The organism is Pedococcus sp. P2_E2, assembly GCF_056403955.1.
Genome location: NZ_JBFUEM010000002.1, coordinates 228,993 through 284,200, shown reverse-complemented (window position 1 = coordinate 284,200; position 55,208 = coordinate 228,993). Strand labels below are relative to the sequence as shown.

The following is a 55,208-nucleotide window of genomic DNA, read 5'->3' as shown; positions in this document are numbered from 1 at the left end:
GTGGTCCGCGAAGCCGTCACGCGCGCCGGTGTCGACCCGGAGCTCATCGACGAGGTGGTGTTCGGCGCGGCCAACCAGGCCGGTGAGGACAACCGCAACGTCGCACGGATGGCGGTCCTGCTCGCGGGGCTCCCCCAGTCGGTGCCGGGCTTCACCGTCAACCGGCTCTGCGCCTCGGGCCTGACCGCCATCGCCACTGCGCGCCAGATGATCGCCGCGGGCGACGCCGACCTCGTGGTGGCCGGCGGCGTCGAGTCGATGACCCGGGCACCTTGGGTCACCGAGAAACCCACGAAGGCGTTCGCCCGACCCGGCGCGACCTTCGACACCTCGATCGGGTGGCGGTTCACCAACCCGCGCTTCGACGCCGACACGACGTTGACCATGCCGCAGACCGCCGAACGCGTTGCGCAGCAGTGGAACCTGACGCGTGAGGAGCTCGACGCCTTTGCCCTTCGGTCGCACGAGCGTGCGCTCGACGCGATCAAGAACGGCCGCTTCGAGGCCGAGACCGTCGCCGTGCCACTGCGTGACGGCGAGTTCACGACCGACGAGGGACCTCGGGCCGACACGAGCCTCGAGCGCCTCGCCGCCCTTCGCCCCTTGCACGGTCCCCACGGGCTGGTGACGGCCGGAAACTCCAGTGGCCTCAACGACGGTGCAGCCGCGGTGGTGGTGGCGAGCGAGCGGTTCATCGCCGAGCACGGCCTCACCCCGCGAGCGCGGATCGTCGCTGCCGCGAGCGCCGGAGTGGCTCCCGAGATCATGGGCATCGGCCCCGTCCCCGCGACGCGCAAGGCCCTGAACCGCGCTGGCTGGACCGTCGAGGACCTCGAGGCCGTCGAGCTCAACGAGGCCTTCGCCTCCCAGTCCCTCGCCTGCATCCGCGACCTCGGGCTGCACGAGGACCTGGTCAACGCCGACGGCGGCGCGATCGCCCTCGGCCACCCGCTCGGCTGCTCCGGCACCCGCATCGTCGTCACCCTGCTGGGCAGGCTCGAGCGGGCGAACGCCCGGCGAGGCCTGGCCACCATGTGCGTCGGCGTCGGCCAGGGCAGCGCCCTGCTCCTCGAGCGCCCATGACGAGCCACGAAGGCTCGCTGCCGACGCGTGTCGGCGTCTACGGCGGCGGCCGCATGGGCGCCGGGATCGCGCACACCTTCCTCGCGGCGGGCTGCACGGTCGTGGTCGTCGAGAGCGACGAGCCGACGGCCCAGGCCGCGCGGGAGCGGGTCGTCACCAGTCTGGGCAAGGCCGCCGAACGTGGCCTGCTCGCTGACGTCGACGCAGCCGCGGCGCGCCTCACCACCACCAGCGACACCGCTCACCTCGGCGACGTCGAGCTGGTCGTCGAGGCAGTCCCGGAGGACGCCGCCCTCAAGCTGGCCGTCTTCCAGCGGGTCGAGCGGGTCGCACCCGAAGCGGTCCTGGCCACCAACACCAGCTCGCTGTCGATCGGCACCATCGCCTCGGGGCTGCGGGCGCCGGAGCGGTTCATCGGCCTGCACTTCTTCAACCCCGTCCCCGCCAGCGACCTGGTCGAGGTCGTGGTGGGTGAGCACACGGCATACGCCCTCGTGGAGCAGGCTCGCGGCTGGGTGGCGGCGCTGGGCAAGACGGCGATCACGGTCAAGGACTCACCGGGCTTCGCGAGCAGTCGGCTCGGGGTGGCCATCGCGCTCGAGGCGATGCGGATGGTGCAGGAGGGCGTGGCGTCCGCCGAGGACATCGACACCGCGATGACGCTGGGTTACCGGCACCCCGTCGGACCGCTCAAGACCACCGACATCGTCGGCCTCGACGTCCGGCTGGCCATCGCCGAGCACCTGGCGCGCGAGCTCGGGCCCCGGTTCGAACCTCCTCAGCTGCTGCGCGACAAGGTGGCGGCGGGCGAGCTGGGTCGCAAGAGCGGGCGCGGCTTCTACGTCTGGTGAGGCGGCCTGATTGCCAGGCCGTCGAAGGCGATGGTCGTGATCGCCTCGGACAGCTGTGCCCCATCGACCCCGCCACCAGCGCGGTGCCACTCGACGAGCGAGTTCACCATGCCGAAGAGCAGCCGGCTGACCAGCGCCGGAGCCACGTCGGTGCGCAGCGAACCCTCGTCGATGGCTTCCTTGACCAGCGCCGCAAGGCGCGCGTCGATCTCGCGGCGGCGGCCGAGCGCGGCAAGCTCCACCTCGCTGTTGCCGCGCACCCGCAGCAGGAGCGTGACGGCCGGCTGGTGCTCGACCAGCACCTCGACGCTCTTGTGCACCGCCTGACGCAGCCGTTCGTATGCCGTGCGGCCCGCAGCGTCGCTGCTCGCCTCCTCGATCACCTGGGTGAGCCCGTCCAGGGCCTCGTCGAGGGCGAGGGACAGCAGGTGGGTCTTGCTCGGGACGTGGTGGTAGATGGCGGACTTGGTAAAGCCGAGCTCGCGGGCGAGATCACCCATGCTGGTGCCGTCGTAGCCCTGCTCGTTGAAGAGCTCGATCGCGCGGCGCAGCACCGTCGCCTGGTCGTAGCCCGGACGACCCCGGCGGGGGGTCACCGGCGCGGTGTCGCTCACGCTGGTCAGACTCTCACAGGGTCGCCGCTCAGCCGACCACCTTGTCGAGGAACGCGTTGCCGAACTTGCCCTCGGGGTCGGCGCCGGCCCGCAGCTGCCGGAAGTCATCCCAGCGCGGGTAGAGCGCAGCAAGGTCGTCGGCGGTCGCCACGAAGCACTTGCCCCAGTGCGGCCGAGCACCCAACGGCAGCAGGGCGGCCTCGATGGCCGGCAGCACGGCATACACCCGTTCTTCGTCGAGCTGCCAGGTGAAGTGGAACCCCACCGTCGGCCGCCCGTAGGAGCTGCTGAGCCACAGGTCGTCGGCGGCAACGGTGCGGATCTCGACACTCTGCAGGACCGGGGCGAGCACTGGCTGGAGTCGCCGCAGGGCTGCCAGGGTGTCCAACGCCGCAGACCTGTCGACGAGGTACTCGCTCTGCAGCTCCTCACCCCGGCTGGGGGTGAACTCGCGGCGGAAGTGTGGCAGGCGGTCAAGCCATGCGCCGGCCACGCCGCTCTGGTCGGTGACGGAGTCGGTCGGGGCGCCGTCGAGCATGTGCAGCGGCTCCGTGGCCCGCGGCGACCCCAACAGGTCGCCGGGGGCCTGGGCCGACCGGCTCTTGCACCAGACCTGGAGGACACCGCGATCGTCCAGTCGGGTGAACAGGCTGACGCTGTCGGCGGCGCTCGTGATGGCGTCGAGCTCGGATTCGACCACGTGCCAAGGCATCTCGGTGTAGACGTCCTGGCGCATCGAGTAGCTGGGTTCGACGTCGAGCGTCAGCCGGGTGACGATGCCCAGGGCGCCGAGGGCCACGACACTGCCCTCGAAGCCGGCGTCGCCGCGCGCGACCGTCCGCAGCTCGCCGTCGGGACCTACCAGCTCGACGGCCGCCACCGCGGCGGCCAGCGAGCTGAGCTCGTCGCCAGAGCCGTGGGTGCCCGTCGCGACGGCCCCCGCAACGCTGATGTGCGGCAACGACGCGAGGTTGCCCAGCGCCCAGCCGCGCGCCTCGATGGCAGCGGCCACGGTGCCGTAGTCCTGGGCCGCGCAGACGGTGGCGGTGCCGGCTGCCTCGTCGACCTCCAGCACCTGCGGCAGGTGCGAGAGCTCCACGAGGATGCCGTCGGTGTCGGTCAGCCCGGTGAACGAGTGCCGCGACCCCAGGGCCCGGATCCGCGCAGCCCCGGCCACCAGGTCCTGGAGCTCCGCGACGCTGGTTGGTCGCGCTACCCGCTGCGCCCCGTAGGTGATGTTGCCCGCCCAGTTCCGCTCGACCATGGCACCAGTCTGGCGCGGCGGGGCCGTTCGCATCCCGGCGGGCCGCTGGCGGAACCATGGACCAGACTCAGGGCATGTCGGTCTTCTCAGCCTCCAAGCGGTCCACTGCCGTCGTGCCCCATCCCCGGGACGCCGTGTGGGCCGTCCTGACCGATGCGAAGCTGGTGGCGAAGCTGACGCCGATGGTCCGCTCGATCGAGGACCACGGCGAGACCTGGCTGTGGAAGCTCGCTCCCATCGAGGTCCTCGGCAAGAGCGTCGGGCTCTCCTTCACCGAGCGCATGGAGTTCACGCCCGAGGAGCGGATCAGCTACACCCATGCGCCCAAGGGCGACGAGCGCGCCGGCGTCAAGGGTGTGTACGTCCTGGCCGACAGCGGCGAGGGCACCCGGCTGTCCATCGAGCTCGGCGTCGACGTCGACCTGCCCTTCCCGAGGCTGGCCAAGCCGGCCGTCCAGGCCTCGATGCAGGCAGTGATCGCGGCGATGGGAGTCGGGTTCGCGCACAACCTCGAGCGACAGCTCAAGCTGCGGCGCTCCTGAGTCAGCCGGCCACCGAGCCGACCCAGGTCGCGTCCGAGGTCAGCGGTCCGATGACGTCACGCTCCCGGTCTGGCACTGCCGCGTCCGGCACAGCGAGCGCGCGGTCGAGGGCGTCGGCCACGGGGGTGAGCGAGTGCCCCCTGGGCATCAGCTGCACCACGAAGTCCTGCCGTCCGCAGACCATGTCGTGGTGCAGGCTCTCGACGAGCGACTGCACGGTCGAAGCCGGGGCCCGGGTCAGGATCGGTGCAAGCCTGGACACCAGGCCGGTCGGCAGCCCGGGCACGCTCACCTGGACCCGCCGCAGACCGGCGCGGTCGGCGTAGAGCCGCAGCAACGCGGCATACGCCATCCGCTCCCCGCTGCCGAGGTCGAAGGCGCGGCTGCGCGGCGGGGCGGAGAGCGCGCCGACGAGGGCGATGAGGACATCGGTGACCGCCACGGGTTCGACCTGGCTGTCCATCCATCTCGGCAGCACCTGGACAGGCAGGCGCTCGCTCATCTGGCGCATGATCTCGAACGACGTGGAACCGCTGCCGACGATCATCGCCGCACGGAGCGCCAGGGTCGGCACCCCCGAGTCGGTGAGCACCTGCTCGACCTCGAGCCGGGACCTCAGGTGTGGCGACAGCTCGCGGTCCGGCACGTCCGGGACCAGTCCCCCGAGGTAGACGATGCGCTCCAGGCCCGCGCGGACGGCGGCGTGCGCCGCGTTGTAGGCGCCCTCGCGGTCACTGGTGGCGAAGTCGTCACCGCCGAGCCCGTGGACGAGGTAGTACAGCGCCTGGGCACCTTTGCACGCCGCCCGCACGGAGGACCGGTCGAGGACGTCCACCTCGACGACGTCGACCTCGTCCGACCACCAGAAGCGACCCGCCGACGAGGCATCAGTGAAGGTCGCCGTGACCGCGTGGCCCTGCGCGAGGAGCGCCGGCACCAGCCGACTGCCGACATAACCGCCCGCGCCGATGACCACGACTCGCACCAGCGACCCCCGGTTTCGGAACGGCTAAGGACGGCTAAGGACGGCTCTGACTGGGCCGCCGACGGCGTCCCATGGTTCGGCGGTCGCGCTAGACGATGACGCTCATCAGCATGACCAGGGCGAAGCCTACGACGGAGATCACGGTCTCCATCACCGACCACGACTTGATGGTCTCTCCAACCGTCAGGCCGAAGTACTCCTTGACCAGCCAGAAGCCTGCGTCGTTGACGTGGCTGAAGAAGAGGGAGCCGCAGCCGATCGCCAGGACGAGCAGCGCGAGGTGGTTCGCGCTCAGGCTCGCGCCCAGCGGTCCGACGATGCCCGCCGCGGTGATGGTGGCCACCGTCGCGGAGCCGGTGCCCAGCCTGATGAGGACGGCGACCAGCCAGCCGAGCAGGAGGACCGAGATGTTGACGCCTTCTGCCCAGTTCTTGATGACGTCGCCGACGCCGGCGTCCACAAGGGTCTGCTTGAAGCCACCGCCGGCGGCGACGATGAGGATGATCCCGGCGATGCCGGGCAGGCTCGCACCGAAGGAGTCGCTGACCTGGGAACGGTTCATGCCGGTGGCCAGGCCGAGGGCGAAGTAGCAGAAGATCACGGCGATGAGCAGGGCGACGACTGGGGTGCCCAGGAAGTCGGTCACCTTCCGGAAGCCGGACTCCTCGTCGGTGACCACGAGCTTGGCGATCGCGTCGATGAGCATCAGCAGGACGGGCAGGGTGATGGCGATCAGGGCGGAGGAGAACGGCACCTGACGGCGCCCCGGCTGCGTCGCGGCTGCATCATCACGAACCTCGGCCGCTCGCTCCGACGGCGCCTCGGCCCCGCCCGCGCTGGGACTCCCCGCGCCGACATACGCAAGATCGGTGGCGTGCTTGGGCACCCAGTTGTGCACGAAGCGCGCCAGCACCGGACCGGCGATCACGACGGTGGGGATCGCGATGATGATGCCGAACAGCAGCGTCAGGCTCAGGTCGGCCTTGAGGAGTCCGATCGCCGTCAGTGGCCCCGGGTGCGGCGGCACGAGCCCGTGCAGCACGGACAGGCCGGCCAGCGCCGGAATGCCCACGTGCATGAGCGACAGGCCGGTGCGTCGGGCGACCATGACCACCACCGGGACCAGGAGGACGACGCCGACCTCGAAGAAGAGCGGCAGGCCGAGGATGGCCGCGATGGCGGCCATCATCCACGGCAGCCCGTTGCGCCCGACCCGGGCGATCATGGTGGTGACGATCTTGTTCGCGCCTCCGGAGTCCTCGAGCATCTTGCCGATCATCGCGCCCAGCGCGATGAGCACGCCGACGGAGCCCGTGGTGTTGCCGAAGCCCTTGATGAAGCTCGCGACGATGTCCGCCGGGGGCATGGTGGCGATGGCGCCGAGCACCGCCGACCCGAGCATCAGCGAGAGGAACGGGTGGAGCTTTGCCACGGTGATGAGGAGCACCACCGCCAGGATGCCCACGACGCACGCGACGACGAGCACGCCGTCACCGGCATACGGCTCGTCTGCCGCCGCGAGGGAGATGGTTCCGGACAGGGCATGCTGCAAGGACGCGGTCATTGGTGTTCCTTCCTGAGGCCCAGGGCAGACAGCGCGCGGTCCAGGACCACGGCAGCCGTCCCCTCATTGGTGATGGCGACCCCGGGCTCGTCGGGCTGCAACGGCTCGAGCGTGGCAAGCTGGCTGGGCAGCAACGAAGCGGGCATGTAGTGGCCCGGGCGGTGTTCCATCCGGTCCCGGATGACATCCGTGTGCGCCGTGACATGGAGGAACCGCACATGCGGCCGGTCCTTGCACAGCACGTCGCGGTAGGCGCGTCTCAGCGCCGAGCAGGTGATGACCGCGGACTCCCCGGCCTGTTCCTTGGAGCTGATCCAGGCCCCGATCGCTTCGAGCCACGGCCAGCGGTCCTCGTCGGTCAGCGGATCCCCGGCCCGCATCTTGGCGACGTTGGCGTCCGAGTGGAAGGCATCTCCCTCAGCGAACTCCCAACCGGTGACGGTCGAAATCCCTTTCGCCACAGTCGACTTGCCCGAACCCGACACGCCCATGACCACCACGTGGTCGGGTGTCGTCGCTCCGGTCGGCGCAGGATCGCCCATGCCGCGACTGTAGCCCCGAGGATGTCGGCGGGCATCCGCAAGCGCCTGTCCGGCTCAGGGCAAAGCCGTGGACGTCCTCAGGAACGCACGTCAGCGACGAGGAGTACCTCGCCTGACGGGCGAGGTACTCCTCGAAACCTGGCTACCCGGTCACCCGGCCAGCGCGCTACCCGGTCGAGGGTTGGGCGCTCTGCGCGGCTCCGCGCTCCGCGATGCCGGTGTGCGAGCGACTGGCGTTGCGGAAGCCGGCGGCCTCCTCCCCCTCGGCCACGGGAGTCGAGGGACCGGTGCCCCCGGTGGGGCCGCTCGGACCGTCGCCTCCTCGACCACGCTGCACACCCCTGAGGATCATCCCGATGAAGCTCGACTTGCCCTGGCTCTTGGAGTACACGTCGAACGCCACGGCGCCGAGGAGCACGAGGCCCTTGATGATCTGGACGAAGTTGCTGTCCACACTCATGTTGGCCAGGCCCAGGTTGAGCACGCCCATGACGAGGCCACCGATCATCGACCCCGTCACGGTGCCGACGCCGCCGGCCACCGCCGCGCCGCCGACGAAGACGGCCGCGATCGCGTCGAGCTCGAAGTTGACGCCGTCCTTGGGGTTCGCGGCGTTGAGGTATGCCGTGAACACCATGCCCGCGACCGCGGCCAGGAAGCCCATGTTGACCATGACGAACAGGTCGATGCGTCGCGTGTCCACGCCGGAGAGGCGAGCCGCGTTGGAGTTCCCACCGACCGCGTAGATGTGACGACCGAGAACGGTTCGCTGGGTGATGAACGTGTAGAGGACGACGAGGCCACCGAGGATCAGGCCGACGACCGGCACTCCCTTGTGGGACGCCAGCAGGAGGCCGAAGCCGAGCAGCAGCCCGCAGATGACGACGAGCTTGATCACGCTCAGGGTCAGCCGGGGCACGTCCATGCCGTAGCGGCGAAGGTCGGACCGGCGCCGCAGCTCGAGGTAGACGATCACGGCGACGGCCAGCAGCGTCAGGACGAGCGTGGGGTTGTGGTAGCCGGTCACCGGCCCCACCTCGGGCAGGTAGCCGTTGGCGATCTTCTGGAAGCTCTCCGGCACCGGGATGGACTCGGCGTTGAGGATCATCAGGTCCAGGCCGCGGAAGAGCAACATGCCGGCCAGGGTCACGATGAAGGCGGGGATGCCCACGTAGGCGACCCAGAAGCCCTGCCAGATCCCGACCAGGATGCCCAGCGCCAGTCCGAGGAGGATGGCGGCCGGCCAGGGCAGGTCGAGCTTGGCCATCGACAGAGCCACGGTGGCACCGACGAAGGCGCTCACCGAGCCGACCGACAGGTCGATGTGGCCGGCGATGATCACCATGACCATGCCGATGGCGAGGATGAGGATGTAGCCGTTCTGCACCAGCAGCGACGTGACGTTGCGAGGCTGGAGGAACAGGCCGTCGGTGAGCACCTGGAACATGAGCACCASCAGCAGCAGCGCGATCATCATCCCGTACTGGCGGATGTTGCCGCTGAGGGCCTTGCGCATCTCGCTCACCAGTGACTGGGTGGGCGGCGGCGCGGGGGCCGTGGGCGCGGGGGCGATGTCGGTCGCCATGTCAGTCTGCCTTTCGCTGGGTCATGTAACGCATGAGGATTTCCTGGTCTGCTTGGGCGCGGGGGACGTCGGCCGTGATGACACCGGCGCTGAGCGTGTAGATGCGGTCGCACAGCCCGAGCAGCTCGGGCAGCTCGGAGGAGATCACGAGCACGCCGCGTCCGCTGTCGGCGAGGCGGTTGATGATCTCGTAGATCTCGTACTTGGCGCCGACGTCGATGCCCCGGGTGGGCTCGTCGAGGATGAGCACGTCCGGCTCGGTGAACATCCACTTGCCGAGGACGACCTTCTGCTGGTTGCCGCCGGACAGCTTGGCGACACCCTCCTCGATGCTCGGGGTCTTGATGTTCATGCTCTTGCGGTAGCGCTCTGCGGCGAGGACCTCCTCGCGCTCGTCGACGACGCCACGCCGCCGGATCTTCCGGAGCCCGGCAGCCGTGATGGACACCTTGATCGTGTCCAGCAGGTTCAGGCCCAGGCTCTTGCGGTCCTCGGTGACGTAGGCCAGCCCGGCGTCGATCGCCTTCTGGACGGTGTTCGCCTTGAGCGACCGGCCGTCCTTGACCAGCTGGCCGCCGACCTTGTGGCCGTAGGACTCACCGAAGACGCTGCGGGCCAGCTCGGTGCGACCTGCGCCCATCAGACCCGCGAGGCCGACGATCTCGCCCCGGCGGATGCTGAGGTTGGCGTTCTTGACGACGAGCCGGGAGGCGTCATGGGGGTGGCCGACGGTCCAGTCCCGGATCTCCAGGAGCACCTCACCGATTGTCGGCTCGTGCGGGGGGAACCGGTGGTCCAGGTCGCGGCCGACCATGCCGCGGATGATCCGGTCCTCGTTCACCTCACCCTTGGTGATGTCCAGCGTCTCGATGGTGCGGCCGTCCCGGATGATCGTGATCGAGTCGGACACCTCCTCGATCTCGCCCAGCTTGTGGCTGATCATGATCGAGGTGATGCCCTTGGCCTTGAGGCCCAGGAGGAGGTCCAGGAGGTGTCGGCTGTCGGTGTCGTTGAGGGCGGCCGTCGGCTCGTCGAGGATCAGCAGCTTGACGTCCTTGGCCAGCGCCTTGGCGATCTCGACGAGCTGCTGCTTGCCGATGCCGATGTTCTTGACCTGGCTGTTCGGGTCCTCGTCCAGGCCCACCCGGGCGAGCAGGTCGAGGGCACGCTGTCGCGCGACCGGCCAGTTGATGACGCCTGCCTTGCCCTGCTCGTTGCCGAGGAAGAGGTTCTCCACGATCGACAGCTCCGGGATGAGCGCGAGCTCCTGGTGGATGATGACGATGCCCGCGGACTCGCTGTCGCGAATCCCCTTGAACTGCATCTCGCTGCCCTCGAAGACGATGTCGCCGAGGTAGGTGCCGTGCGGGTAGACACCGGAGAGGACCTTCATGAGGGTCGACTTCCCGGCACCGTTCTCACCACAGATGCTGTGGATCTCGCCGCGCTGCACCGACAGGTTCACGTCCGAGAGCGCCTTGACGCCCGGGAACTCCTTGGTGATGTCGCGCATCGTGAGGATCGGGGTGGACATCCGCTCAGCCTCCGTGGGTCTTCTGGGTCCCGTTGGGTTTCGGGTCTTCGTGAGGTTCGTGCAGGGTGCAGGGCAACTGCCCCTGTGTGGTGTCCGTGGCGGCGGACGGTGGTCCGTCCGCCGCCACGGAGCTGGTGGGGCGACTAGGAGAAGTCGGCCTCGGTGTAGTACTTCGCCTTGAGCAGGATGCCCTTGACGTTGGACTTGTCGGCGGCGACCGGCTCGAGGAGCTGGGTCGGGACCTTCTTGACGCCGTTGTCGTAGGACTCCGTGTCGTTGACCGTCACGGTCTTCTTGCCGGCGATCTCGGTGATCATCGTGACGGTGGCCTGGGCCAGGTCACGCGTGTTCTTGAAGACCGTCGAGTACTGCTCGTCGGCGAGGATCGACTTGACCGATTCGAGCTCGGCGTCCTGGCCGGTGACGACCGGCAGCTTTTTGCCACCGGTGCCGTAACCGCTGCCCTTGAGCGCGGCGAGGATGCCACGGGACAGACCGTCGTAGGGCGACAGCACGCCGTTGACGTCAGCCTTGGAGTACGACTTCGTCAGCACGTTCTCCATGCGCTTCTTCGCCACCGCCGCGTCCCACCGCAGGGTCGCCACGGTCTTGAAGTTGGTCTCACCGGACGCGATCTTGATGTCGCCGGCGTCGATCTTCGGCTGCAGGACCTCCATGGCCCCGTTGAAGAAGAACGTGGCGTTGTTGTCGTCCGGGGACCCGGCGAAGAGCTCGACGTTCCACGGCTTGGGAGCGCCGCTGGCCGCGAGGCCGGCGAGCAGTGACTCGGCCTGCAGCTTGCCCACCTTCAGGTTGTCGAAGGTCGTGTAGTAGTCGACGGCGTCGGTGTCACGAAGCAGGCGGTCGTAGGCGATCACGGGGATGCCCGCGTCCTTGGCCTCCTTGAGGGCACCCTTCAGGGCAGTGCCGTCGATGGAGGCGATCACCAGGACCTGGTTCTGCTTGGTCACCATGTCGTTGACCTGGGTGACCTGGGTCGGGATGTCGTCGTTGGCGTACTGGAGGTTCACCTTGTAGCCGGCGGCCTCGAGCTGCTGCTTGATGTAGTCACCGTCCTTGATCCACCGCTCGGACGTCTTGGTCGGCATGGCCACCCCGATGGTGCCCTTGACGTTGGCAGCGCCGCTGCTGCCGGACGAGGCGTTGTCCGTCTGGCGACCGCAGGCGCTGAGGCCGACTGCGAGGAGGCCGACGGCAGCTGCCGCGATGATTCTGCGCACTGTGTGCTCCATTCCATGGATGTCAACCTGCGAAGGTGCCGGCTGAGGTACTGACGGGTGTTCGGGTATTCAGTTGTGCGCCAACGGCGCGGCGCCTCACAGGCCTTGGGCCAGCCGGTGGTAAGCGGTGTTCCACCGCAGCTCGCGAACGAAGCCGCGGGTGGTCGTGTGGGCGTCGATGAGGGCCAGCTCGAGGCCCGTCATCTCGGCGAAGTCGTGCAGGTGCTCGGCCGTCAGGGCGGTCGACAGCACCGTGTGGTGCGGACCCCCAGCGACCAGCCAGGACTCAGTGGATGTGCGCAGGTCAGGACGCGGGCTCCAGACCGCTCGCGCGACCGGGAGGTTGGGAAGCGCGGCCAGCGGTGGCACGACGTCGATCTCGTTGGCAGTCAGCCGGAACCGGTCGCCCAGGTCGGAGATGCCGACCACGATGCCTTCCCCTGCAGCGGCGGTGAACACCAGCCGCACCGGGTCCTCGCGACCTCCGATGCCGAGCGGGTGGATCTCGAGGCTTGGCCGTTCGGCCGCGATCGAGGGACAGACCTCGAGCATGTGCGCGCCGAGGATCAGCTCGCGACCGGGCTCAAGGTGGTACGTGTAGTCCTCCATGAACGAGGTGCCGCCGGGCAGTCCCCGCGCCATCACCTTGAGGGTGCGGAGCATGACCGCGGTCTTCCAGTCCCCTTCGCCACCGAAGCCGTAGCCGTCGGCCATGAGGCGCTGAACGGCCAGCCCGGGCAGCTGGCGCAGCCCGCCGAGGTCCTCGAAGTTGGTGGTGAAGGCGCCGTAGCCGCCCTCCTCCAGGAACGTCCGCAGCCCGAGCTCGATCCGCGCTCCGTAGCGCAGGGACTCGTGCCGCCCGCCGTCCGAGCGGAGGTCCGCTGCCACGGCATACAGGTCCTCGTACTCCTTCACGAGCGTGTCGATGTCGGCGTCGGCCACCTGGTCCACGACGGCCACCAGGTCGTTGACGCCGTACGTGTTGACCGAGACGCCGAGGCGCAGCTCGGCCTCGACCTTGTCGCCGTCCGTGACGGCGACGTCGCGCATGTTGTCGCCGAAGCGCACCACCCGCAGCGTGCGCAGGGAGGCCCGGGCGACCGCGGCACGGGCCCACGTCGCGATGCGTTCGACCGTGGTGGGATCGCTGACGTGTCCGGTCACCGTCTTGCGCGTGACCCCGACCCTGGTCTGGATGTAACCGAACTCCCGGTCGCCGTGGGCGGCCTGGTTGAGGTTCATGAAGTCCATGTCGATCGTGGCCCACGGGAGGTCCCGCCCCGCCTGCGTGTGCAGGTGCAGCAGCGGTTTCGCAAGGGCATCGAGCCCGGAGATCCACATCTTCGCCGGGGAGAAGGTGTGCATCCACGCGATGACTCCGACCACGTCGTCGTCACCGTTGGCATCGAGCATCACGCGGCGGATGGACGCGGCATCGGTCAGGATCGGCTTGGCCACCACCTTGGCGGTGAGGGTTCCCGCTGACTGGAGGGCATCGGAGATCACCGCGGACTGTGCGGCGACCTGGCGCAAGACGTCCTCGCCATAGAGGCCCTGGCTGCCCGTGAGGAACCAGATCTTCGGCTGAGTGGTCATGAGGCGGGAGTTCCCTTCTGCCCGTATACGTTCTGGTAACGGTCGTAGAGCCGGTCGATGTCTGCCTGGTCCAGCCGCCAGGGGTTCCCGAGCTGGCTGGCGACGTGCACGGTGCGGGCGACGTCCTCGAGCATCACGGCCGTCTTGACGGCCGCCCGGGCGTCGGGCCCCACCGTGAAGGGGCCGTGCCCGCCCATGAGGACCGCCTTCGACCTGCTGCTCGCCAAGGTCTGGACAAGGCCCCGGCCGATCGAGTCGTCCCCGATCAGGGCGAACGGGCCGACGGGGATGTCGCCGCCGAACTCATCGGCGATCATCGTGAGCACGCAGGGGATCGACTCGCGCCGGGCACACCAGGCCGTGGCGTAGGTGGAGTGCGTGTGCACGACTCCTCCGACCTCGGGGAGGTGGGCGTAGACGTAGGCATGCGCGGCCGTGTCGGACGAGGGAGCGTGCGGCCCCTCGACCAGTCGGCCCTCGAAGTCGGTCACCACCATCGCGTCCGCGCTGAGCTGGTCGTAGGCGACCCCGGACGGCTTGATGACGAGCAGCTCCTCGCCCGGCACCCGCGCGGAGACGTTGCCCGCGGTCCAGGCGACGAGGGCGTTGCGCGTGAGCTCGCTGTGCAGGTCGGCGACGGAGGCGCGCAGCTCGTCCACGGCTTCGCGGACTGCCGGGAGGGCGAGGGCGTTCATGCGAGGGCCTTGCGGCGGATCGCCTTGAGCCGGCGCATGACGTCGTTGCCGCCCCGTCCGAAGTGGTCGTGGAGCGCGAGGTACTCGGCATACAGCTCGTCGTAGGCGGCCACGTTCTCCGGGACCGGGACGAAGGCAGCGACCGTGCGGCCGCCCATCGCCTGCGCGGCCTTGCGGATGTCGGGGTAGGCCCCCGCCGCCACGGCCGCGTGGATGGCCGAGCCGAGCGCCGGGCCCTGCTCCGACCGGACCGCGGACAGGGGGAGGTTGAGGACGTCCGCATAGATCTGCATCAGCAGCGGGTTGCGCAGCAGGCCACCCGCGACGACGAACTCCGTGACCGGCACGCCGGACCCCTCGAAGGCCTCGACGATGACCCGGGCGCCGAACGCGGTGGACTCGAGGAGTGCGCGGTAGGTGTCCTCAGGGGCGGTCGCGAGCGTCTGTCCGACGACGAGACCGGACAGCTCGTGATCCACCAGGGTCGACCGGTTGCCGCTGTGCCAGTCGAGCGCGACCAGGCCGTGCCCCCCGATCGGCTGGGCCGCAGCAAGCGCGGTGAGGTGCTCGTGAACCGAGACCCCTGCCCGGGCAGCCGCCTCGTGGTACTCCGGGGGAACGCACGAGCTCACGAACCAGCCGAAGATGTCACCCACTCCCGACTGACCGGCTTCGTACCCCCAGAGCCCCGGGATGATGCCCCCGTCGACGACACCGCACATCCCGGGGACGTCGCGCAGGACGGTGCTGCTGAGAACGTGGCAGGTCGACGTGCCCATGATCGCGACGAGCTGCCCCGGCTCGACCGCCTGCGCAGCGGGTGCCGAGACGTGCGCGTCGACGTTGCCGACCGCCACCATGATGCCCTCCGGCAGCCCGGTCCAGGCAGCCGCCTGCGCCGTCAGCCGCCCGGCCGGGTCACCCAGCTGTCCGATGCGGTGCGCGAGCTTGTCGTCGACGAAGCCGGCGAAGTCCGGGTTGAGAGCGGCGAGGAAGTCGCGGCTCGGGTACTCCCCGTCCTGGTAGATCCCCTTGTATCCGGCCGTGCAGGCGTTGCGCACGTACTCTCCGCACAGCTGCCACACGATCCAGTCCGCAAGCTCCACGAAGTGGGCCATGGCGGCATACACCTCGGGGGCCTCCTCGAGGATCTGCAGGCCCTTGGCGAACTCCCACTCCGAGGAGATGAGGCCGCCGTAGCGACCCAGCCACGGCTCGCCGCGCTCGGCGGCGAGGGCGTTGATGCGATCGGCCTGTCCCTGGGCCGCGTGGTGGCGCCACAGCTTGACGTAGGCGTGGGGCGAGGAGGCGAAGCCGGCGGTCTCGCTGAGCGGGGTGCCGTCCGCGAGCGTGGGCACCATCGTGCACGCCGTGAAGTCGGTCCCGATGCCGACGATCCGTTCGGGGGCGATCCCCGCGGCGCGGACGGCTTCGGGAACCGCGGTGCGCAGCACGTGGACGTAGTCCGTCGCGACCTGGAGCGCCCACTCAGGAGGGAGCCGCTCGCCCGTCCCCGGCAACGCCTCGTCGATGACAGCGTGCGGGTAGACCGACACCGCGCTGCCCAGCTCGGCCCCGTCGCTGACGCGTACCACCACGGCACGGCCGGACAGGGTCCCGAAGTCGACGCCGACGACGTAGCTGTCGTCGCTGTCCTCGTTCGTCATCGAACGCTCCTCGTGCTGTTGGTTCGCCAGTGAGCCAATGCGCCCGCCACAGGGTTCGTGTTAGCGCTAACAGCAGATGTTAGCGCTAACACTTGCCTTGTCAAGACCTCGCCCCCAGAAACCTCCGACCGTGCTCGACTCAGCCGGGAGGACGACCGGTCGAGGCACGCACCACGAGCTTGGGCGGCACGGTGACGGTGCCCTCCTCCAGCTCGCCACGGATCGCCGAGGTGAGCAGGCCCATGGCCCCGCGCCCCAGGGCCACGAAGTTCTGCCGGACCGTCGTGAGCGGCGGCGTGAAGTACTCGGACTCCGGAAGGTCGTCGAAACCGACGATGCTGACGTCGCCGGGCACCGTGCGACCGGCCTCGGCCAGGGCGCGCAGCACGCCGATGGACATCTGGTCGTTGGCGACGAAGATGCCCGTCACCTCCGACTGCGCGGCCAGCTGACGCCCGAGGCGGTAACCACTCGAGGCGGTCCAGTCCCCCACCAGGGGTTCGGGGGTCGCCAGCCCGGCCTCCTCCAGCGCGCCGCGCCAGCCGAGCGTGCGGGCTTCGGCCTGGTACCAGTCCGACGGACCACTGAGGTGGGCGATGTGGCGGTGCCCGAGGTCGATCAGGTGCTGGGTGGCCAACCGTGCCCCGGCCTCGTGGTCCACTCCAACCGACAGGCGCGCGCGCACGGGGTTCGCGTCCAGGACCACGACGGGAACCGGCAGCCGTGACCGGACACCCAGGTCGAGGCCGGTGTCGACAGGAGCGATCAGCACGATGGCCTCGACCGACTCGCCGACCAGGTGGTCGAGGGCGTCCTGGGTTGCCTGCTGGGTCACCTCGGGCAGGGAGGCCAGCACCATCCCGTAGCCCTCGGCGCGAGCCGCCAGCTCCAGGCCCACCACGGTGCTGGACGGGCCGAAGAAGCCAAGCCCCGCCACGACGACCCCGACCACACCGCTCTTCTGGGTGGCGAGCGCCTTGGCCGCGCTGTTGCCGCGGTATCCGAGCTCGGCGACCGCCTCGAGCACCCGGGCGCGGGTGGCCGGTGCCACGCGCGCGGACCCGTTCACGACCCGCGAGACCGTCTGGTGCGACACCCCGGCAACGCGCGCGACGTCCTCCAGACGAGGGGCCGTCCGAGGTGCCGAGCTCATGAGGACGCTCCCTCGACAGGGTCGGCCAGCACCATGACGGAGGCAGGCGACGGGTTCACGCCTCGGATTGTGCCACCCGCCCTGTGGGCGACCGCGCCCCAGGCCGCACCAGCCGGTCCCGGACGTTTGAAAGGCGCTCGGTCCGGGCAGTATCTTGGCGGCACGGGACGAAGGAGGTACCCATGATCATCCTCGGCCTCATCCTGGTCGTCATCGGCTACTTGGCCGATATCCCCGTCCTCATCACCATCGGCGTCATCCTGGCGGTCATCGGGCTGGTGCTCCTGCTGCTCGGCTCGACCGGCCGCGCCATCGGCGGCCGCCGACACTGGTACTGACCGCCGTCGCGGCACACGCCACCTCGAGTCCGGCCATCGCCGGCGCCATTCTCCAACCGGGTGAACCCGGGCGCCGGTTGAGGGTGTACTTGTCCGTCGACTGGGTAAGCAGCAGGGGCACGCTCATCGCAAGCCGCCTCGACGGATGGAGTTTTCATGCCCGGTGTCATCACGCTCATCAAGGACGACCACAAGACGCTCGAGTCGGTGTTCAAGCAGCTCGAGAAGGCCGAACCCGCGGACATACCCGGCTTGCTCCAGCAGGTCGCCGAGCTGCTGATCCCCCACTCCAAGGCCGAGGAGCAGGTGGTGTACCCGGCCATCAAGGCGACCGTGCCGGACGAAGGCACGGACGTGGACGACGGTCTCGCCGAACACCACCACGTGGAGCAGACCCTGCAGCAGCTCCTGGAGGCGGACCCCGAGGCGCCGGGCGTGGACGGGCTGATCGCAGCCATGATCGGAGAGGTGCGCCACCACGTGGAGGAGGAGGAGCAGGAGATCCTGCCTGCCTTCGCCGCGAGCGCCTCCAACCAGGAGCTGTCAGACCTCGGCGACCGCTTCACCGCAGCCAAGGAGCAGGCCCTGGCGGCGCTGCAGTCCTGAACGGAGCGCAGCCGTTGACCCGAACCTGAACGCGGCGTCCACACACTGCTAGCCGCCTGGCTCCGCAGCGTGTGGATGTCGCCAGTTCTGGCCTGCCCGGAGCGTGACCCGTTGCTCGGCCCAGTCGATGTGGGCGACGTCATCCCAGGTGGCCTCGCGGTCGTCACGGTGCCACCAGCCGAAGGAGCGTGCGAGCAGCCATGGGCCCTGGTCGGTCAAGGTGGTGTAGCCCAGCTCGCCACCGAGAGCCCGCGGCCCGAACACGATGCTGGTCACGCGCAGCCGGCCGACCTCGAGGCCGGTCTGCTCGAACGGCAGCCCGCGAAGCTCCAGGACCGCACCCAGGGACCCACCGGTGTCATCGACGACCTCTGCTCCGAGCAGGTCACTCACCAGGTGGGAGCCCTTGGGTGGCGTGAGCTCGTCGTGGTCGACTGGTTGGCCCACGGTCGTCCCGGCCAGCCGGTCGTCGCCGGCTGTCGCCCCGGGGATGGCCGAGATGACGTGGCGACGTAGCCATTGCTCGAGCCCTGCGGCGCCCTGAAGGACGCCCTCTGCATAGTCACTCACGGTGATCGCCGAGCCGATGCTGCGCAGGTGGGACATGGGCACCATGAGCGGGCTGGGGTCCTCGCCCGGGTTGAGGCGTTGCCACACGGCGACGATCCACCGCCCGAGCAGCCCCGGCTGGCGTGGCCCGAACCCACCCGGCCCACTGAGCACCCCCACGATGAACAGCTCGTCCTTCTCCTGACGCACGACGAGGTTGTCGACGTTCCCCACGAGCGCACCACTGGGGCCGACGAGCTGGTGGTCCATCACCCTGAGGGTCACGTCGATGCTGTCGGCCCGAGATGTCCTTGGCATCATTGCCCCGCCTTTGTCAGGACCATCAGGGGAATGGCGGCTACCGAGGCCACGATGACCAGGACCAGGTAGACCATGCCCAAGGAGTTCGCCAACCGCCCGTTGGCATGTCTACCCATGTACGTGCGGTCGTTGGCGACAACCAGGATGGGAAAGTACGTCAGGGGCAGGGCGATGGCACTGAAGACCACTGAGTACTCCGTGAGCATGATGGGGTCGACCGTGGTCAGGAGCAGGGCCACACCGCCGATGCACGACAGCAGCAGGACCGTGTGGAAGCGGGCAGCACGAAGGGGTGCCACGTACTTGCCCCACTGCCAACCCAGGTACTGGGCGACGCTGTAGCCGACGGACAGGCCGGTCTCGCACGCAGCGCCGAAGGTGGCGGCGAAGAATCCCAGCAGCAGGAACGCGAGTCCGAGCTTTCCGACGGCGAGGACCACTGGCAGTCCTGTCTGTCCGAGGGTGTCGACGCTGATGCCGTGCGGCAGGAACACCAGGGAGGTGCAGGCGGCGATCGCCACGGACAGGATGCCGCCCAGTGGGAACCCGATGAACACGTTGGCCCTCATGGTGCCCAGGTCCTTCGCCGTCCACTTCTCCTCGACCCCGCCGGAGCTGAAGAAGAACACTTCGTAGGGGGTCATGGCGGCGCCGAACAAGGCGATCGCGTAGTAGAAGTACACCGTGTGCGACTCGTTCGGCGGCACCGTCGGGTTGAACGCGTGCTGGGCCAGCGAGCTCCAGTCAGGGCTGAGCTTCCACACCGCGACAGCGAACACGACGAGGGACAAGCCTGCCAGCCCGAAGGCGTTCTCGAGGACGGCGAACTTCACCCGCCACAGCACCAACCACACCGCGGCGCCGGCCACGGGCATCCACAGGAACCGGTTCACGCTGGTTGCCAGCTCCATGGCCAGCGCGACACCGCCTATCTCGGCGGCGAGGGTCAGGAACGTGACCAGCATGGACGCGACCAGGTTGGTCAGCCCGACCCGCGGACCGAGTCGCTCGCGGATCAGGTCGAACGTCCCGCGTCCGCTGACCGCGGCGACCCGACCGCTCATCTCCGCGAAGACGCAGATGCCGACCACCCCGACGAGGACCACCCAGACCAGGGACAGCCCGAAACGGGACCCGACGAGGGCGTTGGTGATCAGGTCGCCGATGTCGACGAACCCGCCGATGGCGGTCAGGATGCCCAGCGCGACCGCGAAGACCTTCTTCACGAAGACTCGTCCCCGTTCACTTGAGGTCTGCCCTGGCTGACTCCAGGTGGGAGCTGACGTCGTCAAGCTCCTTGCGTGCGTCCGTCAGCGAGGAGACGTCGCCGCGACGGATCGCAATCCGGGCATGGGCCAAGGCGTCGTCGGCGTCTCCGAGCAGGGTGAGCACCTGGTCGCGCAGCTCGTCCTGGGTCGGGGTGGGCGGGTCGACGACACCGAAGCTCGTCTCGATGCCCCCCATGGCGTTCTCGCTGTCGGTGACCACGGTGTCGGCGTAGGCGTTCGTGGCCTTGCCGGACAGCAGGACGTCCACTGCGATCTGCGCCGTCGAGGTCTCACTGGCCGCCGACTCCAGGGCGCTCTTGGCGTTCTGCTCGAAGGCGCCCCGGTCCAGGGCGGGAGCGATGCAACCGCCCACGATGAGTGCCGAGCCGAGGACCAGCAGGATCCGTGCCGCCCGCATCACGGGCGTTTGCGCAGGATCGTGAACACCAGCACGGCCAGCATCGCCAGGAAGAGCCACCAGGCGATGCCCAGTGCCCAGCCGTCACTCATGTCTGCATCACTCCTCCTCTTGCCCACACCGACTCAACCCGTCACGACAGCTGGGGGAGCACCTCCTCGCCGTAGAACGCGATCATCTCCCTCCACCGGGGGCCCATGTTCGCGACGTACACCTCGTCGAAACCCGCCTTCTCGAACGGGTCGAACGCTGCGCGGTGCTCCCCCGCGTCACTGCCGCACACGACCGACTCCCCTGTCGACTCCTTCGTCACCAGGGTCGCCGCCTGTTCGAAGTGCTGCGGGGAAGGAAGCACCTGAGCGAGCTCGCCCGGTAGCCCGGAGTTGGCCCACAACCGATGAGCATGGTCGCGCCCCTCCTCGGCCGTCGCGGCATACGCCACCTTGAAGCCGGCCATGGCCGGCGCCTGGTCGTCGCCCTTGAGCCGTCGGAACTGAGCCACCGCATCACCGTCCGGCTTGGTGGTGATGAACCCGTCACCGATGCGCGCCGCCACTTCCAACGCCTTGGGCCCGAAGGCGGAGACGTAGACCGGCGGGGGTTGCTCAGGGAGGGTGTAGATCCGTGCGGTGTCGACCGTGTAGTGCCGTCCCTCGTGCGAGACCACCTCACCGGTCCACAGGGCACGCATCACCTCGACGGCCTCCTCCAACATCTCCAGCCGCCGTTCGGCGTGCGGCCACGGTTGCCCGAGCACGTGCTCGTTGAGCGCCTCGCCCGAGCCGACCCCGAGGACGAAACGCCCACCGAGCATCACGGCCGAGGTCGCCGCAGCCTGCGCAACCACGGCCGGGTGCACCCGAACGGTGGGGCACGTGACAGCTGTGGTGACCGGCAGGGAGCAGGCCTGCGAGATCGCACCGATCACCGACCAGACGAAGGGGCTCTGTCCCTGCTCGTCGTTCCAGGGGTGGTAGTGGTCGCTGATCCAGAGCCGCGTGAACCCCGACTTCTCCGCGAGCACAGCCTGCTCGACGAGCTCGTGGGGACCGTACTCCTCACACGACAGGAAGTAGCCGATCTTCATGCCTGTCCTCCTCCACGCTTGTCCCGGCGGCAGCCGCCCACCGGGTTGGGTTCATGCAGCAGGTGCCAGCAGGTCGCTGCGAAGCTTTCCGAGGATGACGGCAAGGAGCCGGGAGACCTGCATCTGGCTGACACCGAGCACGACCCCGATTTGCGACTGGGTCTGTTCCTCGACGAACCGCAGCCTCAGGATGAGCCGCTCGCGGTCACTCAGGCCCTCGAGCGCCCGCGCGAGCAGGTCCCGGTCGGCGATGAGGTCATCGACGCCGGGCTCGTCGTCGACCACGTCCGGCACCCCAGCCCCCGGCGGTAGGTCGAGGGACACGGCCCGATAGGCCCGTGAACACGCGTGGGCATCACGCACGTCGGAGCTGGGCAGCCCGAGGCTCTGGGCGAGCTCTGCCTCGGTCGGCTCGCGGAGCAGCAGGTGCCGCAGGTGATCCTCTTCGCGGACGAGCTCGGCGCGCAGCTCTTGCAGCCGCCGTGGCGGCCGGACCGCCCAGGCGTTGTCGCGGAAGTGTCGTTTGATCTCGCCGGCGATCGTGGGGACGGCGTATGCCGCGAAGCTGCTCCCGTAGCCGCACCGGTAGGCGTGGGCAGCCTTCAGCAGGGCCACCCGACCCACCTGGACGAGGTCCTCGACGTCCATCCCCCGGCCCCTGAAGCGGCGAGCGACCCCGTCGGCCAGGTCCAGGGTGAGGACGACGGCTTGGCGTCGCAGCTCGTCCCGCCGGTCGGGGTCCGAACAGTCCTGGACCTCGGCGAGGAGCGCTTCGGCGCGCTCGTGGTCCTGAACGGTCGATGCCGGCTCGGCGAACGAAGCGGTATGGGAAGTAAGGACAAGCGGTGCTGACACGGTGCATCCCCTCGAGTTCGAGTTGGGGACAAGGCACCACTGCTGGACCGGTTGTCTTTCCCCCAGACAACCACCGCACCCGAGCAAGCGCAACAGCAGGCCTCGCCTCGCGCCGTGGGAGCTCAGCCGGCGGGAGTGCCGTCCTCGCTCTCGGCATCCTCGGGGATGCCACCGCTCGCGGGGTCGTTGGCGGCGCCACCCGTCTGGTCCTCGGTGTGGGACCCGGGGCCTCCGTCCTGAGCGTCGGTGGATGCCGGGGCACCCGAGCCCTGATCGCCTTGGGGACTCGTAGCGGTGCCGGCGCTGTCGGGCTTGCCCATGGACTGCCTCCTCGGTGACGCGGCACAACTCGGTGTTGCGCTCGCGACGTGCCGTACCCACTTGCCGGCCGCGGCAAACCGCCCGACCCATTCGAGTCACCGCCGCGCGTTTGTCCGCCGTCCGTCCTGGGTACCCAGTCCTTGGGTACCCAGTCGTTGACGGAGGACAATTGGTCCGCGAAGCGTTGGGACAGTAGGTCCGCGAAAGGGTTGGAGACTGTATGTCCGCGAAAGGTGACACGGTGAGAGTCGGGGTGCTCGTACGGCATACCTGCACGGCGGGCGGCCGGTAGATGGGCACGCACGTGTGCCCGCAGTGCGGAAGCGACAGGGCGACGACCGTGATGCTGCCAGGGCCGGCTGGTTCCAAGGACTCGCGCCTGCACCCCGCGTTCCGGTGCATGGTCTGTGACACGCAGTGGACTGTCGACCAGGCGCGCAGCCGGGCCGCCGACCCGACGAGTGCGAGCGACAGCCAGGCGCCGCCGTCTCGGTCAGGTGGTTAGGGGCAGGGCTTGCCTGCATCTCGCGAGTGCGCCCGAGAACCACATGCATCCAGCGGTATGACGCCACGCGTCACCTCTTCCCACCAGGGCGAGCCAGGTCCTCGACCGGGCGAGATCCGCGTGGGCACCTCCGGCTGGCGTTACCCGTCATGGCGCGGGGACTTCTACCCGGCCGGCCTGCGCCAGCGTGACGAGCTCAGCCACCTCTCCAGGGAGCTGACGGCGGTCGAGGTCAACGGCTCCTTCTACTCGCTGCAGCGACCCAGCAGCTATGCCGCCTGGGCAGCGCAGGCGCCGGAGGGCTTCGTGTTCGCCGTCAAGGGCGGTCGCTTCATCACCCACATGCGCCGCCTGGTGGACGTGGAGACCCCGCTCGCGAACTTCTTCGCCTCCGGGGTGCTCGCCCTGGGCGACAAGCTCGGCCCCGTGCTGTGGCAGCTGCCTGCCCGCCTGGCGTTCGACGAGGAGCGGCTGGAAGCCTTCTTCGACCTGTTGCCACGCACGACCGAGGCTGCGGCCGACCTGGCATCGAGACACGACGAGAAGGTGGGGGCGGACCGCGCCCTCACGACACCCCTCGTCAGCGCACCGCTTCGGCACGCCCTCGAGCCGCGCCACGAGAGCTTTCACTCATCACGTGCTCGAGAAGTGCTGCAGCGCAACGACATCGCCATGGTGATCTCGGACAGTGCCGGCACATGGCCTCAGTTCGAGGTCGTCACCTCCGACCTCGTCTACGTCCGGCTGCACGGGGACACCGCGCTCTACCGAAGCGGGTACTCACGCGACGCGCTGGAGTCGTGGGGCCGTCGCATCCGGCGGTGGGCGCACGCCGGGCTGAATGTGCACGTGTACTTCGACAACGACGCCCGCGGACACGCACCCCACGACGCCCGCGCTCTGCTCGGGCTCCTCCAGAGCTGCCCGGCACCCCGTCGGAAATAGCCACATTGCGACGTTTGGGCAGGTCAGACGCGGGTAAGCCCCCCGTAGCGGCGGTGGACACACCGCCGGTCCAGCACTCGTTGACAGGACAGGAATGGACATGAGCGAGACCTACGGAAGCGCCCGCACGCAGGACGACGACGCCACCCGCGAGCTCGGCACGGTCGAGACCTCCCCCGCCGCCGGCACCGACACCTACGGCACCGACAGCCACGGCACCGACAGCCCCATCAGCACGAGTTCCACGACCCCGAGCGGTGGTGCTGGCAGGGATGGCGGCACGGGCGGCGGCACGGGCGGCCCGGGGGCGACCCCGGGCGGCGGCACGGGTGGCCCGGGGGCGACCCCGGGCTCCACCGACACGAAAGAGGTCGCCAAGGACGAGGCACGAGCCACGGGCGAGCAGGCCAAGGAAGGCGCCCGCCACGTGGCCGAGGTCGGCAAGGAGGAAGCCAAGAACGTGGCGCAGGAGACCAGCCAGCAGGCCAAGGAGCTGTGGCAGCAGACCCGCAACCAGCTGATCGACCAGAGCGCCCAGCAGCAGACCAAGGTCGCCGAAGGCCTGCGGTCGCTCAGCCAGGAGCTGTCCAGCATGGCTCACGGCTCGGACCAGCAGGGCGTCGCCAGCGACCTGGCCCATCAGGCCTCGCAGCGCATCGGCGATGTCGCCGGCTGGCTCGACCAGCGGGACCCGGGCTCGCTGGTCTCGGAGGTGAAGCAGTTCGCCCGGCAGCGTCCCGGCACATTCCTCGCCACGGCCGCCCTCGTCGGGTTGGTCGGAGGCCGTCTGAGCCGCGGCCTGGTCGCGGACCACCAGGACCGATCCGACACGGCTGGCCCCACGGGTGGTGCGGGCGCCGCCCCTTCGCCGGTGGATCACAGCACTGCCGGCTACTCCGCGTACGGCTCTGCCAGCGGGACCAGCACCGCCACCGGCAGCCATCCCGTCAGCGACACGCCCAGCGACGCAGGAGGCGTTCACGGCGGGACCGCGCCGATCAGTGGGAGCGGGGCCGACGCGAGCGGGCTCCCCCGATGAGCCAGGACCCCCGGCTCGACGAGACGCCGACACGGTCGCTCAGCAATGTCGGCGAGCTGTTCGCCGACATCAGCCGCGACCTGTCGACGCTCATCCGCCAGGAGACGGAGCTCGCCAAGGCCGAGCTGCGCCAGTCGGCCACTCAGGCCGGCAAGGGCGCCGGGATGCTCGGCGGTGCCGGTGTCGCCGGCCACTTCGTGCTGATCTTCCTGTCGGTCGCCCTGTGGTGGGGGCTAGGCAACGCGACCGGCCGGGCCTGGTCGGCCCTGGTCGTGGCGGCCATCTGGGCACTCGTGGCCGCGGTACTGGCCGCCACCGGACGCCGGGAGCTCAAGCAGGTCAAGGGAATTCCGCAGACGACAGAGACGGCGCGGGAGATCCCCGACGCGCTCAAAGGGAACGAGGACAAGCGATGACGAACACCCCAGATGAGATCCGCCGGGACATCGAGGACACCCGGGGCCGGTTGAGCAACGATGTCAACGCGCTCACAGAGACGGTCAGCCCCTCCAACGTCGCACGCCGTCAGGCCGACAAGGTGGCTGGTGTCGCGACCTCGGTCAAGGACCGGGTGATGGGCACGGCCGACGACCTGCGCGCCACAGGTTCCGACGCCGCGTCCACGGTCGCCGACGCGCCGGGGGCCGCTGCCGACAAGGCTCGCAGCAAGACGCAGGGCAACCCCCTCGCGGCAGGGCTGATCGCCCTCGGTGCCGGGTGGCTGGTCGGCTCGATGCTGCCGGCCTCCGAGAAGGAGAAGCAGGCCGCCAGCGCGCTCAAGGACAAGGCGCAGCCCGTCGTCGAAGAGGCCAAGAGCGTGGCGCAGGACACCGCGCAGGAGCTCAAGGAGCCCGCGAAGCAAGCGGCTCAGAGCGTGAAGGACACCGCGATGGAGGCCAAGGACAACGTCGCCCAGGAGGGAAGGTCCACCGCCGAGGACGTCAGGACCCAGGCCCAGTCCTCAGTGGAGAACGTGCGCGCCACCCAGTAGCTCGGCGGGGGCAACTGGGTCGAGGGGCGGGAGGCCTGCTTCCGCCCCTCGTCAGCGCCCGCAGGTCGACGCGTGGGCGTGCCAAGGACGAATGAAATCGGCGGGCGTGGGTACGGGGCGGCCATGAGCGATGCACAGCCGCCAGTCACCGTCACCGAGGTCGAGCGCGTCACCAACCAACGTCGCACGACCGCCGGAGTGGCGCACGACGTCCACGTCACCCTCACGGGCCCGCTCACGGTGGACCAGGCGGAGGAACGACTGCGTGCGGACTGGCCGCACCAGTCCAGCTGGCCGCTGACCTTCGAGTCGGCCGGGGCCGACGCGGCTCCGAAGGTGGTCCTGCGTTGGGTGCCTGACGACCGGCAGGACGAGGCCGTGGAGGCCCTCCGCGACGCTCTGGACCGGCTGCAGCGGTCCTGAGATCGACCCACTGCAAGACCGGACCACCTGGTCGCACCCTGGGCGCGTCGCGGTCCGGGTCCGTGCCGAGTCCGTGTCGGGTCCCGGATCGCCGGGTCCTCGGAGCCCTGAACGTCCACTCAGCTGAGGCGGCCATGGCTTGCATTGGCTCCCGCCGCCCCTACCATTGAATGTCGCCTGCCCGGACCCGCAGGTCACGGTCGATGGCCACCGTCCGGGTCCAACAGCGTGGCTCAGGTCCTAGGCCATCCGGGCGACGTCCCGCTTTCAAGGGGAAGTCCGACGACGTCGACCGAAGCGGTGCCCCCTCTCGCGCGAGTGGGGGCACCGCTGCGGCCTCTGTGACTCCTCAGGATCCTCTAAGGCCGCAGACGTAGCGTCGTGGTCTGTGGAACCGCGCCCAGACCTCGAGGTGGCGCGTGACCGCGTGCCTGTCCTCACCCGACGTGCCATCCTGTCGGCGGGCCTGACGGGAATCTCGGGTGTCGCGCTCGCAGGCTGCAGCCTTGCGCCAGGTACCAGCCCGCCCTCCGCCAGGGTGCCGAGCCGGGACGCGCAGGGCCCGAGCCAGCAGCCGCCGTCGAGCGGATCGCCCTCCCGCGCTGCGGGACACACCTCCCCGACCGCCGGTTCGGCTACTCACCCCGATGGACCGCCGCGCCTGGCCATGACATCCGGGCCTGACATCACCCACGGACCCACCACCGCCCGCCAGGTGGCCCTCACCTTCCACGGCCAGGGTCCCGTCGGGATGGCCCGCGAGATCCTCAGCGCATGCGCCCGTGCCGATGCCGCCGTGACGGTGTTCGCCGTTGGCACCTGGCTGGACCAGAACCCGCACCTCGGCGCCGAGATCGTGGCGGCCGGGCACGAGCTCGGCAACCACACCTGGAGCCACCAGCAGATGAAGCAGCTGACCCGGGCGCAGGCTGTGGCTGAGGCCGTGCGCGGAGCCCAGGCCTTGGAGGCAGCCGTGGGCACCGCCGGCTGGTGGTTCCGCCCGTCCGGAACCCAGCACAGCACCGCCACCATCCGCGCTGCCGCAGCCGCAGCCGGCTACCACCGCTGCGTCTCCTACGACGTGGACCCCGAGGACTTTCGAGACCCCGGCGCCACAGCCGTTCGGGACCGCACGCTCAGGTCCGTGCGCCCGGGCTCGATCGTGAGCCTGCACTTCGGCCACCGCGGCACGGTGGACGCGCTTCCCGCCATCCTGACCGGCTTGCGCACCAAGGGCCTTCACGCCGTCACCCTGTCGACCCTGCTGCGGGACGCATGATGCGAGCCGAGCCTGCGGTGGGACCCCGACCTCGGGCCCTCCGATCCATGGCCCACCGAATCACCCTGATCAGCAGCGCCCTGACCCTGGCGCTGGTCATCGTCACAGGGGTGGCGGCCTGCGCCTCCCGCCCAGCCACGCGGCATACCTCGTCGTCCCTCGTGGGGGCCACCGTCTCGTCGTCTCGCGCCACAGGCGCGGCCCCCAGGGCAACCGCCCCGGTCGATGCCAACGGCGGGACGCCCCCTGCCGCAGCTCTACCCAATGTGTATGCCGCGGCCGGCGCCGGGGCGCTCGGTCCAGCGGCCCTCGCTGCGCGGCCGATGGTCTACGTTCCGAACACGTTGAGCAACACCGTGCAGCTGATCGACCCCCGCACGTACCGGGTCGTCGGACGGTTCCGCACGCCGCGGGAGCCGCAACACGTGGTGCCGTCGTGGGACCTGAAGACGTTGTGGGTCAACGCGGACCAGGGCAACAGCCTGACCCCGGTCAGTCCGGTGACGGGGACGGCGGGCCGACCGGTGCACGTCGCGGACCCCTACAACCTGTACTTCACCCCGGACGGGAAGCACGCGCTCGTCATGGCAGAACGGCTGCACCGCATCGACGTCCGCGACGCCCACACCATGAGGCTCCAACGCTCGCTCGCGGTGCCGTGCGCCGGCATCAATCACGCCGACTACTCGGCCGACTTGTCGTTCCTCGTGGCGAGCTGCGAGTTCAGCGGCAAGCTCGTCGTCATCGACAAGGCGGCGACCAGGGTCCGGCAGGTCATCGACCTCAACACCGTGAAGACGCCCGGAGCCACGTCACCTGGCGAGGCGATGGCGATGCCGGGCAGCCCCAAGAACGGGTTGCGCCCCGGTGCCAGCTCAATGCCCCAGGACGTCCGGCTCGCCCCTGACGGCCAGCACTTCCTCGTTGCTGACATGCTGCGCAACGGCGTGTGGGTGGTCGATGCCCGCACCCTCAAGGTCGCGCGGTTCATCCACACCGGGCTGGGCGCGCACGGCTTGTACCCTTCGCGCGACGGCAAGCAGGTCTACGTCTCCAACCGCGACGCGGGCACGATCGCGGTCCTCGACGCCGTCACGCTCGCGACCGCGGCCGTGTGGAGGATTCCCGGGGGCGGGTCGCCGGACATGGGCGGGGTGACGGCCGACGGGTCGCAGCTGTGGCTCGCAGGGCGCTACGACGCCGTGGTCTACGTATTCGACACCAGCACGGGCAGGCTCCTGCACACGATCGCCGTCGACTCAGGACCACACGGCCTGTGCGTCTGGCCGCAGCCCGGCTTGTTCAGCCTGGGCCACACCGGCAACATGCGTTGACCGTTGACCCGGCTTTTCGCGATGGATCTACAGTCCTGCGTATGCCGCCCCCGCCCGCGAAGTCGCGGGAAGGCGGCGGACTTCGCCGCAATTTCCCCGCGGATAGTAGACGCCGGTCGGGGCCTTTCGGGCACACCCAGGCGATCCGACGTGTTGATCAGCGCACGCGGCACTCCTCCGCGTCAGTGCGCCCAGAAGGAAGCGGCATCAGCCTGGGGCGCTTCAGAAGTGCTTCGCGGGGTCGGGCTTGACAGGGATGGGGTGCCGAGCCTTGGTCGGGGAGTGACATGTCGGCGCCCGAGAAGGCGTTGCAGGGCCAGACCCGTGACGAGTGCGACAGCGGTCGCCATCGCTCCCGCCGCGACTAATCCGACGAGGACCACCACAGCAGGTCGCTGGCCTGGGTGCCACAAGGGCGTGGCGATGAGTAGGAAGGCAACGAGACCCGCGAGCCAAGCAACCGCCGTGGTCGCGATCCACGTCCAAGCTCTGCCGACGTGTCGCCGCAGCTCCAGCCATTGGGCGGTGCCGATGGAGGCAAGCAGGACGAGCGCGGCGACCGTGCCGACCAGCACGACCGGCACGCGTGGCGCCTCCGTCAGCCGAGCCCCCATTGCGGACGGCAACATGCCGAGCATGTAGGCGAGTGCAGCCGCGGCGGCGGTCAGGAGGGCGAACCGCACTGTGCGCAACCTCGGAACGCAGGGGGCCAACGCGTGCGCTTGGGCAGCGCCGAGCAGCAGACCTTCCACAGCTCCAGCCGCCACCATCGTCGGGAGGGCCGCTCGGGGCGCCCATTCGGCGCTGACCACGCCGAGTACGGCGGGCGCGACGAAGCCGGCCATCTCCCCTGTGACAGTCCACCGAACCCACCGCCCGAGCAGCCGATGCGCGGAGCCTGGTGGGTGTGCTGCGACTGTCGGAAACGGGATCCCGCGCCCGCCCGCAAGCCTTCGGCGAGGGGGCGCCTCACTGGAATACCCAGAAGACACGCCGGGTATGACGCTGCTGCTGTTTCGGCCCCCTCGACTGCTGGTCACGTCGAGCACTGTGGGACGACCACGACCGGACATCCGGCCTCACGGAGCACCTTGCGGATGGTCGGTGAGCCGGCGAGATCCGGGCGCGGCCTGGGATGGCGAGAGCCGAGCACGATGAGCGCGGCGTCACGGGCCACCGCAAGAATGGCTGTGGCGGAAGGCTTGCGGATTGACACCCGGTTGACTTCGACGTCGGGGTACTTCTCCGTCCAGCCGGCCAGGGACTCAGCCGTGGCCGCCTCTTCGTTGCCGATCAGGGTGCGCCACTTGTCAGCGGGCGCGATGTTGCCAGCGAGTCCGATTCGGTCCGAGGGGTGCCATGCGTGCACAGCTGTCAGTCGCACGCGACGAAGGTCTGCTTGCTCGAACGCGAACCCGATTGCGTCATGGCAACCCCAGGACTCGTCGACCCCGACCACGATGCGCCGGGGGTATTCGCCTCCCGGGTCCGAGCGAGGGACGACGACAACCGGGCAGCGGGCCGACGCGGCCACGGCGCGTGCGGTGGATCCGAGCAGGGCGGCGGGCACCAGCCCTCCTGTCCCGTGGGCTCCGACGCACACCAATGCAGCCAGCCTGGAGGCGGAAATCAGCGCGGACGCGCCAGTCCCGGCGATGTCCGCCACGCGCACCCGCAGGCCTGGGGCCGTGACAGCGGCTCTCTGCGTGGCCCCCTCGATGATGGCCGCCCCGGCCTCATGCGAGCCCCGACGGCGCCCATGCGCGTGAACCAGGTGCAGGCCACGCCTTTCGAGCTGAGCGGTTTCGATCGCCCAGTCGAGGGCACTCAGCGACTGCTCGGAGCCGTCGAGCCCCACAACGACTGCTCTCTGTGCCACGGGCATGTTCATGTTTGTGTCCTGACCTGTCTGGTCGCGCGCCTTGTGGTGCGTTCAAGCCACCCTTCTGCTTCCGCTCTCAATGGCACAGGGCTTTTGGTCCCGGAGCTGTCCGTGCTCGCCGGAGCCGGGCTGATCCTCTTCGAAGCAGCTCGACGGCGGGATCCGCTCGGCTTGAAGGACGTTCGCCTCTGCCGATGCCGCCGAGCACGCCGGACCCTTGACCCATGACACCGGTCCGAACACGAACGTTGACCGCAGCCAACGCCGCGGCCCTGACGAACGGTCTCGCCAACCGGTTCCTGATCCCGCTGCTCAACAGCAGAGCAGGGGCACGCATTGGGCGTCGGCTGGCCGTCCTTGAGTACAGGGGGCGCCGCACTGGTCGGCACCACCGGCTCGTCGCGATCTACGGCACCGAGGGGCAGACCGTCCGCATCACCGTGGGCATGGCCGAGCACAAGACCTGGTGGCGCAACTTCGAGACCCCCCATCCTCTACGGCTGCGGCTGGCGGGCGTCGACCACGCCGCGTTCGCGCACGTGGTGCGCTACCGGGACCAGGTGACGGTCGTTGCCGAGCTGATGGAGCCCAACGATTCAAGGGGAGCCACTGGGCCTGGGGAAGGCGTCGGGGCGGACGGTCACGATCGTCGCTGACGAGCATCGGCAGGCCCGTGGGGTGCCGAACGTGTGCAGTATCCACACAGCATCACCTGCGAACAGGCCGCGGCACGGGGACGTATGGCCCTGTGCCCGCATCGGCCGTCAGGGCAGGTTGAAGGTCAACGCCCCCAGAATCAGGAGTGCACCATGAATCCCATCTCCCGCCCCATCATCGTCGGAGTCGACCTGTCCGGCACGAGTGACCTTGCCCTGGATTGGGCCGCCGCTGAAGCCGCACGACGCGCAGCTCCCCTCGTGGTCGTGCACGCCTACTCACCGCCGCCCTACCCCGCTATGCGCGCCGGAGCACCGGGCGGTACGGCGATCACCGGCCTGGACGAGACCTTCAAGAACGTCGCCGAGCGGGCGGTAGCCGCGGGCGCCGACCGAGCCCGGACTGCTCATCCGGGTCTGGCAGTCCAAACGATCATCCGCCTCGGACTTCCCGGCATGATCCTGGTCGAGGCCTCCAGCGACGCCGAGATGGTCGTCGTAGGGGCCCGCGGACTTGGTGCAGTCAAAGGCATCCTGTTCGGCTCGGTCTCAACTCATGTCTGCGCCCATGCCCACGCTCCTGTCATCGTCGTGCAGGAAGCCGCCTCCCACACCATCACCGACGCGCGGGTGGTGGTTGGCGTGGACGGGTCCGAGACGTCACAGGCGGCCTTGGCCTTTGCCTTCGCTCAGGCCTCCTCTCGCGGTGTCGGGCTCACCGCCGTGCACACCTGGCTGGTCGACGGGGTTGAGGGAGCTTCGGCCTCCTTGACGTGGTCGGTCGACGGGGCACAGCTCGAGGAGCAGGAGCGTTCCGTTGCCGCCGAAGCCCTGGCCGGGTTTGGCGAGCAGTACCCCGACGTCGATGTGAGACGCCACGTCGCCCAGGGTCACCCCGCCGCCGAACTCGGACGGCTGAGCGAGAACGCCGCACTGCTCGTGGTCGGCACCCGCGGACGCGGCACGGTGTCGGGGTGGCTCAAGGGGTCCGTGTCGCAGGCGGCCCTGCGCGCAGCGCGCTGCCCGGTCGCGGTGGTCCACGCGGAGACCCCTGAGGACAGCCACACCAACGAGCGCCAAGGCGGGGGCCGCGAACGCCACGGCCTGCACCTGCCTGTGCCTCCCGTGCGAGAACGCGTCTGAGCCGGCCCTGATCAAACCAACAGCTCCCGCCGGAGAAGCCCACCGGCAGCTGCGGCTTTGGTCTTCCACGCCCAAGGCGATCACCCGACGAAGGACCCGTGGCACCCGGATGTCGGGACCTACGACCCTGCTGCGCGGCTTCCGATGGTCGCAGAGTGGAGCTGTCAGCACACCGCAGTCAGCGGCGAGCGGCCCCAGTTGGGAGAGCCACCATGAGCACCATCAGCCGATCGCAGACCGATCAGGAGCGCGGCACCACGAGCCAACCGCTGGTGGCCAACGCCGACACGACGGTCAGCTCGCAAGTCCTGCCCTACGTCCTGGGCGCCATCCGCCTCAGCCTCGGCTGGGTCTTCCTCTGGGCCTTCCTGGACAAGGTCTTCGGACTCGGCCACGGGACGCCCACCAAGGGTGCTTGGATCAACGGCGGACACCCGACCATGGGCTTCCTGAAGAATGCGGCGACCGGACCGTTCGCCGACTTCTACCACGGCATCGCCGGCGCAGCGTGGGCAGACTGGCTGTTCATGCTCGGCCTGCTCGGCATCGGTGTGGCCCTCATGGCTGGCGTGGCCATGCGGTTCGCCGCCTTCGCCGGAGCCCTGCTCCTGGTCCTGATGTGGACCGCGGTCCTGCCCCCCGAGAACAACCTCTTCATGGATGACCACCTCATCTACGCCATGACCCTCGTGGCGCTCATGTTGCTCGGCGCCGGCAAGGCGCTCGGGTTCGGCCAGCAGTGGGAGCAGCTGCCGATCGTGCGCCGCTACGCCTTCCTGCGCTGAACGCACCCCTCCCCGCGCACCTCCTGAGCCCGCAGCTCCGGAGGTGCGCGGTCGTTCCTCGTACAGCTCGGAAGTACAGCAGCGATGCGGGCCCTGCTGATGCGGTCGGACACCCGTCTCCGCGCAGGTCATCGGCGTGGGGGTCCGACCGTCACGGCCTTCGGCACCTGCATTTGCCCACTGATCATCGACGCCGGCCGGCGTGAGTCATGGCGGGTCCGCGTCTCCTGGGCCGGACTCGCGCATACCGGATCGCGCGCGTCTGTAAGTTCCAGAGATGTCATGTCGCCACCCTGTCCCGGCGCACCTCGGGGCGTCGCCGGAGGGGCAGCGCCGCACGCGTCGAAATCGACTCTGCGGGAGTGAGCGGTGGCATTGAGCTGGACGCTCATGGTCGTGGCAGCCCTGTTGGTCGGGTTCGCCAAGACGTCCATCGGTGGCGTGGCCACGATCGCCGTCGCGTTGTTCGCCTTCTCGCTCCCGACGCGGGAGTCGACTGCAGCCCTGCTCCTGCTGCTGCTCGTCGGTGACTGCGTGGCCGTGTGGCACTACCGCCATGCTGCCGACCTGCGGCTCCTGCGGACACTGATCCCCGCCGTCTTGCCGGGACTGGTGCTCGGGTCCCTGTTCCTCAGCGCTGTGGACGACGCCGTCCTTCGTCACGGCATCGGAGTGATGCTCTTTGTCCTCGGCTTGCTGCAGCTGGTGATCCATCGCGCGGAACGAGAGTTCGCGACACACGCGTCGTCCAGGTGGGCCAGCCTGTCGACCGGCCTGGCTGCGGGCTTCACCACCATGACGGCGAATGCGGCAGGGGCGGTCATGACCCTCTACCTGGTGGCGAGAGGAGTCGACAAGCGACGCTTCCTGGGGACCAACGCGGTGTTCTTCCTCGTGATCAACGTGTGCAAGGTGCCGTTCAGCGCCGGTCTTGGCCTGTTTTCGGGGGCAACCCTGGTGCGATCCCTCGTCCTTGCTCCGGCGGTGTTGCTGGGCACCTGGGTTGGACTTCGGACTGCCCGGCGCCTGAGCCAAGCCCACTTCGACAGGGCGGTCCTGGTGGCAACCCTGGTCTCGGCGACTGTCTTGATCGTTGCCTAGGCCGAGACGAGAGTCCGGTCGCTCACCCGTCAGGTGGATGGTGCGGAGTCGAGCCTGGTGAGGACATCCTCGATCCAGTCGGCGGTGTAGGCGCCGACGTGCGGGAGGTGGTCCAGCCCGATGTGCTCGGTCGCACCCTCGTCCGGTGTGAAGACGCGCAGCGTGCGCGACGAAGCATTGGTGGCCTGCTCGTAGGAGCGGTAGGCGAGCTCAGCAGGGATCTGTCGGTCGTTCTCCCCGTGGGTGATCAACAGGTGGCAGCGAATCTGTTCGACCACACCCTCGAGGGTGACTCCTTCTGCGTAGTCGATGAACGTGGGGATGTCCGAGTGTCCCCAAACCCACAGCACGTGCTCCCAGTAGTGGGGCACGGGGTTCTCGCCCTCTCGCTCCAGTCGACGCTTCTGCACGCCACCCCAGTTGTGGTTCGCCCCCCAGGCCACGGCGAAGGCCAGACGGTGCTCGAACGCTGCCGCCCGCGGGACGTAGTAGCCCCCCAAGGACCAGCCGACGAGTCCGATGCGGTCAGAGCGTACGTCGGCGCGGGTCTCCAGGTAGTCGACGCACGCCGACGCCCAACCCTCGGTCTCGATGCGGGCCGTGAGGCCTTGGAGGCGCAGCGCCTCCCCAGATCCCGGGCAGTCGACCTGGAGTACCGAGATACCTCGTGCAGCCATCTCGCTAGGCCACCCGGAGCAGTACATGTGCTCCTTGGTCGAGTCCAGCCCGTTCCACATGATCACGGTGGGCACCGGTGAACCGTCCGTGCTGGCGTTCGTGAAGTATGCCGGCAGGGTGGTCCCCTCGAACGGCACCTCCACTCGGGTGGTGGCGGGGTCGACCAGCTCGAAGGAGCGCTCCATCACCTCGAGGAGGTGCTTGTAGGTGGGGATGCGGTCGGGGGACGAGTTCGACAGCATCCGCTCGGCCTGGCAGAGATAGGCAGCCGAGCGGAAGTACTTCTGCCCTGCTGTGCGCTCGTGCCCGGCTGCCTCTGCCGCCTTGGCTTGGGACTCGAGCTGGTCAGCCACTGCGCGCCACGACGCCATGAACTGCTGTGTCCCGACGTCCGCACCCTTGTCGGCCAGGTCGCGGATCGGGCGGCAGGCGCGGTCCACCTCGTCGATCATCCCGCCCGAGTTGAGCGTGGCGACGACGCCGAGGTTCCAGATGTAGTTGCCAGGGAAGTACTCGAACACGGGTGTCCTCGTCTAGGTCGGTAGGAGTCTTACCCCGACTCTGCCGGTGCCACACGCTTGCGAAAACCCTGCATTGCTGATGCCCGGCATCGGTGACTCGTGGTTCCCGACCAAGCGAACCTCGGCTTGGCTGTGGACATGACCGAGACCCTGACCTCCTCCAAGTCAGCCATCAGCAACTCCGACGTGGCCGGCACGGGCATTTCGCTTGGCATCACGCTCTACTCACTGACCTCTGAGTGGGCCGCTGGTCAGTACACGTTCGAATCCCTGCTCGAGGAGGTCTCGCGGCAAGGCCTCGGACCCGGCGTCGAGTTCAACGCGGCGCAGATGCTGCGCACATACCCGGATGTCGACGAGGAGTTCGTCACGCTCTGGCACTCCACGATGGAGCGGCTCGAGCTGGAACCCAGCGCGATGGGTACCAACCTCGACATGGGACGTCGGGCCGACCGCGACATGACGCCGGACGAGGAGTACGACTTCCTGTCGATCCAGCTCAAGACCGCCCATCGCCTCGGTTTCAACCGGGTGGTCATCCGAAACGCAGGTCGAGAGCTCCTGCGGCGGCTGCTCCCCCTTGCGGAGAAGTACGACCAGCGACTGGGGTACGAGCTCCACGCGCCGGCAGGCCCCAACGACCCCAAGATCCTCGCCATCCGGGAGACCTACGAGGAACTCGGCTCGGACAGGCTCGGGTTCACCGCCGACTTCAGCTCCACCATGCACAGCCTCTCCCCCACCCTGTTCAGGACCCTGCGCACGATGGGCCTCGAGGATGAGCACCTCCAGGCCATGCAGGAGTTCTGGCGGGCGCCGCTGCCGATGCACGAGCGCAACGAGGCCTTCGAGGAGTACCTGCGGTCGCAGGGTGTCGACCCCAAGAGCCTGGGCCCGTTCTCGCGCCTCGCGTTCAACATGCACGGCTTGGTCCCACCGGAAGAGTGGCAGGACATCATGCCGATCATCTTCCACGTGCACACGAAGTTCTTCGACATCGACGAGCACGGCAACGAGCCGGCGATGGACCTCCCGCGAATCATCAAGCAGTTCGTGGACGGTGACTTCAAGGGCTACCTCTCGAGCGAGTGGGAGGGTCACGCCTTCGCCGACCTCGGCGAGTCGGACCCCATCGACCTGGTCAAGAAGCAGCACCACCTGATCCGGCGGTCCATCGAACAAGCCGTCGCCGACCGCAACGCCAACGAAACGCCGAGGTGACCCGTGGCCACTCACAACACCCTCTTCCAGCCCAACGACGTCAGGCTGCACCCCGACGGCCTCGCCATCTCGGTACAGCTGCCCTGGTACCGCTCCCTGTGGCTCTCGGCCGTCAAAGACGTCGCTGTCCGCGTCGACGGCCAGGACGTCCCGCGTGAGGACCTTCGGTTCGTCCTCCTCGACAGGGCCTACCGGGTCGACGAGCTCCCGGAGCAGTCGGAGACCCTCTGGTTCCTGCAGGACCGTGTCGATGTGGTGATTCCCTGGGAGCCGAGGACCCAGCCCTTCTCCCTCGAGCTCACCCTTGAGCTGCGACTCCTCTACATGCAGATCGCGCCCGGTCGCTACGTCCCCAACAGGGTCGTGGTCGAGAAGACGATCGATCCGGCAGCTCTCACGTCAGCGGCCTGAGGACTTCCGTGCCACATCGCGCGGGCGAGTGGGTCCTCGCTGCCAGCTCGTTCAACTGGACGCGTGACATCCTCCGCGCCTTCGAGTCGCCGTTGGACATCGTCGCGGGGACTGTGGAAACTCAGGTCTGCCCGGTCCTCGAGATCGAGGCGGGCCAGTGCTTCCGGTCGTTCCCCTCGATGGATCCGCACGAGGTGGGCCAGATGCGGCACTCTGTGGAAGCCGCAGGCGCTCGTGTCAGCATCGTGGGACTCGGTCTCGACGACTGGCTGACGCCCACGGAGCGCCGCACCGAACCCGAGCGGGCGGCATACCTGACTCCTCAGCTCCGCGCGGCGAAGCAGCTCGGTGCTTTCGGCGTGCGGCTGCCGTTCGGCCAACCGAGCCGCCCACTTCTCGTCGAGCTGCTCCCGCTCCTGCACGAGCTGGACCTGGTGCTGTACCAGGAGATCCAAGGGTCGCAGGGCCCCGGCACGGCCGGGTACGACGACGCCATGGAGACACTCGATTCGCTGGACGACTCGCGACTGGGCATCGTCCTCGACACCAGCATGGTCACACCTCGACTACCGGTGAGCTACCTGGAGGCCTTGGGTCGGGCCGACCTGCCCGCCGGCTTGCTCGAGCGGGTCACGACGGAGTGGGGAAGCCCAGAAACCACAGCCGCCGTCCGGGACTGCCTGGCCGCGGGACAGGTCCCGCCTCACGCGATGGCGCTGTACATGACCATGGTCTTCCGCTTCGGGACGTGGACGGTCGGCGATCTCGAACCATTCCTGCCCCACGTCGGTGCCGTCCAGCTGAAGTTCTGGGACCTGGACGACGCCGACGGCAGGGTGACGCGTCCCATTGCCGAGCTCGGCGTCGCCCTGGACCGGCACGGGTTCGCCGGCACGTTGTGCAGTGAGTGGGGTGGGCACGACTGGTGGGACGGACCCGAAGCTGCAACCGAGATGACCCTGAAACACCTGGATCTCGTCGCCGACGTCCTAGACCTACCCACGGCGGCAACGGGACATCGACCCCAGGCGGAGCGGGTCTGAGATGGGTTGGGAGCTTCGCGAGGACGCACTCGGTGTCGACCCCAGTGGGTTCTCGCTGCGAGTCGGCCTTCCCTGGATGAGGTCTCTTCCGGTGTCCTGTGTGTTGCACCTCGCCGTAACGATCGCCGAGCAACCCGTGAGGGTTGAGGACTTGCAGGTTCGCATCGGAGGACAGGACCGAGACCTGGTCGACCTGCCACGCTCGGACCAGTGGTGGTTCCTCCAGGACCGACTCGTGATCACCGGGCCGGTGGAGGTACAGCCCGGGCACGAGTACGAAGTCGAGGTGTCGATGCAGCTCCTGCTGCCGTACCTGAGCGCGGGCCCGGGGAAGGCTGCGGTCCTCCCGTTCCATCTGCGCAGACGACTCCGGGTGGGCGACGGCACAAACCCGGGCACCTTCCGCGACGTCTCCTGAAGGGCGCTCTAAGCTGGCTGGGCGACGCTGCCCACGAGGACGCCAAGGCGTTCGACGTCGATCCGAACCTCATCGGCGGGCTCCAGCGGAGGCGGGTCCTGGCGGCCGCGACGACCCCACAGCTCCGCCAAGCAACCGCCACCACCCGTGGTCCCGGACGCCAGCAGGTCGCCGGGTACGACCAGCGAGTCGCGTGAGGCGTAGGCGACCATCTGGGCGAAGGTCCAGTTCATGTTCGACAGGCGGTCGTGCCCTACCGGTATGCCGTTGACCGTGACCTTGCAGTCGAGGTCCAGGAACCCCGCCGGGGTGTGCAGTTCGTCGACCTCATCGGCGGTGACGACCCACGGCCCGATGGAGGTTGCGAAGTCCTTGCCCTTGGCCGGCCCGAGACCGACCTTCATCTCGCGGGACTGGATGTCGCGCGCAGACCAGTCGTTCATGATCGTGTACCCGAAGATCGAGTCGTGCGCCTGCAACTCGTCGAGATCGGTCCCGCCTCGGCCAAGGACGCACGCCACCTCCAGCTCGAAGTCCAGGGCCTTGCAGTCCTTCGGCCTGGGGATGGCCGCACCAGGGCCGTAGAGAGCGTGCGGGTTCGTGAAGTAGAACGTCGGGGCGTCGTACCAGGCGTCCGGGACCCCCGACACGCCGTCGACGCTCTTGCGAACGCCCTCCACGTGGGCCTCGAAGGTGACGAAGTCCCGGATGCTCGGTGGCCGATAGGGGAGCTGCAGGGTCACCGTGTCGAGGCGCACGCCGGCCCCGCGCCGCGCCTCGGCACCGATCGCCAACGCGGGCTCCAGTCCTCCGGCAATGAGGGCACCCACGGATGGGCCGTCGGGGAGCGGGAACACCATGTCATCGTCGACGACCGCCGCCACGGTCGGCCCGTGCGGCAGCCGGACGCTGGCCAGCTTCACGCGTCAGACCGGCGGGGGGACGAAGACACCGTGGTCAGGATCGTTGAACGACTCCCGGGCGATCAGCTCGCTCATCGGGTCAGCGGTGCCCCACTGGTCCTGGTTCTTGGGGTCTGAGATGTCGTAGACGCTGGGGTGCCACTCATCCGTCTCCAGTCTCTCGAGCTCGGTGGTGTACTCCATCGTGTTGCCACTCGGATCCAGGAAGTAGGAGAACGTGTTGTTCCCGGCGAGGTGGCGACCCGGACCCCAGACCTTCTTGATGCCAGCTCGCATGACACGGCCCGTGCCACGCATGTACTCGTCCAGGCCACGCAGCTCGAAGGAGACATGGTGGACGGAGGTGTGGGGGCCGCGAGCGATCGCCAGCGAGTGGTGCCAGTCGTTGCACCGCATGAAATGCATCATCTCGCCCATGTGGGGACTCGACAGGCTGTCGCTGTGCTTGAAGCCGAGATGCGTTTCGTACCAGGTCTTTGTGGCTTCGATGTCATTGCTGTTGACGACGAAGTGGGAGAGGCGGACGGGGATGGCCTCTCCTTCCTCGATCGCCCGGTGCTGCCGCGTCTCGACGTCGGTCGAGATCTCGACCGTACGGCCGTCCCCATCGAAGAAGCGAAACCCGTACCCGGAGCCGGCGGTCTGCAGCTCGCCCGGCTCACCCACCAGCTGGACGCCTGCGGACCCGAGCTTCGCGGCGAGCGCGTCAACGGCCTCACGGGACTCTGCCCCGAACGCCATCAGATCCAAGCGCTTCTCCGTCGAACGACGAAGCCGCACGACGTACTGCTCGGGCGAGCCTTCCGCCGCCAGGTATGAGAGGTCCCCATCGGTGCCGACCTCGCTGAGGCCCCAGGTGTCGCGGTAGAACGCCCGCTGGGTGTCGTAGTCCGGCACCGCGAGGTCGACGTGGCGCAGGTGGGTGATGCCGAATTCGTTGACGTTTCCGCTCATGGCTGGGGATCCTTCTCGATCGTTGCGGGCCGGGGGGTGTCGCTGGTGGGGCGGCGTGGGTTGGGCCCCTGCGCAAGGCCGGCCAGATCGGCTGCGCGGGCAGCCTGACGCGGTACGCGGAGGTCCCGTGGGACCCGTCGCCGTACGCCTTGGACGGGGGGAACCGATCCGTATCGTCGAACGATGCGGTTCTGGATGCTGCCTATGCCCTCGATGGTCATCTCGACGACGTCGCCGATCCTCAATGCGGGCGGTTCGATGTGGCCTGCTCTGGCCCAGGCCTCGGCCAAGGATCCGGAGGAGCACGTGCCGGACGTCAGCACCTCTCCCCTCTTGACCCAGGACGCACGAGACGCGTGGGAGACCAGCTGCTCGAACGTCCAGCTCATGTGCCCGGACACGTCCGCCCCGACACGCCTTCCGTTGACGCTGACCGACATGGCAAGGTCCAGGAACCCTTCGCCGTCAAGGTGCTGCTCGAGCTCGTCCGCCGTGACCACCCAGGGGCCGACCGTGGTCGCGAAGTCCTTTCCCTTGCTGGGGCCGAAGTTCACCCGCATCTCGGACCGCTGGACGTCCCGAGCCGACCAGTCGTTGACCACGCAGTAGCCCCCGATTGCGCTTCGCGCCTTCTCGGGCGTTTCGTTACGGACGTCGCGGCACACGATGGCGCCGAGCGACAAGCCGAAGTCGAGCAGCTCGGTCCCGGGTGGATAGGGGACGTCGTCGTATGGCCCCACCACTGAGTGGGGGGCCATGAACTGGAACACCGGGGCGGCATACCACTCTTCGGGGACCCCAGGTGTTCCCAGGGCGAGCTGCATGCCCTCGACGTGTGACTCGAAGGTCAGGAAGCCGCGCATCGCGGTCGGGTAGACCGGGGGCAGCAGCACGACCTCGTCAGGGCGCAAGCCGTCAGCCTGGGCGGCCTCATCGGCAGCCGATTCGCGCTCCTCCAGGTCGGCGGCCAACAGGGGAACGAGTTCCACCCCCTCGGGGAACGGGTGAAGCCACCACTGTCGACCGTCGCCGACGACGAGCCCGACGCGACGAGTCGTCTCGGCGTCCTCGACATACCTAAACGCAGCAAGTTTCACGGCTTCGGCTCTTCATGTCGTGCCTCGGTTCCACCACGGTGCGGACGGGTACGGAGGCTGTTTGTCGTTGGGGTTGTTCGTGTTTCATCGTCAAGCAGGGCTGCTGAGCAAGTGAGCGACCTGCGCCATCAGGCCAGGCACATCACCGCGCTCATGGTTCAAGAGCCACTGGGAAAGCTGCAGTGACGCCTCCACGATGGTTTTCGCTCGGGGCAGTCGACGCTCGACGAACTGGTTCCAGAGCTCTTCCGTGACGGCATCAGAAGCCAGAAGCAGCTCGGCCAGTACGGCCGCGTCCTCGAGCGCCTGGGCTGCGCCCTGGGCGAGCGTGGGGGGGCAGGTGTGCACTGCATCCCCGATGAGGACGACGCGGCCCCGGTTCCAGGGAGCGGCCAGGACATGCGTCTCGAATGCCGTGTAGTTGACCCGAGACGGATCGGTCATCCCGGCGCGGATGTCGTCCCAGGGGCCGTGGTAGGCCTCGGACAGCCCGCGCATCACGTCAAGTGACTCCTCTGGGGTCAGACCCGAGCGGTCCTGCCAGTCCTCTACCAGGTAGGCGTACAGCGTTCCCTCACCCGTGGGGCAGTAGCCGGCGATGTAGCACGGGCCTCCGTAGACGAGGTCGGTACGCGTCACTGATGGGGGTCGCGGAGCGAAGACCCGCCAGATGCCCATCCCGGTGCCTCGAGGCTCCAGCTCGATCCCGAGTGCCTTGCGAGTGGCCGACCGGACGCCGTCGGCCCCCACGACGACGTCGTACCTTCCGGCTGACCCGTCCGAGAACGTGACGTTCACGCCAGCTCCGTCGTCCACCAGCTCGGTGAAGGTCACGCCGAAGCGAACCTTGACTCCGACGTCGGTCGCCCTGTCGACCAGGATCTTCGCGAGCTCGGGCCGGTACATTCCGACGGTGGCTGGAAGGTCGGCTCCTCCCGTGCGGACGTCCTCGAGCTCCGCGACCAGGGTGCCGTTCGGATCCGGTGCACGGAGGCCCAGAGTGTCGAACGCGTAGCCGTGCTCGCCGACCTCGTCCCACACACCGAGTTCGCGCAGCACGCGAAGGGCGTTGCCCTGGAGGGTGATGCCGGAACCGAGGGCGCTGACGTCGGGCTTGACGTCCACCAGGTCGACCGACACGCCCCCCTCCGCCAGGAGGATCGAGACGGCCGTTCCGGCAGCGCCTGCTCCGATGACCAGCACGTTGGAAACGGCAGGCATGTTCTTCTCCTTCGTGAGAGTGGCGGTTCGCAGACCAGCGTCGGGCCGATCAGAAGATGCAGGAAGAGGATGGTTGCGATGCGGGTCATTCGTCCCACTGATCGAGCGTCACTCGCTGGGAGCGTCGGTCAGCTCTTGATGCCGCCGCTGAAGCCCTGGATGAACTTCTTCTGGGCGAACACGTAGAAGATCAGGATCGGAACCATGGAGATGAGCACCACGGCGAAGATGAGGTTCCACTGGGAGACCAGCGATCCGACGAAGTTGTACATGACCACCGGCAGGGTTTGCGCGTCGGAGCCGTTGAGGAAGATCAAGGGCGTGAAGAAGTCGTTCCAGACGATCAGCCCCGCCAAGATCGCGACCGTCCCCGTTGCCGGCCCCATCAGAGGGAAGACGACCTTCGTGAAGACTTGGAAGGGAGACGCGCCATCGAGCATCGCGGACTCCTCGTAGTCCCTGGGTAGCTCACGGAAGAACCCGGCATACAGGAAGACTGCAAGCGGGAGGAGAACCCCCCAGTAGATGAGGATCATCCCGATCCGCGAGCCGACGAGCCCGACCTGTTGCGCGCCGACGTACAGGGGCAGCACGCCGAGCTGGGTCGGCAGGACGATGGCCACCAGGAAGAGGTAGAAGGCCCTCCTGCTCCAGCGGCTCGTACTCCGGATGAGGACGTAGGCGGTGAGCGACCCCAGTCCCACCAGGCCGGCGATGCTGCCCGCAGTGATGATCAGGCTGCTGAGCAGTCCCTTGAGAATCTGGCCAGATGCGCTGCTCGAGGGCGACAGCAGGGTTTGGAAGTTCTCCAGCGTCGGAGACTTGGGAGGTGCGATCGCCGCCGAGGTGAGGATCTCCTCCCCGGGCTTCAGGGACGTCGTGACCAGGATCCAGAACGGCATCAACAAGGCCAGGGCAGCCAGCACGACGACAATCTCGAGCGCCAGGGTGCGTTTGGTGTAGCGGAACATGGCTGCTGCTCACGCCCTCTCACGAGTGGCGAACTGCTGCAGAACCGAGAACACGAGGATCAGCAGGCTTAGCAGGAGCGCAAGCGCTGCTCCGAAGCCGAACTTCCCGAAGGCAAACGTCTGCTTGTAGACCTGCGTGGCAAGGGTCTCCGTCGCCCCGGCAGGCCCACCCCCCGTGAGGGCCATGACCTGGTCGAAGACACGCAGGCCCTGGATCAGGGTGAGGGTCGTCGCGATGCCGACAGCCGGCCGGATCGTCGGCAGCACGACGTGCCGTAGACGCTGCCAACGGGTGGCACCATCGAGCGCTGCCGCCTCCTCGATCTCGATCGGGACCGTTGCCAGACCGGCCAGGTACACGACCATGACGAAACCGATGTTCTGCCAGATCATCACCGTCAGGATCGAGCCTTTGGCAAGGAGTGGCTCCGCGAGCCATTGGTGCTGCAACGACGTGAGGCCGATGGACCCGAGCAGCTGGTTGAGTGGGCCGTCGAAGGCAAAGATGAATCCCCAGACGTACGACACCGAGATGGGCGCGAGGACGACCGGCATGAAGAGCAGGGTTCGAAGGAGGTAGCGGGTCTTGAGGTTGCGGTTGAGGGCCAGCGCAAAGGCCAGACCGAGCACATTCGAGATGACGAGGAACCCGAACGCGAAGATGAGCGTGTTGGCCAGCGACGAGAGGAGCTCGGTCCGCTGGAAGATCTCGCGGAAGTTGTCGAGACCGATGAAGTTGAACGACCCGACGCCCGACCAGTCGGTGAACGCGAAGAACGCCCCGCTGAGGGTGGTGAGGTAGATCGTCGCGATCAGCAGACCCACGCCGGGGGCGGCCCACCACCAGCGGCCGAACGTCAGGCCCTGGTTGCCTTGCCTCTGACGGGTTTGCCTGCGGGACGGCTTGGGCGCCGTCCGTGCAGGGGTGCTGGTGGACATCGTCATGCTCTCGGAACTCCTCGACGGAACGTCAGCTCGGCGCGGCATCTGCCGGCGCCGCCGTGCGGGAATGAAGGTGCGACTCGATTCACTGTGACCCAGCCACTGCGTTCCGGAAAGGCCAGACCTGCGATCCAGCACATCACCGCGGCTGATGCGAGGACCGGCATCCGCTGCACTGATGCTGTTGATCGGCCGTCCGGCCTTCCCTCCAGCGCGCGGGGACGGCACAGTCGGGGGCGTTCGCAGCCGGTGAAACAAGGAGGAGCTCGATGCCCACCACGATCAAGCGTGGCGTCAGCCTGTACAGCTACCAGGAGGAGTTCTTCCTGAGGCAGATGTCGCTCGAGGACTGCGTGGCTCACGTCGCCGCGGTCGGTGGAACAGGCGTCGAGATCATCCCGGAACAGTCGATTGTCGGTTACCCGCAGCTCAGCCCGGAGTTCCTGGAGCAGTGGCATGGCTGGCTGGAACGCTACCGAGTCGAGACGAGCGCCACCGACCTGTTCCTCGACACCAAGCGCGTCCCCGGTCAGTGGCTCACGCGCGATGAGCAGGTCGCTTCGGTGCGCCAGGACGTCGACATCGCGGTCGCCCTCGGAGCACCAGTCATCCGCGCGATCATCAACACCCCGCCGGAGGTGATGCGCGACGCGGCCTCGTACGCCGCGGACCACGGGGTCCGGCTCCTGCTCGAGGTTCACGCGCCGTTCCACTATGAGCACCCGTGGATCCTCGAGCACCTCGAGGTGATGCATGCTGAAGGAGGTCAGGCCCTCGGCCTGATGCCGGACATGGGGACCTTCGTCGAGCGGTTCCCCCGAGTCGTCTCTGAGCGCGCGCTGCGCGACGGGGCGCGACCCGACCTCGTCCAGTACATCGTCGACCTCTACGACGACCACGGCGACACCCACGCGTTGATGGACATCGTTCACTACCGGGGCGGCGGTCCCGTGGAGATGGGCCTGGCCAGGCAGGCCACCCACTTCATCTTCCGCGACCCGCGGGAGCTGCTTCCGCACATGCCGCTCATCGGTCACATCCAGGCGAAGTTCTACGAGATGACCGACGACGCCACCGAATACAGCATCCCCTACGACCGGATCATCCCCGTGCTTGTCGAGGGCGCCTATGACGGCTATCTGTCCAGCGAGTACGAAGGCAACCGCCACATCCAGGATGCCTTCGAGGTCGACAGCCGCGAACAGGTTCGACGGCAGCACGCGATGTTTGCGCAGCTGCTCGGCGAGAACGACTGACACGAGGAGGCAGGCACCATGTTCGACAAGTACATCATCTGCGAGGACAGCCTTCGCCCCACCCAGACGCCGCAGCCGGGTGCGCAGGTCGAGGTCCGCCTCCCCTACTACCGCGGGCTGGGCCTGTCGATGGTCGAGGCGGTGGACGTGAGCGTTGACGGAGAAGCAGTCGACCCCCAGGTCACCACCTTCACAGTCCACGGCCAGACCTACCCGTTCTCCGACCTGGGCGCAGTCCTGGACGACCGCTGGGAGATGGGCGAGCGCGCCACCGTTGCCTTCCCGCTCGACCGGCCTCTCGCGTCCGGAGCTCACGACGTCGACGTGGCAATCCGCCTGCGCATCTCGTACATGCCGGTCCCCGGCGGGGGCCGCGACCGCAAGCGCCTCACGCTGCAGGACTGAGCCGGTGCGGCACCTGCCGCACCAGACGTGGGTCGTCGCCGGCGTTCGGTGCGCAGCGCCAGATGCTGCCTGTACCGTGCGAGTTGTGAACGTCGACTGCGGCCAAGCAGACTTGGAGTGTTGACCCTTGCCACGCAACGTCGATCTCAACCTGCTCCCGGCCCTGCAGGCCATCTTGGAAGAGCAGAGCGTCACCCGGGGAGCAGCCCGGCTGGGTCTCAGCCAGCCGGCAATGAGCGCCAGCCTGGGAAAACTGCGCCGTCACTTCCGTGACGAGCTGCTGACCCGTAACGGCAACGTCTACGAGCTGACACCACTGGCTCAGCAGTTGGTCGAGCCGACCCACACGGCAGTGCGCGCCGTCGGTCGCCTCTTCGCGAACGAAGGAGAGTTCGACCCGGCCACGGCCGAACGCGAGTTCACCGTCGTCATGTCCGACTACGCCACGGAGGCCTTGGCGCCGACCGTTTCCCGCTTGCTGCGTGCGGCCTCCCCAGGTTCTCGATTGCACATCAACTCGATCACTCCTCAGATCGTCGACACCGCGCCTGACTCCATGCGGACCCGTGACCTGATCGTCATGCCACACGGATTCCTCACGGGCCTCTCGCATCGTGATCTCTATGAGGATGACTGGGTCTGCATCGTCTCTGCAGACGACGAGTCCGCTTCGAGGCAGCTGACCATGGACGACCTGGCCAACCGCCCCTGGGCGGTCACCTTTCACCAGCGCACCGCCTTCACGACGTCGGTCCAACAGCTCAGGATGCAGGGCGTCGAGCCGAACGTGGAGGTGGTGACGGAGAACTACCTGACTCTCGGCAGTCTCGTGGCCGGCACCAACCGGATCGCAGTGGTCCAGGAACGACTCGGTCGGATCCTGGAGCGCAAGGGAGAGGTACGGGTCCTGCCGCCACCTTTCGCCGCGGACCCGCTCGTGGAGACCATGTGGTGGCACCCGACCTACGACAACGACGCGGCGCACAAGTGGTTCCGCGATCTCTTCATCACTGCCGGCATCGAGATCACCTGAACAACCGAGATCACCTGACCAACAACGAGCCGGTGGGACAGGTCACTGTCCCACCGGCTTGGTTGGTTGCTGCGAGGGGTTCGACTCAGCCCCAGGCCTTGTCGAGGTCGTTCAGGACGTCGTCCACGGACTTCTGTCCCGTGAGCAGGCCGGTCACTCCGGACCCGAGCGCGTCGTAGACCTCGCCGTTTGGCCAGTCGAGCTGCGGGTAGTTGGCGATGTGCTTGGCGTCGAGGATGCTCTTGATCCCGTCGTACTGTGGCAGGACGGCCGACGTGTCGATGTCGCCCACGGGCAGGTCACCAGCAGCTTCCGCGGCCGTCTTGGCCTGAGCGGGCTGTGTCATCCACGAGAGGAAGTCCTTGACCAGCTTGGGGCTCTTGGTCTTGGCGTTTCCGGCGACAGCATCCGGCGTGCCGGCCATCAGGAAGGTGTCGACCCCCGCGCCGGGCATCGGGAGGACGACCAGCTTCACGGCCCCGTGCGTGGAGTCCATGATGTCCTTCGCGGCACCACCGGGGGCGGCAAAGCCAAACACCTTCCCCTGACCCATGCCGTTGGTCAGTGCGTCGAACCCGGCACCAGCAGCACCGTCCTGGAAGCACTTCTGGTCGTACAGCTTCTTGACGGTCTCGAGCGCGGTGCGCCAGCCGTCGCTGGTGGCGAACTTGACCTGGCCGGCCTTTCGCTTCTTGTTCCAGTCAGGGTCGACACCGTAGACCGTCGACGCCGCAACTGCCGTGGTGAAGATGCCCGTGTTGGGCGACATGGCGCCAGCAACGGCGAGCAGGGCCTTGCCCTTCTCGCGTGCCTTGCCGCACTGCGCGATCAGGTCGTCCATCGTCGAGGTCCCGGTCAGCACGACGCCGGCCTCCTTGGCGGCCACGTCGTTGTAGATGAGCCCAGCCGGCGCCAGGTAGACGGGGACGGCAAACGTCTTGTTGTTGAAGACGAAGAGGCTCTTGGCGTTCGCAGGGATGAACTTCGGGTCGATGTTGGCGGAGATGTCCAGGAGCTTGTTGGCCTTCTGGAGGGGCTCGACGGAGGCGGTCTGACCGCTGCCGGCGTTGATGAAGAAGACGTCCGGGCCGCTTCCGGCCGTCAGCTGCGTGGTGAGCGTCTGGTTGTACGACGCGAGGTTGATCGGGTTCGTCTTGATCGTGACGCCCTTGTGCGAAGCGACGTACTGCTCCGCAAGGGTCTGGTAGACGCTCTTGGCGTTCGGGTTGGCGATCTGGTACGAGAAGGTGATCGCCTGTGGTTCGGCTGCATTGGCCGCTGAGCCGTTGGAGGAGCTGCAGCCAGCCACGAAGGCCCCGAGGAGGACCGGGAGCGCGGCGGCGATGACGCGTCGTGAGTTCGGAGGTGTCATGAGGGTCTTCCTGGCTAGCTGTCAGCCGCTTCGAAGCGGTCAGACATGTGGGTGGTTGTGGCCACTGTCACAGAACACGGGTGGCGCTGGGAACTCCGGACTTGCGATCATCCACATCACTGACACTGATGTCGCAGTCGAGCTCAAGGGGAAGCGAATCACGTTGTCCTACAATGGTTTTCAAGAGAACCATCTCTCCGGCGAAACGCCTACGAGCCGCCCATCATGCGATGGCACATGGCGTGGTGCCGAGCGACCATCTCGAAGGCGTCCTGGTCCTCCACGTCGAGGTAGGCGTGCCCCTCCCATTCACTCGACATGGTGATCTCGCGGTCGGTCTCGGCGAAGACGTCGAGGACGGCCTGGTAGTCGATCGACGGCGAGGTGAGGTCGTCATCCACGTCATAGAACTTCCCGTGGACATGCCTCACCTGGGGCAGCACCTCGCGCCAGTCCTCCAGGTTCTCCCTGCCGAACATGGTGAAGACGAGCCTCGCCTGTCCCACGGGCAGCTCCGGCTCTCCGAGTGCCTTTGCCTCCTCGGCGAAGGCGCCGTACCTCTGGAAAGGCGGCCCCGGCGACTCCCAGGCACTGACGAGGGCATCGACGCCTTCCTCGGACAGACCCGCTGCACGGAGCTTGTCGAGCATTCCCGGCGGGATGGCCCGCATGCACGAGCTGAAGTCCGGAATGAAGCCGAGGTGCTCCGACCCGATCCGGTCGTAGGCTTCGCGGGCGGCCAGGACCTTGGGGGTGTTCGGGCCTTCCGGGGCGTGCACCTCCATACCCAGGTGAACGCCGGCCTTGGCCGCGATGGGTTCGAGCAGCTCGAGGACCGCGGGGGTCAGGCCCACCTGGGTACGAACGACCGGGAAGCCGAGCTCGCCGGCGAGCTCGATCTGCGGCCTCATGTACTCGACGCTTTCCTGGGTGTCCATCCAAGCGCCGGCACGACGGGCCACGTCGGCGTTGGAGGCAAGGGACGTGGGTTTGAGCTCGTTGCGGTCCAAGGCCTCCCTGAGCGTCTTGAGCTCAGCCTTGTCGACCTTGCCCGGAAAACCACGCAGGCTCTGGAAGCCGATGAGCTCCAGGCCGGGGCCGAGTCCGCGCCGGCCCACCTCGTCGACGAGCTCCGGCAGGGTGAAACGCCCCGCAAGCCACTCGTTCGTCATCGAGTAGAGGGTGACGCCCAGGACGATGCTCATTGGACCACGACCTTTCGCTCAACACGGGTCCGTTGTACGAGGGCTGTCTCCGGGCCGATGATGATGTAGGGGATTCGGGTGGCGAGGGTCAGCTCGACATCGAGTGCGTGGCCTGCGGGCAGTCTGTCCGGCTTGGCAACCAGGACCTCCAGCGCGTCCTGGACGAACCACTGCTCGTCGACCAGCTCCGCCAACTCGTCCAGCATGAGTTCGCGACCATCGTGCCGAACCCTCAGGTGCGCCCGGTCAACGACGTCGACTCCCAGGCGAAGGCTGATGTCTTCGAGGCACGACAACGGCAGGGACCGATACCACGGGAGGTGGACATCGATCTGATAGCCCTCTGGTGTGGCGTGCACGGCCTCACGCCGGAGCACACTGGCTTCAAGGGTCATGGTTGCCTCCTTGGTGGCGTCGAAGGACTCACGCGTGGGCCGCGACGGAGCGGATGTGCTTGACCGACTCCCCCGAGGGCACGGTGGGGAAGTACTCGAGCCCGATGGGGCCGGCATACCCCGAGGTGCGCAGCACGGCGAGCTGTGCCGCCCAGTCGACATCGCCGCTTCCCGGTTCTCCCCGGCCCGGGGAATCCGCGATCTGCACGTAGTCGATGAGGCCTGCGGCGTTGGCCAGCTCGGTCGCCGGGTCCTCGCCTTCGGTGATCGAGTGGTACAGGTCGTAGAGGATCCCGAAGGAGTCGGAACCCACTCCGCGAGCGACGACGACGGCGTCCGCCGTTCGGTCCGTCAGGGCGCCTGGGTGGTCGACGCGCGTGTTCACCGGCTCGAGGACCAGCTTCACGCCTGAGTCCTTCGTTCGCTCGACTGCCTGGGAGAAGACCTCGATGAGACGGGCGAGGTTCTGAGTCCGCTTCTGGCCCGGGAATCCGACCCCGGACCCGAGGACGATTCGCGGGCATCCGAGCTGGCGCGCATGTTCGATCCCGCGGTCGAGCCCCTCGAAGAAGGCGTCCAGCGTCTCCCAGGGAAGGGCGAAGTTCGTTCGCGGCTCAGCGATCACGGAGGTGAGGCTCACACCGGTCTCAGCCAGCGCCTTGCCCAGCGCGTCGACATCCACGGTGGACGTGCCCCACATCTCGACGGCGTCGAAGCCGGCTGCCGCCGCGGCGCGCACTCGCTCGGGGTGTTCGCCGGCTTCGGTGAACAGGAGTTCGATGTTAGGAGAGAGCTGGTACACGGTGGAGCCTTTCGTTGGACGCGCGAACGCGCGGGGTGTCGTTGACGGCACGGTTGGGTATGCCGTGGGTTCTCTCAGGCATCGGCAGCTCGCTCCCCTTCGACCATCGGTCGCAGCTCACGCTGCACGAGGTACCCGGCCAGCAGGGCGCTGGCGGCAGGGTGCGGGCTCTGGTCACTTTCGACGACGATCCAGCCCGAGTATCCGGTCCGGATCAGGGCCTGCGTGACTGCGGGGAAGTCGACCAGACCGCCGTCGGCCCCGGGCTCGGCGAACCACCGCGGAACCTCGCGTTCGCCACCGCGCACCCGGACCGTCCAGTGGGCATGGGGTGCCAGGTACTCCTCACCCTCGTCGACGGCCAGGGCATCCTTGAACTGCACGTGGACCACGCGCTCAGGGTGCTTCTCGATGACGGCGACTGGATCCAGGCCCGCAGCGGTGAGCTCGCCGGTGTCGACGACGAGTCCGACGAGCTTCGGATCAGTGAGCTCGAGCAGCTTGTCGAGGGCATCTCCGCGACGAAGGGCCGACAGGAAGTCGACGTGCAGCGCAGTGCGTATGCCGTGCTTCGCTGAGGCCGCGCCGACCGCCTCCCAGCAGTGAGCCAGCCGTGCGAGCCCGACGTCGTCGAGAGGGTCGGTGTCGCCGGCGCCGGGGACGGGGCGCACCAGCAGGACCGACCCACCGAGCTCGGCCAACGCCTCGGCGAACCACGCCGCCCGTTCGATCATGACGGGAACGTCAGCCTCGACGAGAGGCGACAGCGGACCGGTCAGGTGCTCCATCGAACGTTCCTGTGGATCCCAGTACCAGCTGGACACGGCGTCAATGGCGCAGTCGTCCAACAGGTGTCGAAGGCCGGCGACCGACCCGAAGTTCGCCGCGAGCTGCTGAGGGTTCCCCAGCGGTTCCCAGCGCCCGGTCCCTGCAGTGAGCTCGACGCCCTCGAAGCCTGCGATCGAGATGGTCTTGAGTGCGCGCTCGTGCTGCTCCCGGCGGACGAAGTCGTCGAACTGTGGCTTCCACTGGTTGATGGCATAAGCCCATCTGATCGCGGTCATGAGTAGATCCGTTCCAAGACGTTGCTCGCGTACCAGCGGGAGACTGCGGTGCTCTCGGAGTAGTCGCCGCCTTCCTTGTTCGCCTTGTCGTGCTCGACCGAGATCCAGCCCCGGTAGTCGTTGTCCCTGACTGCGGTCATCATCGACTCGAAGTCCACGAGGCCCTGCGACGTGCCCATCTCGTAGAACCACTTGCCGGTCGTGGGCGCCATAATCTCCGAGTCGGGACGCTGTCGGTGGTCGTCGCCGACTGCCACGTTGTGGGTGTCCTTGAAGTGGAACCCGCTCACCCGGTCGGCGTGCCTCTTGTAGAGCGCGACCGGATCGACCCCCGCGATGCAGTGCTGGGCCGTGTCGACGAAGAGCGACACGTACTGCGGGTCGGTGTGCGAGTAGAAGGTGTCGATGTCAGCTTCACTCTGGATGCCGCAGAAGAACTCGTGGTGGCACGTGAGTCGCACACCGTGGCTCGCGGTGATCTCCCCGACCTTGTTCCACAGCTCGGCTGTGGTCTTGAGCTTGTCCTCGGTGACGGGCTCCATGTCGTAGTAGAGCGTGGCGGGCATGACGATGATGTTGTCCAGCTGGATCTCCGACCAGCGCCCCATGGTGACGCGGAAGTCCTCGAGGATGTTCTCGTGCGTCTCCGCCAGGTGGGGAGCGTAGGTGCGGGTGTCGTAGTCAGCCGCGTGGAAAGTGTTGACGATGCGCTCGAGGCCGTGGTCCTGCACCATCTGCTGGTACTTCGCAGGGCCGCCGTAGTCGCCATACATCTGCCAGATGCGGAAGTCGAACGTGTCGATCGCGTCGAAGCCGGTTGCCTTGATCTGCTTGAGGAACGCCGACATGGTCTTGTGCGAGTGCCACTGGTCCACCGGACCAGTAGGGCCGTTGCTCCGCCAGTGGTCCATGTAGCTCCACTTGATGCGGCGTTCCCCTGCGCCATCCTCGTGCGTCATCGCGCCACGACCTGTTCGCCGGCGGCCACCTGTCGCAGGTACCCGAGCGCATCGGCTGTCGACGCGATGGTGGGGTAGCACTCGACGCCAACCGCGCCGGCATACCCGACCTGGTCGAGCAGCGCGAAGGCAGCCGGCCAGTCGATGGCGCCGCTCCCCGGCTCCCCCCTGCCGGGGGCATCCGCGATCTGCACGTGGGCGACCACGTCGATGACCGCGGGAAGCACGACGTTCGGGTCCTCGCCCTCGACGACGGAGTGGTAGAGGTCGTAGAGGACGCGGGCGTGCGGTGAGTCGACCCCACGGACGACGGCCACCGAGTCGGACGTCATGCTGGTCAGCACGCCCGGGTGGTCCATCCGGGTGTTGACGGCCTCGACGAGGAGAGTGACGTCAGCGTCCGCCGCGATCTCTGCCGCGCGGGCGACCGCCTCCGTCATGATCCCGATCTGGACCGGTCGCTTGAGATAGGGAACGGCAGGGCCGGACCCCACGACGACATACGGACACATCAGCCTCACCGCATCGGCGACGGTCCGTCGAACGTCGTCGAGGAAGCCCTCATGAGTGTCCTTGAGGACGAGCCGCGTTGTCCTCGGGTCGACGAGCACCGTCCACAGCTGGACACCCGTCTCGTCCAGGGCAGCCTCGAGCGCGTCGAGGTCCTTGTCGTGGGTCCAGAAGATCTCGGCCTTGGTGAACCCGGCTTCGGCAGCGGCCCGCACCCTGGCGGCGAGGTCTTCTCCGGCCTCGTGGAACATGTACTCCAGGTTGACCGAGAGGGAGTCGAGCCGGTTCACCGGAACGAGTCCTCGAACGTGCCGTACGGTCGCGGCGGTTCGGGGTCGAGCTTCTGGGCGGTGTCGTTGGCGTACGGCTCGTACTTCTGTGTCACGATCGGGCCGTCCACCGTGGGAAGGAAGACCGGCTTGCCGTCGTCGCCGAACCATGCGAGCTGCGAGTCGTGGCTGTGCTGGTTGTCCTTGGCAAAGCTGATCCAGTCGCGGTTGAACGGCGCCCTCGCCACCTCGTAGCAACGGAAGTGCCAGATTCGCCATTCGCCGTCCTGCTTGATGAAGTCGACGCCGTACTTGCACCACACCCAGTGGGCCCACACCGGCTTGCCATCGACCTCGCCGCCGGAGAACACGTACGGAGGGGCTTCCTTGGCGATCTCGGGATCCATGAGCCCGGACTCCAGGCCCGCCATGATCCAGATGCCCTTGGCCGTGGTGCCGTCGGCGGAGACCTCGACCACCGGAGTGGTCGTGTAGTGGAACAAGAGCTTGCCGACCGGTCGCGGACGTCCGCGGTGGTATGCCGTGACCGACTCGTACGTCGAGTACTCCCCGACGTTGTTGTAGCGGGATCGGATCCCTTCGGTACGCGGCTTGGCCCACAGCTCGTCGATGATCCGCTCGTCCTCGTAGGCGTTGTGGTAGTGCATGTAGCGGTTGAAGACGTTCTCGACTGCGCCGCGGTCGGACGCTCGAACGGCCTCGAGCTCGGTCGCCTCGACTCGGGCCTCCAGCTCGGCCAGGCGCTGGATCAGGGT

58 protein-coding genes (2 of these 58 cut by a window edge) are annotated in these 55,208 nt (G+C 68.1%); 23 read left to right on the top strand and 35 right to left on the bottom strand.

The annotated features are described in order from the left end of the window. Together AC1DWR_RS06880 and AC1DWR_RS06875 are read left to right on the top strand one after the other, a co-directional pair. Positions 1-1,083, top strand: partial view of a thiolase family protein gene (locus AC1DWR_RS06880; RefSeq protein WP_477613572.1) — the 3' portion only. 96 nt of this gene lie to the left of the window's left edge; 1,083 of the gene's 1,179 nt are visible here — the last part of the coding sequence; its start codon lies off the left edge, out of view; its stop codon occupies positions 1,081-1,083. After that, on the top strand, positions 1,080-1,934 hold the full coding sequence (locus AC1DWR_RS06875; protein ID WP_477624042.1) for a 3-hydroxyacyl-CoA dehydrogenase family protein: 855 nt from the start codon (positions 1,080-1,082) through the stop codon (positions 1,932-1,934). Before AC1DWR_RS06880 ends, AC1DWR_RS06875 begins: the two co-directional genes overlap by 4 nt. Here AC1DWR_RS06875 and AC1DWR_RS06870 read toward each other — a convergent pair. Together AC1DWR_RS06870 and AC1DWR_RS06865 are read right to left on the bottom strand one after the other, a co-directional pair. Continuing rightward, positions 1,922-2,548, bottom strand: a complete 627-nt coding sequence (locus AC1DWR_RS06870) for a TetR/AcrR family transcriptional regulator (RefSeq protein ID WP_477624041.1) — start codon at positions 2,546-2,548, stop codon at positions 1,922-1,924. The two genes, AC1DWR_RS06875 and AC1DWR_RS06870, sit on opposite strands and share 13 nt — an antisense overlap. A 28-nt stretch (positions 2,549-2,576) precedes the next feature. Continuing rightward, complete coding sequence (locus tag AC1DWR_RS06865; protein ID WP_477624040.1) at positions 2,577-3,812, bottom strand: D-arabinono-1,4-lactone oxidase; 1,236 nt, start codon at positions 3,810-3,812, stop codon at positions 2,577-2,579. 74 nt (positions 3,813-3,886) lie between these two features. Between AC1DWR_RS06865 and AC1DWR_RS06860 the strand changes: the two genes are divergently transcribed. Beyond that, positions 3,887-4,354: an SRPBCC family protein gene (locus tag AC1DWR_RS06860; RefSeq protein WP_477624039.1), complete on the top strand. Its 468-nt coding sequence runs from the start codon at positions 3,887-3,889 to the stop codon at positions 4,352-4,354. Position 4,355: 1 nt separating this feature from the next. Here the strand turns inward: AC1DWR_RS06860 and AC1DWR_RS06855 are convergent, their stop codons facing one another. From AC1DWR_RS06855 to AC1DWR_RS06810, 10 genes are all read right to left on the bottom strand, one after another. Next, entirely contained in the window at positions 4,356-5,339 is a 984-nt protein-coding gene (locus tag AC1DWR_RS06855; protein WP_477624038.1) for an NAD(P)H-binding protein, read from the bottom strand. A gap of 88 nt (positions 5,340-5,427) precedes the next feature. Continuing rightward, a complete protein-coding gene (locus tag AC1DWR_RS06850; protein ID WP_477624037.1) occupies positions 5,428-6,903 on the bottom strand; it encodes a GntT/GntP/DsdX family permease in 1,476 nt (491 codons plus the stop codon). Further along, a complete protein-coding gene (locus AC1DWR_RS06845) occupies positions 6,900-7,445 on the bottom strand; it encodes a gluconokinase (RefSeq protein WP_477613579.1) in 546 nt (181 codons plus the stop codon). Before AC1DWR_RS06845 ends, AC1DWR_RS06850 begins: the two co-directional genes overlap by 4 nt. Before the next feature lie 166 nt (positions 7,446-7,611). Beyond that, positions 7,612-9,030 carry a multiple monosaccharide ABC transporter permease gene (gene mmsB, locus AC1DWR_RS06840; protein ID WP_477624036.1) on the bottom strand — a complete coding sequence of 473 codons (1,419 nt, stop codon included), beginning with the start codon at positions 9,028-9,030 and terminating at the stop codon, positions 7,612-7,614. 1 nt (position 9,031) lies between these two features. Further along, positions 9,032-10,564: a multiple monosaccharide ABC transporter ATP-binding protein gene (mmsA, locus tag AC1DWR_RS06835; protein WP_477624035.1), complete on the bottom strand. Its 1,533-nt coding sequence runs from the start codon at positions 10,562-10,564 to the stop codon at positions 9,032-9,034. Between the two features lie 143 nt (positions 10,565-10,707). Continuing rightward, complete coding sequence (gene chvE / locus AC1DWR_RS06830) at positions 10,708-11,805, bottom strand: multiple monosaccharide ABC transporter substrate-binding protein (RefSeq protein WP_477624034.1); 1,098 nt, start codon at positions 11,803-11,805, stop codon at positions 10,708-10,710. 96 nt (positions 11,806-11,901) lie between these two features. Beyond that, positions 11,902-13,401 carry an L-arabinose isomerase gene (araA, locus tag AC1DWR_RS06825; RefSeq protein ID WP_477624033.1) on the bottom strand — a complete coding sequence of 500 codons (1,500 nt, stop codon included), beginning with the start codon at positions 13,399-13,401 and terminating at the stop codon, positions 11,902-11,904. Continuing rightward, entirely contained in the window at positions 13,398-14,096 is a 699-nt protein-coding gene (locus tag AC1DWR_RS06820; RefSeq protein ID WP_477624032.1) for an L-ribulose-5-phosphate 4-epimerase, read from the bottom strand. The genes araA and AC1DWR_RS06820 overlap by 4 nt, the downstream gene beginning before the upstream one ends. Continuing rightward, the gene (gene araB, locus AC1DWR_RS06815; protein WP_477624031.1) at positions 14,093-15,763 is read right to left on the bottom strand and encodes a ribulokinase; all 1,671 of its coding nucleotides are present in this window, start codon (positions 15,761-15,763) and stop codon (positions 14,093-14,095) included. The genes AC1DWR_RS06820 and araB overlap by 4 nt, the downstream gene beginning before the upstream one ends. 139 nt (positions 15,764-15,902) lie before the next feature. After that, positions 15,903-16,916 (bottom strand): LacI family DNA-binding transcriptional regulator, encoded by a 1,014-nt coding sequence (locus AC1DWR_RS06810; protein ID WP_477624030.1) that lies wholly within the window; start codon positions 16,914-16,916, stop codon positions 15,903-15,905. Positions 16,917-17,098: 182 nt separating this feature from the next. On the opposite strand from AC1DWR_RS06810, the gene AC1DWR_RS06805 reads away from it, so the two are divergent. After that, complete coding sequence (locus AC1DWR_RS06805) at positions 17,099-17,254, top strand: DUF6131 family protein (protein ID WP_477613591.1); 156 nt, start codon at positions 17,099-17,101, stop codon at positions 17,252-17,254. A gap of 156 nt (positions 17,255-17,410) precedes the next feature. Then, the gene (locus AC1DWR_RS06800) at positions 17,411-17,860 is read left to right on the top strand and encodes a hemerythrin domain-containing protein (RefSeq protein ID WP_477624029.1); all 450 of its coding nucleotides are present in this window, start codon (positions 17,411-17,413) and stop codon (positions 17,858-17,860) included. A gap of 48 nt (positions 17,861-17,908) precedes the next feature. Here AC1DWR_RS06800 and AC1DWR_RS06795 read toward each other — a convergent pair whose 3' ends face one another. The 6 genes from AC1DWR_RS06795 to AC1DWR_RS06770 all read right to left on the bottom strand — a co-directional run bounded on the left by AC1DWR_RS06795 (position 17,909) and on the right by AC1DWR_RS06770 (position 22,678). Next, a complete protein-coding gene (locus AC1DWR_RS06795) occupies positions 17,909-18,727 on the bottom strand; it encodes a hypothetical protein (protein WP_477624028.1) in 819 nt (272 codons plus the stop codon). Then, a complete protein-coding gene (locus tag AC1DWR_RS06790; protein ID WP_477624027.1) occupies positions 18,727-19,956 on the bottom strand; it encodes an Nramp family divalent metal transporter in 1,230 nt (409 codons plus the stop codon). The genes AC1DWR_RS06795 and AC1DWR_RS06790 overlap by 1 nt, the downstream gene beginning before the upstream one ends. A gap of 16 nt (positions 19,957-19,972) precedes the next feature. Further along, a complete protein-coding gene (locus tag AC1DWR_RS06785) occupies positions 19,973-20,416 on the bottom strand; it encodes a hypothetical protein (RefSeq protein WP_477624026.1) in 444 nt (147 codons plus the stop codon). 133 nt (positions 20,417-20,549) lie between these two features. Further along, complete coding sequence (locus AC1DWR_RS06780; protein ID WP_477624025.1) at positions 20,550-21,503, bottom strand: TIGR03557 family F420-dependent LLM class oxidoreductase; 954 nt, start codon at positions 21,501-21,503, stop codon at positions 20,550-20,552. Positions 21,504-21,554: 51 nt separating this feature from the next. Beyond that, on the bottom strand, positions 21,555-22,358 hold the full coding sequence (locus AC1DWR_RS06775; protein WP_477624024.1) for a sigma-70 family RNA polymerase sigma factor: 804 nt from the start codon (positions 22,356-22,358) through the stop codon (positions 21,555-21,557). Positions 22,359-22,480: 122 nt separating this feature from the next. Next, entirely contained in the window at positions 22,481-22,678 is a 198-nt protein-coding gene (locus AC1DWR_RS06770) for a hypothetical protein (protein WP_477624023.1), read from the bottom strand. A gap of 563 nt (positions 22,679-23,241) precedes the next feature. Here AC1DWR_RS06770 and AC1DWR_RS06765 point away from each other — a divergent pair. The 7 genes from AC1DWR_RS06765 to AC1DWR_RS06735 all read left to right on the top strand — a co-directional run bounded on the left by AC1DWR_RS06765 (position 23,242) and on the right by AC1DWR_RS06735 (position 29,195). Further along, entirely contained in the window at positions 23,242-24,129 is an 888-nt protein-coding gene (locus AC1DWR_RS06765; RefSeq protein ID WP_477624022.1) for a DUF72 domain-containing protein, read from the top strand. A 100-nt stretch (positions 24,130-24,229) separates the two neighbouring features. Continuing rightward, positions 24,230-25,168: a hypothetical protein gene (locus AC1DWR_RS06760; protein WP_477624021.1), complete on the top strand. Its 939-nt coding sequence runs from the start codon at positions 24,230-24,232 to the stop codon at positions 25,166-25,168. Further along, positions 25,165-25,584 (top strand): phage holin family protein, encoded by a 420-nt coding sequence (locus AC1DWR_RS06755; protein ID WP_477624020.1) that lies wholly within the window; start codon positions 25,165-25,167, stop codon positions 25,582-25,584. Before AC1DWR_RS06760 ends, AC1DWR_RS06755 begins: the two co-directional genes overlap by 4 nt. Continuing rightward, positions 25,581-26,159 carry a DUF3618 domain-containing protein gene (locus AC1DWR_RS06750; RefSeq protein ID WP_477613602.1) on the top strand — a complete coding sequence of 193 codons (579 nt, stop codon included), beginning with the start codon at positions 25,581-25,583 and terminating at the stop codon, positions 26,157-26,159. Before AC1DWR_RS06755 ends, AC1DWR_RS06750 begins: the two co-directional genes overlap by 4 nt. 123 nt (positions 26,160-26,282) lie before the next feature. Continuing rightward, the gene (locus AC1DWR_RS06745; protein WP_477613603.1) at positions 26,283-26,582 is read left to right on the top strand and encodes a hypothetical protein; all 300 of its coding nucleotides are present in this window, start codon (positions 26,283-26,285) and stop codon (positions 26,580-26,582) included. Between the two features lie 667 nt (positions 26,583-27,249). Continuing rightward, on the top strand, positions 27,250-27,861 hold the full coding sequence (locus AC1DWR_RS06740; RefSeq protein WP_477624019.1) for a polysaccharide deacetylase family protein: 612 nt from the start codon (positions 27,250-27,252) through the stop codon (positions 27,859-27,861). 47 nt (positions 27,862-27,908) lie between these two features. Then, positions 27,909-29,195, top strand: a complete 1,287-nt coding sequence (locus AC1DWR_RS06735) for a YncE family protein (RefSeq protein ID WP_477624018.1) — start codon at positions 27,909-27,911, stop codon at positions 29,193-29,195. Positions 29,196-29,377: 182 nt separating this feature from the next. On the opposite strand, the gene AC1DWR_RS06730 is transcribed toward AC1DWR_RS06735, so the two are convergent. Together AC1DWR_RS06730 and AC1DWR_RS06725 are read right to left on the bottom strand one after the other, a co-directional pair. Further along, positions 29,378-30,040: a hypothetical protein gene (locus AC1DWR_RS06730; protein WP_477624017.1), complete on the bottom strand. Its 663-nt coding sequence runs from the start codon at positions 30,038-30,040 to the stop codon at positions 29,378-29,380. 191 nt (positions 30,041-30,231) lie between these two features. After that, positions 30,232-31,086 carry a universal stress protein gene (locus AC1DWR_RS06725; protein WP_477624016.1) on the bottom strand — a complete coding sequence of 285 codons (855 nt, stop codon included), beginning with the start codon at positions 31,084-31,086 and terminating at the stop codon, positions 30,232-30,234. A gap of 215 nt (positions 31,087-31,301) precedes the next feature. On the opposite strand from AC1DWR_RS06725, the gene AC1DWR_RS06720 reads away from it, so the two are divergent. The 4 genes from AC1DWR_RS06720 (at position 31,302) to AC1DWR_RS06705 (ending at position 34,762) form a co-directional block, all read left to right on the top strand. Beyond that, positions 31,302-31,733, top strand: a complete 432-nt coding sequence (locus AC1DWR_RS06720) for a hypothetical protein (RefSeq protein ID WP_477624015.1) — start codon at positions 31,302-31,304, stop codon at positions 31,731-31,733. Between the two features lie 153 nt (positions 31,734-31,886). After that, on the top strand, positions 31,887-32,876 hold the full coding sequence (locus AC1DWR_RS06715) for a universal stress protein (protein ID WP_477624014.1): 990 nt from the start codon (positions 31,887-31,889) through the stop codon (positions 32,874-32,876). Between the two features lie 212 nt (positions 32,877-33,088). Further along, positions 33,089-33,661 (top strand): DoxX family protein, encoded by a 573-nt coding sequence (locus AC1DWR_RS06710; protein ID WP_477613607.1) that lies wholly within the window; start codon positions 33,089-33,091, stop codon positions 33,659-33,661. 369 nt (positions 33,662-34,030) lie between these two features. Then, positions 34,031-34,762: a sulfite exporter TauE/SafE family protein gene (locus AC1DWR_RS06705; protein WP_477624013.1), complete on the top strand. Its 732-nt coding sequence runs from the start codon at positions 34,031-34,033 to the stop codon at positions 34,760-34,762. A 29-nt stretch (positions 34,763-34,791) separates the two neighbouring features. Here AC1DWR_RS06705 and AC1DWR_RS06700 read toward each other — a convergent pair whose 3' ends face one another. Then, positions 34,792-35,961, bottom strand: coding sequence for an alpha/beta hydrolase family protein (locus tag AC1DWR_RS06700; RefSeq protein ID WP_477624012.1), 1,170 nt, complete (start codon positions 35,959-35,961; stop codon positions 34,792-34,794). A gap of 138 nt (positions 35,962-36,099) precedes the next feature. Between AC1DWR_RS06700 and AC1DWR_RS06695 the strand changes: the two genes are divergently transcribed. The 4 genes from AC1DWR_RS06695 (at position 36,100) to AC1DWR_RS06680 (ending at position 39,054) form a co-directional block, all read left to right on the top strand. Continuing rightward, positions 36,100-37,182, top strand: a complete 1,083-nt coding sequence (locus AC1DWR_RS06695) for a sugar phosphate isomerase/epimerase family protein (protein WP_477624011.1) — start codon at positions 36,100-36,102, stop codon at positions 37,180-37,182. Positions 37,183-37,185: 3 nt separating this feature from the next. Further along, entirely contained in the window at positions 37,186-37,593 is a 408-nt protein-coding gene (locus AC1DWR_RS06690) for a C-glycoside deglycosidase beta subunit domain-containing protein (RefSeq protein WP_477624010.1), read from the top strand. Between the two features lie 8 nt (positions 37,594-37,601). Further along, positions 37,602-38,636, top strand: a complete 1,035-nt coding sequence (locus AC1DWR_RS06685; RefSeq protein ID WP_477624009.1) for a restriction endonuclease subunit R — start codon at positions 37,602-37,604, stop codon at positions 38,634-38,636. 151 nt (positions 38,637-38,787) lie between these two features. Beyond that, positions 38,788-39,054: a hypothetical protein gene (locus AC1DWR_RS06680; protein WP_477624008.1), complete on the top strand. Its 267-nt coding sequence runs from the start codon at positions 38,788-38,790 to the stop codon at positions 39,052-39,054. Between the two features lie 8 nt (positions 39,055-39,062). On the opposite strand, the gene AC1DWR_RS06675 is transcribed toward AC1DWR_RS06680, so the two are convergent. From AC1DWR_RS06675 to AC1DWR_RS06650, 6 genes are all read right to left on the bottom strand, one after another. Then, a complete protein-coding gene (locus AC1DWR_RS06675) occupies positions 39,063-39,977 on the bottom strand; it encodes a fumarylacetoacetate hydrolase family protein (RefSeq protein ID WP_477624007.1) in 915 nt (304 codons plus the stop codon). A gap of 3 nt (positions 39,978-39,980) precedes the next feature. Further along, complete coding sequence (locus AC1DWR_RS06670) at positions 39,981-40,931, bottom strand: VOC family protein (protein ID WP_477624006.1); 951 nt, start codon at positions 40,929-40,931, stop codon at positions 39,981-39,983. Then, complete coding sequence (locus AC1DWR_RS06665) at positions 40,928-42,028, bottom strand: fumarylacetoacetate hydrolase family protein (protein WP_477624005.1); 1,101 nt, start codon at positions 42,026-42,028, stop codon at positions 40,928-40,930. The genes AC1DWR_RS06670 and AC1DWR_RS06665 overlap by 4 nt, the downstream gene beginning before the upstream one ends. A gap of 90 nt (positions 42,029-42,118) precedes the next feature. Then, complete coding sequence (locus AC1DWR_RS06660; protein WP_477624004.1) at positions 42,119-43,249, bottom strand: FAD-dependent monooxygenase; 1,131 nt, start codon at positions 43,247-43,249, stop codon at positions 42,119-42,121. A gap of 128 nt (positions 43,250-43,377) precedes the next feature. After that, entirely contained in the window at positions 43,378-44,220 is an 843-nt protein-coding gene (locus tag AC1DWR_RS06655) for a carbohydrate ABC transporter permease (RefSeq protein ID WP_477624003.1), read from the bottom strand. Positions 44,221-44,229: 9 nt separating this feature from the next. Beyond that, positions 44,230-45,165, bottom strand: coding sequence for a carbohydrate ABC transporter permease (locus AC1DWR_RS06650; protein ID WP_477624002.1), 936 nt, complete (start codon positions 45,163-45,165; stop codon positions 44,230-44,232). A 266-nt stretch (positions 45,166-45,431) separates the two neighbouring features. Between AC1DWR_RS06650 and AC1DWR_RS06645 the strand changes: the two genes are divergently transcribed. From AC1DWR_RS06645 to AC1DWR_RS06635, 3 genes are all read left to right on the top strand, one after another. Further along, complete coding sequence (locus AC1DWR_RS06645; protein ID WP_477624001.1) at positions 45,432-46,418, top strand: sugar phosphate isomerase/epimerase family protein; 987 nt, start codon at positions 45,432-45,434, stop codon at positions 46,416-46,418. Positions 46,419-46,436: 18 nt separating this feature from the next. Then, the gene (locus AC1DWR_RS06640) at positions 46,437-46,823 is read left to right on the top strand and encodes a C-glycoside deglycosidase beta subunit domain-containing protein (RefSeq protein ID WP_477624000.1); all 387 of its coding nucleotides are present in this window, start codon (positions 46,437-46,439) and stop codon (positions 46,821-46,823) included. 127 nt (positions 46,824-46,950) lie between these two features. After that, positions 46,951-47,856 carry a LysR family transcriptional regulator gene (locus tag AC1DWR_RS06635; protein ID WP_477623999.1) on the top strand — a complete coding sequence of 302 codons (906 nt, stop codon included), beginning with the start codon at positions 46,951-46,953 and terminating at the stop codon, positions 47,854-47,856. Between the two features lie 85 nt (positions 47,857-47,941). Here the strand turns inward: AC1DWR_RS06635 and AC1DWR_RS06630 are convergent, their stop codons facing one another. The 8 genes from AC1DWR_RS06630 to AC1DWR_RS06595 all read right to left on the bottom strand — a co-directional run. Continuing rightward, positions 47,942-49,228 (bottom strand): ABC transporter substrate-binding protein, encoded by a 1,287-nt coding sequence (locus AC1DWR_RS06630; RefSeq protein WP_477623998.1) that lies wholly within the window; start codon positions 49,226-49,228, stop codon positions 47,942-47,944. 209 nt (positions 49,229-49,437) lie between these two features. Beyond that, positions 49,438-50,433 carry a sugar phosphate isomerase/epimerase family protein gene (locus tag AC1DWR_RS06625; RefSeq protein ID WP_477623997.1) on the bottom strand — a complete coding sequence of 332 codons (996 nt, stop codon included), beginning with the start codon at positions 50,431-50,433 and terminating at the stop codon, positions 49,438-49,440. Further along, complete coding sequence (locus tag AC1DWR_RS06620) at positions 50,430-50,828, bottom strand: C-glycoside deglycosidase beta subunit domain-containing protein (protein WP_477623995.1); 399 nt, start codon at positions 50,826-50,828, stop codon at positions 50,430-50,432. Before AC1DWR_RS06620 ends, AC1DWR_RS06625 begins: the two co-directional genes overlap by 4 nt. 28 nt (positions 50,829-50,856) lie before the next feature. Continuing rightward, on the bottom strand, positions 50,857-51,630 hold the full coding sequence (locus AC1DWR_RS06615; RefSeq protein WP_477623994.1) for a TIM barrel protein: 774 nt from the start codon (positions 51,628-51,630) through the stop codon (positions 50,857-50,859). A gap of 74 nt (positions 51,631-51,704) precedes the next feature. After that, a complete protein-coding gene (locus AC1DWR_RS06610; protein ID WP_477623993.1) occupies positions 51,705-52,694 on the bottom strand; it encodes a sugar phosphate isomerase/epimerase family protein in 990 nt (329 codons plus the stop codon). Further along, on the bottom strand, positions 52,691-53,653 hold the full coding sequence (locus AC1DWR_RS06605) for a sugar phosphate isomerase/epimerase family protein (RefSeq protein WP_477623992.1): 963 nt from the start codon (positions 53,651-53,653) through the stop codon (positions 52,691-52,693). The genes AC1DWR_RS06610 and AC1DWR_RS06605 overlap by 4 nt, the downstream gene beginning before the upstream one ends. Beyond that, positions 53,650-54,453 (bottom strand): TIM barrel protein, encoded by an 804-nt coding sequence (locus AC1DWR_RS06600; RefSeq protein ID WP_477623991.1) that lies wholly within the window; start codon positions 54,451-54,453, stop codon positions 53,650-53,652. The genes AC1DWR_RS06605 and AC1DWR_RS06600 overlap by 4 nt, the downstream gene beginning before the upstream one ends. Next, positions 54,450-55,208 carry the 3' portion of a nuclear transport factor 2 family protein gene (locus tag AC1DWR_RS06595; RefSeq protein ID WP_477623990.1) on the bottom strand. It continues 21 nt past the right edge of the window, so the window shows 759 of its 780 coding nt (coding positions 22-780); its start codon lies off the right edge, out of view; the stop codon is at positions 54,450-54,452. Before AC1DWR_RS06595 ends, AC1DWR_RS06600 begins: the two co-directional genes overlap by 4 nt.

Excerpts from the sequence above, each read along its gene's own strand:
- AC1DWR_RS06875 (WP_477624042.1), top strand. The coding sequence starts at position 1,080 with ATGACGAGCCACGAAGGCTCGCTGCCGACGCGTGTCGGCGTCTACGGC.
- AC1DWR_RS06865 (WP_477624040.1), bottom strand. The coding sequence starts at position 3,812 with ATGGTCGAGCGGAACTGGGCGGGCAACATCACCTACGGGGCGCAGCGG.
- AC1DWR_RS06860 (WP_477624039.1), top strand. The coding sequence starts at position 3,887 with ATGTCGGTCTTCTCAGCCTCCAAGCGGTCCACTGCCGTCGTGCCCCAT.
- AC1DWR_RS06850 (WP_477624037.1), bottom strand. The coding sequence starts at position 6,903 with ATGACCGCGTCCTTGCAGCATGCCCTGTCCGGAACCATCTCCCTCGCG.
- AC1DWR_RS06845 (WP_477613579.1), bottom strand. The coding sequence starts at position 7,445 with ATGGGCGATCCTGCGCCGACCGGAGCGACGACACCCGACCACGTGGTG.
- mmsA (WP_477624035.1), bottom strand. The coding sequence starts at position 10,564 with ATGTCCACCCCGATCCTCACGATGCGCGACATCACCAAGGAGTTCCCG.
- araA (WP_477624033.1), bottom strand. The coding sequence starts at position 13,401 with ATGACCACTCAGCCGAAGATCTGGTTCCTCACGGGCAGCCAGGGCCTC.
- AC1DWR_RS06820 (WP_477624032.1), bottom strand. The coding sequence starts at position 14,096 with ATGAACGCCCTCGCCCTCCCGGCAGTCCGCGAAGCCGTGGACGAGCTG.
- araB (WP_477624031.1), bottom strand. The coding sequence starts at position 15,763 with ATGACGAACGAGGACAGCGACGACAGCTACGTCGTCGGCGTCGACTTC.
- AC1DWR_RS06810 (WP_477624030.1), bottom strand. The coding sequence starts at position 16,916 with ATGAGCTCGGCACCTCGGACGGCCCCTCGTCTGGAGGACGTCGCGCGC.
- AC1DWR_RS06805 (WP_477613591.1), top strand. The coding sequence starts at position 17,099 with ATGATCATCCTCGGCCTCATCCTGGTCGTCATCGGCTACTTGGCCGAT.
- AC1DWR_RS06800 (WP_477624029.1), top strand. The coding sequence starts at position 17,411 with ATGCCCGGTGTCATCACGCTCATCAAGGACGACCACAAGACGCTCGAG.
- AC1DWR_RS06795 (WP_477624028.1), bottom strand. The coding sequence starts at position 18,727 with ATGCCAAGGACATCTCGGGCCGACAGCATCGACGTGACCCTCAGGGTG.
- AC1DWR_RS06785 (WP_477624026.1), bottom strand. The coding sequence starts at position 20,416 with ATGCGGGCGGCACGGATCCTGCTGGTCCTCGGCTCGGCACTCATCGTG.
- AC1DWR_RS06780 (WP_477624025.1), bottom strand. The coding sequence starts at position 21,503 with ATGAAGATCGGCTACTTCCTGTCGTGTGAGGAGTACGGTCCCCACGAG.
- AC1DWR_RS06770 (WP_477624023.1), bottom strand. The coding sequence starts at position 22,678 with ATGGGCAAGCCCGACAGCGCCGGCACCGCTACGAGTCCCCAAGGCGAT.
- AC1DWR_RS06765 (WP_477624022.1), top strand. The coding sequence starts at position 23,242 with ATGACGCCACGCGTCACCTCTTCCCACCAGGGCGAGCCAGGTCCTCGA.
- AC1DWR_RS06760 (WP_477624021.1), top strand. The coding sequence starts at position 24,230 with ATGAGCGAGACCTACGGAAGCGCCCGCACGCAGGACGACGACGCCACC.
- AC1DWR_RS06755 (WP_477624020.1), top strand. The coding sequence starts at position 25,165 with ATGAGCCAGGACCCCCGGCTCGACGAGACGCCGACACGGTCGCTCAGC.
- AC1DWR_RS06750 (WP_477613602.1), top strand. The coding sequence starts at position 25,581 with ATGACGAACACCCCAGATGAGATCCGCCGGGACATCGAGGACACCCGG.
- AC1DWR_RS06745 (WP_477613603.1), top strand. The coding sequence starts at position 26,283 with ATGAGCGATGCACAGCCGCCAGTCACCGTCACCGAGGTCGAGCGCGTC.
- AC1DWR_RS06740 (WP_477624019.1), top strand. The coding sequence starts at position 27,250 with ATGACATCCGGGCCTGACATCACCCACGGACCCACCACCGCCCGCCAG.
- AC1DWR_RS06735 (WP_477624018.1), top strand. The coding sequence starts at position 27,909 with ATGGCCCACCGAATCACCCTGATCAGCAGCGCCCTGACCCTGGCGCTG.
- AC1DWR_RS06730 (WP_477624017.1), bottom strand. The coding sequence starts at position 30,040 with ATGGCCGGCTTCGTCGCGCCCGCCGTACTCGGCGTGGTCAGCGCCGAA.
- AC1DWR_RS06725 (WP_477624016.1), bottom strand. The coding sequence starts at position 31,086 with ATGAACATGCCCGTGGCACAGAGAGCAGTCGTTGTGGGGCTCGACGGC.
- AC1DWR_RS06720 (WP_477624015.1), top strand. The coding sequence starts at position 31,302 with ATGACACCGGTCCGAACACGAACGTTGACCGCAGCCAACGCCGCGGCC.
- AC1DWR_RS06715 (WP_477624014.1), top strand. The coding sequence starts at position 31,887 with ATGAATCCCATCTCCCGCCCCATCATCGTCGGAGTCGACCTGTCCGGC.
- AC1DWR_RS06710 (WP_477613607.1), top strand. The coding sequence starts at position 33,089 with ATGAGCACCATCAGCCGATCGCAGACCGATCAGGAGCGCGGCACCACG.
- AC1DWR_RS06695 (WP_477624011.1), top strand. The coding sequence starts at position 36,100 with ATGACCGAGACCCTGACCTCCTCCAAGTCAGCCATCAGCAACTCCGAC.
- AC1DWR_RS06670 (WP_477624006.1), bottom strand. The coding sequence starts at position 40,931 with ATGAGCGGAAACGTCAACGAATTCGGCATCACCCACCTGCGCCACGTC.
- AC1DWR_RS06660 (WP_477624004.1), bottom strand. The coding sequence starts at position 43,249 with ATGCCTGCCGTTTCCAACGTGCTGGTCATCGGAGCAGGCGCTGCCGGA.
- AC1DWR_RS06655 (WP_477624003.1), bottom strand. The coding sequence starts at position 44,220 with ATGTTCCGCTACACCAAACGCACCCTGGCGCTCGAGATTGTCGTCGTG.
- AC1DWR_RS06650 (WP_477624002.1), bottom strand. The coding sequence starts at position 45,165 with ATGACGATGTCCACCAGCACCCCTGCACGGACGGCGCCCAAGCCGTCC.
- AC1DWR_RS06645 (WP_477624001.1), top strand. The coding sequence starts at position 45,432 with ATGCCCACCACGATCAAGCGTGGCGTCAGCCTGTACAGCTACCAGGAG.
- AC1DWR_RS06640 (WP_477624000.1), top strand. The coding sequence starts at position 46,437 with ATGTTCGACAAGTACATCATCTGCGAGGACAGCCTTCGCCCCACCCAG.
- AC1DWR_RS06630 (WP_477623998.1), bottom strand. The coding sequence starts at position 49,228 with ATGACACCTCCGAACTCACGACGCGTCATCGCCGCCGCGCTCCCGGTC.
- AC1DWR_RS06625 (WP_477623997.1), bottom strand. The coding sequence starts at position 50,433 with ATGAGCATCGTCCTGGGCGTCACCCTCTACTCGATGACGAACGAGTGG.
- AC1DWR_RS06620 (WP_477623995.1), bottom strand. The coding sequence starts at position 50,828 with ATGACCCTTGAAGCCAGTGTGCTCCGGCGTGAGGCCGTGCACGCCACA.
- AC1DWR_RS06610 (WP_477623993.1), bottom strand. The coding sequence starts at position 52,694 with ATGACCGCGATCAGATGGGCTTATGCCATCAACCAGTGGAAGCCACAG.
- AC1DWR_RS06605 (WP_477623992.1), bottom strand. The coding sequence starts at position 53,653 with ATGACGCACGAGGATGGCGCAGGGGAACGCCGCATCAAGTGGAGCTAC.